This is a genomic window from Vagococcus silagei, from assembly GCF_004795745.1.
Taxonomy (GTDB): Bacteria; Bacillota; Bacilli; order Lactobacillales; family Vagococcaceae; genus Vagococcus; species Vagococcus silagei.
Genome location: NZ_SDGV01000017.1, coordinates 173,014 through 230,684, shown reverse-complemented (window position 1 = coordinate 230,684; position 57,671 = coordinate 173,014). Strand labels below are relative to the sequence as shown.

Genomic DNA, 57,671 nt, shown 5'->3' with positions numbered 1-57,671 from the left:
ATCAATTATCTGTGAACATTCAAATAAAGATGAAGTGTTACGTGAGCTTAAAGCGCAAGGTGGTTACTTCATGACACCTGAAGAAACCGCGAAAGTTTGTGCGTTACTCTTTAAAAATGGACATGCAATGAATGCAAAATTTGTAGGTCGTTCAGCAGAAGTTATTGCTGAAGGTGCTGGAATTTCAGTTCCTCAAGGAACAAAAGTTTTAGTTGGAGCACAAGATGGTGTTGGTGAAGGCTATCCATTATCTTATGAAAAATTAACAGCAGTTTTAGCATTTTATGTTGTGAATGATTGGGAAGAAGCTTGTCATCTAAGTATTGATTTATTACAAAATGGTATTGGTCATACAATGAGTATCCATACTAATGATCACGATATTATATTAAAATTCTCAGCTAAACCAGCATCAAGAATTTTAGTCAATACTGGTGGTAGTCAAGGTGGTACAGGTATTAGTACTGGTTTACCAATTTCATTTACATTAGGTTGTGGTACTTTTGGTGGTAGTTCAGTTTCTGATAACGTGAGTCCAAAACATTTATTAAATATTAAAAAAGTAGCATATGGTTTAAAAGATGTGACAACATTAGCAGAAAAAGATGCCTCTTTCCAAGCGTTAATTAAAGAAAAAGGTTGCCCAGCAAATACAACTTGTGATGCTGTAACATCAGCGACAAAAAATAGTAGTGCTGATGAATCAAGTGAATTATCAGCATTAGTAAGAGCAATGTTAAAGAGTTTAAATGCATAATTTGAAGGAGTTTTAATATGGAAGATTATGAAGCAATACTTGACCGTGTGTTAGGTATTTTAACGACAGGGCAAGATCCAACGAAGAATCCAACATCTGAGATTAAACCGACAGTTCGTCCGGTTACCTCAAGTAGTGCGATCCCAGTTGGTTTATCAAACCGTCATGTACACTTGTCTGATCAAGCTGTCGCAAAACTATTCGGTACAGGACATCGTTTAACACCGATGAAAGATTTATCACAACCTGGCCAATATGCTTGTCAAGAATGTGTAACATTATGTGGTCCAAAAGGGGTCATTGAGAAAGTTCGTGTCCTTGGACCAACGCGTTCTGAAACACAAGTTGAAATCTTACAAGGTGATACATTTAAACTTGGTGTTAAAGGTACAATCCGTTTATCAGGAGATTTAACAGATACAGCGGGTATTACATTAGTCGGACCAAAAGGCTCATTGGAACTTGAAAAAGGTGTGATTGTGGCACAACGACATATTCATATGTTGCCACAAGATGCTGAACGATTTAATGTGAGAAATGGTGAAATCGTCTCAATTAAAATTTCAGGTATTCGCGGTGGCACATTAGATAATGTGGCAATTCGTGTGGATGAAAAAGCTGGTCTAGAGTGTCATATCGATACGGAAGAGGGCAATGCCTTTGGTTTAACGCCTAAATCAACCGTAGAGATTATTAAATAGTGTGTTAAAAAATTTATATATAAATTAATTTTAGGAGGAACAAACAATGAAATCTGATGCATTAGGAATGGTAGAAACAAGAGGCTTAATCGGTTCAATCGAAGCAGCTGACGCAATGGTGAAAGCAGCAAATGTTACTTTAGTAGGAAAAGAAAAAGTAGGCGGCGGAATCGTAACAGTTATGGTTCGCGGTGATGTTGGTGCTGTTAAAGCAGCAACTGATGCTGGAGCTGCAGCGGCAGAACGTGTTGGTGAATTATTATCTGTTCACGTTATTCCACGTCCACACTCAGAAGTTGAAACTATTTTACCAGAATCTAAATAGGAAATACCAAAAAATCCTGACGAAGCGTGTACAACTTCGTCAGGATTTTTTATATGCTTTTATAGTGATGTGGTGTGTTACTGATTTTATTTTTTTCATTTGCTTGGAGTGCATTGTATGTTTCAAGTGATTTAGGATTTAATTCTTTAGATCCTTCGATAAAGTGAATACTTTCGGTTCCGGCTTCACATGCCGTTTCATAATACCACTTTTTCCATTTTAAAAAGGCTAACATTGCTTCAAGTGACGCGATTTTTTCTTCTAAAACTTGTTCTTTTTCAGTGAAAAATTCTTTTCTTTCAACCAAGGTATTGTCCCCAGCCATTGTCCATTCAACAAATTGACCAATTTCTTTAATAGGGACATCAGACAGTTTTAAACATTGAATGACTTCAAGATATTTTAAGTCAGTATCGCTGAATACCCTATATCCTGAATCGTTACGTTTTACAAATGGCAGTAAGCCACTTTTATCATAAAAACGTAAGGTGTCAGTTGAAATACTTGTGATTTTAGCAACTTCTTTAATCGTGTACAATTTTTTCACTCTTTTCGCTTGCCTTAGAGTGAACTCCAAGGTTTATGATTTGTTTAGCTTTTAATAAATATAAGGATGTGTAAGAAAAATGTCAACTAAACCATTAATCGTAATCACTGGAGCAAGTTCAGGATTTGGAGCAAAAACAGCACAGTTATTCAATCAAGCAAGTTATCCATTGTTGCTATTGGCGCGTCGTACTGAAAAAATTCAAGCTTTACCTTTAAATTTTGAGGATGTTTTAATCGAACAAGTCGATGTCTCAGATAAAAAGGAGTTTGAAAATGCCGTACGTAAGGCTGAAAAAATCTATGGCCCGACTGATCTACTCGTAAATAATGCGGGTGTCATGTTATTAGGAAATGTCTTGGTTCAAGCTGAATCAGAATGGCAAACAATGTTTGATACAAATGTATTGGGCGTTTTGAATGGCACCAAAATCGTTTTAGATGCGATGATTAAAAATAATCAAGGTACAATAATTAATGTGTCATCCATTGCTGGTTTCAAAGCTTTTCCTGATCATGCAGCATATGCAGCGAGTAAATTTGGTGTTCATGGGTTAACTGAAACAATTCGCCAAGAAGTTGCTGAATCAAATGTCCGTTTGTCGCTTATTTCACCTGGTGCGGCTGAAACTGAGCTTTTAACTCATGTGACAAATGAACAATCATTGAGCGACTATTTAGCTTGGAAAGAACTAATGGGTGGTTTAACGCTAGACCCGCAAAAAGTTGCTGAAAGTATTTTCTTTATTTATCAAATGCCACAAGAAGTAACGATTCGTGAAATTGTCATCGCAGCTACAAAACAACAAGCATAAAAAAACTAGAGGCTGGTCTTTTGATCAGTCTCTAGTTTTTTAAATCATCTTTTTGTGTATAATATAATTACTAGAGATGCAAAGGAGTGCAATTTTATGGAGTGGCTAACGCAAGTTGATGCTGAGATACTAAGATTTATTCAAACGCATTTTCACAATCAAACATTGACGATGGTGATGACGACAGTTTCGCTTTTTTCTGCCAGTATTTGGTTTTGTTTGGGTGTTATTGGCTTGTTTTTCAAAAAGACAAGAGAAAGTGCTTTATATTCACTTGTCGGTTTAGCTTTGAGCTTTATTATTGTCCATCTCATCTTAAAACCTTGGATTGCACGACCAAGACCATTTGTTACTTTTTCTGATTTAGAACCTTTAATTACTAAACCGAAAAGTTTTTCATTTCCTTCAGGTCATAGTGCCAGTGCTTTTGCCGCAATTGGTGGCTATTGTTCAAAAAGAAAGCCATTAAGAATTTTTTTGCTCATTCTTTTTGCATCCTCAATTGCTTTTTCACGTCTGTATTTAGAAGTACATTATCCCAGCGATGTACTTGTAGGTATTTTAATTGGAATTATCTGTAGTTTTTTTGCTAATTTGATGCGTAAAAAAGCAACAACTTCAATAGAAAACATGTTGTAAGGTAGGGGATATTAATGAGGAAAATAGCAATTATTTATAATCCTGTTTCAGGACAAGGGAAGAACAAAGAAATCGCTTTGAACGTTGAGTCAGAATTGATGCGTTTAAGTCCAGAAATTTTAGATGTTCAAATGCACGAAATTTCAGGAAGTCAGGATGCTTACATTTTTGCAAGAAAATGTACTGAAGATTTATATGATACGATTGCTGTTATGGGTGGCGATGGCACTTTAAATCAAGTCGCTGCAGGAATAACAGACGGTGGGAATCAAACTAAAATGGGGATTATTCCAGTTGGAACGGTTAACAATTTAGCACGAGCCTTAAAGTTACCTTTAACAGCGTTAGAGGCGGCTCAGGTATTAATTAATGGTGAGATTAGGGCAATAGATTTAGGTAAAGTAAATGATCAATATATGATTAGTAGTATGACAATTGGTTTACTGGCAGATGCTGCGACAAATGTGACAAATGAAAAAAAGAGAGAATTAGGTTCTTTTGCCTATGTGTATGATTTTTTTAAAGTACTGAAAAATTATAAGAGCTATCCGTTGGAATTAAATTTTGATGGCGGTCGGATAGTCTCTAGAATGTCTATTTTATTAATTACGATGACGAATTCGGTAGGTGGTTTTCAATCATTTACGCCAAATGCGAGAGTTGACGATGGATTAATGCATGTTCACGTATTAAATCAACTGTCATTACCTAAACTAGCTAATTATTTACCTCAATTAACAGATGGTAATTTTTCTGATATTCCAATGTTGCAGTATTTCAATACATCAGCTTTAGAAATTAACAGTATTGGAAATCGTAAGAAGAATATACAAGCACGCATTGATGGTGATCCGGGCAGCTGCGTACCACTTAAATTATCAGTGTTACCGAAATCCCTTGCTGTTTGGGTGCCCAAAGAAAACTAAAAAAAGCTTTCTAGTTGTTAGGTAAATAAGGTACAATAAAGGGTGTAATAGTAATATTGAGGAGGAACCGATGAGAAAAATATTGAGAGCGTTATTACTCGTAGTCCTAGTCATTTTAATTGCAGTCGTTGGATTTATTGGTTATTTAACGTTGACGGAATATCAACCGCAACCTGTTGAGGCATTAAAAATACCAACTGGGAAACGGGAAATAAATAAAAAGCAAGACCTTTCAGTGTTAACTTTTAACATTGGTTATGCAGGTTTAGGAAAAACAGAAGATTTTTTCATGGATGGTGGGAAAACTGTTGAACCTGAGAGTCAAAAAATGATTAAAGATAATTTACTTGGTATTGAACAAGCGATTAGTGAGGCGGAGGCAGATATTAATCTCATCCAAGAAGTTGATCGTGATTCAAAGAGGTCTTATCATATTAACCAAGAAAAATATTTAACGGAAAGATTAGGCATGAATGGTGTCTTTGCTTCCAATTTTAATGTGAACTATGTTCCTTTTCCAATACCACCAATCGGTAAGGTTGATAGTGGTTTAATGACAATGACGAACTTAAATATGTCAGAGGCACAGCGTATTTCTTTACCAAATCCGTTTAAGTGGCCTGTTCGAACAAGTAATTTAAAGCGTGCATTGTTGGAAACACGTTTTCCAATTAAAGATAGTGAACAAGAGCTAGTTGTTTTTAATTTACACTTGGAAGCATATGACAGTGGCGAAGGTAAGGTTGCACAAAGTAAAAAATTAGCAGCAGTTCTGTATAATGAATATGCTAAGGGCAATTATGTGATTGCTGGCGGAGACTTTAATCAAGTTTTTGAAGGTAGTAAACAATTTCCAGAGGTGAAAAAAGAAGGATGGCAACCTGGTAATATCCAAAATAAAGATTTACCTGACCATTTTTCATTTTCATTTGATGATAAGTATCCCACAGTACGGGTGTTAAATAGCCCCTATACAGGATCTTATGATACGTCAAAAGTGCATGTGATTGACGGTTTTATTGTATCGGATAATTTAAAAGTTGAAAAAACTAAAGTCCTTAATAAAGACTTTGAACATTCCGATCACCATCCCGTTCAATTAACTGTAAAATTTAAATAAAAAAGAAGAGAGGTAACCTCTACAAACCATTTATTTGGCTTGTGAAGGTTACCTTTCTTTTAGTATTGACGAACCTCAGGAGGTGTATGTTTTGCTAATTGACTGGATAAAGAGTCAATTGAATCTAAGAAGATAATCTTTTCGAAATCTTCCGCAGTTAAAAAACCATTTGTCATCATATCATGATATTGTTGTTTTATAGGCTCATAATAGCCATCAATATTTACAAAACAGCAAGGATATGGATTTTTACCAATACGCGACCAAGAGATGAGGTCAGTGATTTCTTCTAATGTACCTGGGCCACCTGGGAGAGCGATAAAAAGTTGTCCCATATCTGCCATTAACTGTTTTCTTTCTGCCATAGATTCAACGATTTTTAACTCAGTTAGGTTAGCATGAGATAATTCTCTTTTTTGAAGAAAGTCAGGCATAATCCCAATGGCATTGCCACCTTGTTCAAGGACTGTATCCGCTAAAATACCCATTAAGCCAATGATTCCGCCACCATAAACAAGTGTATGGTTATGTTTGGCAATCCAACTTCCAAGTTGGATTGTTGCTTGTGTGAAGTTTTTATTAGTGCCAATATTTGCACCGCAGTAAACTGTAACATTCATATTTTTACCCCCTAATCTTGCTAGAAATAGTATAGCATAGTACATATTTTTTTATTAGATTTATGATTAACTTTGATTTTTATAATCAACGGAATGGAGATTAAAATGAAAAAACATACAACTATGGAAATTATTGCGATTCTTTCTTTATCTTTACTTTTAACAGCAACACTTTCAATTTCAGGTATTATTCCATCATTAATCAAGGAGTTCCCTGATTACTCACGATCGTCGATTGAATTGTTAGTTTCAGTATCCTCAATTGCAACAACTATTATGGTGGGATTAAACCCATTTATTTCACGTTTTTTATCGGAACAAGTTTCCGTGACTGTAGGTTTGTTGATGGTAGGTCTTGCCGGTGTTGCTCCCCTTGGATTGTCCACTTATGAAGAAATTCTAATTGCAAGAATATTAGTCGGCATTGGTATCGGCTTGTTAAATACAAGGGCTGTTAGTTTAATTGGTGAGAGGTTTACCGGTGCACAGCGGTCAAAATTACTTGGTTTCAGGGGTTCAGCGGAGACACTAGGTCAAACGGTCTTAACTATTATTTCAGGTCAATTACTATTGATTTCTTGGAATAGTTCTTTTCTAATTTACAGTGTTGCTTTCCTAGTTCTATTTTTATATTGGGGCTTTGTTCCGAAAGATGAGAAACTCACACTTGAAAAGGATTTAACAGCAGCATCTAAGTCTAATCATCATTTGAATAAGGAGCAGGCTAAAATTATTGCGTTGCATGCTTTATTGGCAAATATATTAATTACGGTAACTGTTTCGACTATTATTCGCGTACCTAGTATGATTACCGAATTAAATATTGGCACAATGCTGCAAGCAAATCGAATGATTAGTATCTTTATGTTTGCTGGTTTTTTATCAGGCATTGTTTTTGGACAAGTGATGACTTATTTTAAGAAAAATGTGATTCCACTTTTCTTATTCTTAAGTGCGGTTGGGCTCCTAATGATTGGGTTATTTTCTCAAATCTTCTTGATTTCAATCGGAGCATTTATTGTTGGGTTTGCATTGTCAATCTGTGTGGCATGGGTTTTCAATAGTTTGTCGAATGTACTACCTAAGGAAGTATTAAGTACAGGAAATTCAATTGCGCTTTTTGGTTCAAATTTAGGTGCGGCAATCACACCTTTCGTATTAAAGTTAATTGGTTTTATTAATGATGATTTACGATTCTCGTTTATTTTTCAAGCTGTGGTGTTGATTGCTATAGCAGTGTTGATTTTATTTACTATTAGAAAAAAAGAAGATTAGATTTTTAAGACAGACTGCGTGCTGTCTTTTTTATTTCTAGAAAAATTACAGTTTATCCTTACTGCTCAGTTCAAATCGCCATCATCACCACTTTTTTGTAATCCTGGTTCTGAAAGCTGGAGTTCGGCATTAAGCTAATCGTCTGATTCTGGCAAAATCCGCCAGTATCATACGCTTATCTTACTGCTCACTCCAAATCGCTTTCATCACCACTTTTTGTAATCCTGGTTCTGAAAGCTGGAGTTCGGCATTAAGCTAATCGTCTAATTCTGGCAAAGACCGCCAGTATCATACGCTTATCTTACTGCTCACTCCAAATCGCTTTCATCACCACTTTTTTGTAAGATGTTTTAGTTGCTTTTTTTTATTAATAGGGTATTATGTAATTATAAATCGGTTTACAAACGTAAACCGTATTAAGAGGAGGAGCTATTATGTCTAATCACGAAGAGCATCACCATCATCAACATGAGGGTCATAATTATGAAGATATGGCGCACAATCAAATGGATGATCAAAGTCATGAAGCACATGATCATGGGAGCATGGATCATTCTGGTCATATGGGAAATTTAAAAGTTAAGTTTTTTGTTTCGTTAATTTTATCAATTCCGATTATTATGTTTTCAACAATGATGGGTACGCAGTTACCGTTTCAAGTATCATTTCCAGGTTCAGACTGGATTGTTTTGATACTATCTTCAATATTGTTCTTTTATGGTGGCTTACCTTTTTTAAAAGGTGCGAAAATGGAGTTAGAAATGAAGAATCCGGCAATGATGACCTTAATTTCTTTGGGAATTTCAGTAGCTTACGTCTATAGTGTCTATGCTTTTATTGCCAATGAACTATTAAAAAGCGAGACTCATGTCATGGATTTCTTTTGGGAACTTGCAACTTTAATTTTAATTATGTTATTGGGTCACTGGATTGAAGGTAATGCGATTAGTAATGCTGGCAATGCCTTACAAAAGATGGCCGAGTTACTGCCTAGTCAAGCGATTGTTGTTGATGAAAAAACTGGTGAAACAAAAGCGATGAATCTAAAAGAAGTGCAGATAGGTGCGCATGTTTTAGTAAAAGCTGGTGAAAAAATTCCAACTGATGGGATGATTGTTTCTGGAAAAACAACGGTTAATGAATCAATGGTAACTGGTGAAGCGAAGGATGTTGAAAAAGGTCAACATGATCAAGTTATTGGCGGCTCGGTCAATGGATCAGGAACAATAACGGTTGAAGTAACTGGTACTGGAGAATCAGGTTACTTGTCACAAGTCATGGAAATGGTGAGCAACGCTCAAAAAGAAAAATCACGTGTTGAGTCGCTATCTGATAAAGTGGCAAAACTACTTTTTTATGTCGCACTTGTTGTAGGAATCGGTGCATTTGTCATTTGGTATCTGTTAACGAAAGATATCAATATTGCTTTAGAACGTATGGTGACAGTCTTAATTATTGCATGTCCACATGCCCTAGGTCTGGCAATTCCATTGGTAACGGCACGTTCAACTTCATTAGGTGCAAAAAATGGTTTATTGATTAAAGACCGTAAAGCATTAGAGGTCGCTAAAAAAGTTGATGTGATTATGATGGATAAAACGGGAACATTAACGGAAGGAAATTTTGCAGTCAATGACTATCGCTCATTCCATGATGAATATACAAATGATGATATTCTAAGTTTAATGGCGTCTCTCGAAGAAAACTCAAGTCATCCTTTATCAGTGGGTGTCTTGAAGAAAACTGCTGAGTTAAATTTATCAATCCCTAAAGCAGTTGACGTAATAAATATTCCTGGAATCGGCATCGAAGGTTATATTGATCAGAAAGATATTAAAATTGTTAGTGTTTCTTATTTGAAAAAGCAACAGTTAGCTTATGATGAAAAATTATTCCGTGATTTATCTAATCAGGGTAATTCGATTAGTTTCTTAATTGTTGATGGCGTCAATGTTGGTTTAGTGGCACAGGGCGACCAGATTAAGCCTGAAGCCAAAACAATGGTAGCTTCAATGATTGCGCAAGGAATTAAGCCGGTGATGTTAACAGGGGACAATCTTCAAGTAGCACAAGTTGTTGCCAAGCAGCTTGGAATTGAAGATGTTTATGCAGAATTGATGCCAGAAGATAAAGAAAAACTTGTGAGTGAGTATAAAAATAAAGGTATGGTTGTAATGATGGTTGGCGATGGCGTCAATGATGCACCAAGTTTAGTTCGAGCAAATATTGGTGTTGCAATTGGAGCTGGAACTGATGTTGCAATCGATTCAGCAGATGTTATTCTTGTTAAAAGTAACCCTTCAGATATCTTACACTTTTTAGCGTTAGCGAAAAATACGCAACGTAAAATGGTTCAAAATTTATGGTGGGGCGCAGGTTACAATATCATTGCGATTCCTTTAGCAGCAGGTGTTTTAGCAAGTGTTGGTATCATTTTAAGTCCGGCAATTGGTGCGATTTTTATGTCTCTTAGTACCGTGATTGTTGCGATTAATGCGATGACTTTGAAAATTGATTAGTATAGCTTTATTGGAAGTTGGTCATTATAACAAGAAAAAGACAGCGTAAGCTGTCTTTTTTAGTCATCAAAGTCGACAAAGTAATAACGATCGTCTTTATATTTTTCCAAAGCCTTTTCCCAAACAGCTGTTGCATTCATCACACAACAATCGCCGTTTAAGACTTTTCCACATTTATATTCATCAGTATCGAGAATATTTAAAATACGATCATATCGTTGCGTCACGCCACGAAATTTATGCCTGAGGACATTCATTTTGATGTGCTCTTTGTTCGCCAGTGTTATATCATAGGCGTAGTTATTTTCAAATAGGTAGTCAGGGAGAATCATTTCTTCAACGCCATGTAAACTAGTATTACGTGCAAGAGGTGCACCAAGCATGATTATTTTTCCACCGCGACGATAAACTTCTCTAAAAGGAGAATTCACACCAACAGGCGTAAAATCTTTTTCGTGGCCAGTAGTCATTGCAACAGCATCTTTGCCCCATGCAGTAACACTGTGTGTAGGATGAGCACTTCTAACAACATCTTCAGACAGGCGCATGAATTCAGGTAAGACACCAATACAAGATTCTGTTTCTAATACATCAAAATAAGGATGATTGATGTTTACATTTAAATAACTTAAGGTTGGTAATAATAATGTACCGTTTTTAACAGTATCTTTTAATGCTTGAATGACCGCTGCTGGTCCGCCTTCAATTTCGTCTGGTCCTTTTAGAGCGTTGTATGAAGAGTGAACGACAATAATATCATCTTCTTGAACACCAAGTTTTCTTAAATCGGTGATAAGTTGTGTAGCTTTCATTATTAGGGAACTCCTTTGTAAGAATCACATTTTAATATAAATTCCATTGTATATTGTTTTGATTTAAGAAGCAAAGGATGTCTTGTTTTGTTAGGTTGACAAGGTTACTTTTTTCACTGAAAATAGAATAAAAAGTAAAGTAGGTTAATTTAATGGTGACACTTAAAAATTTTAGAACAAAGAAAACATATATTGTCGCGATGTTTTTACTTATTGTCCTGTCAATCATTGTAAGTGTCAGTGACAAAGTGAGTAGTAATTTAAATTATATTATCTTGATTTTATTCGCTTGTGATACATTACAAGATTTATGGCAGAGTAAAAATAAAAAGCAATATATGCGTGAACATGTATTAGATTTTGTAGCCTTAATTCCTTTTTATCATGGCTTTCGCGTTATTAAATTTATTCCTTTAACCTTTCAATTAATTCGAATTACTTCTGTGGGACAGCGTTATTTTCTTCCTGTGATTAATAAGTTAAGAGAAACAGGAACGGGACGATTATTTAATGTGTTTTTATTAATCTTTATTTTCTTACCTTTGCCATTAATTTGGCTTGAACCAAATCTTCATTCGTATAGTGATTTACTTTGGTGGGAGATGCAAACGGTGACGACAGTTGGATATGGAGATATTGCGATTGAAACATCTGTTGGACGCGCGATAGGTATGGTTTTAATGATTTTAGGTGTTGGAATTATTACGACTTTTACAAGTAGTATCACGCGGGCTTTAAGCAAACCAACTTCAACAGAGGAAGAAAAGAAATCAGAAAAACTAGCCAAATTAGTTGCGACTAAAAATTTTTCGAATGAAGAATTAGATTTAATTGAGGCATGGGTAAAGCTTGAAAAACAAAGAAGATCAAAAAACAACGATTCTAAATAAGAGAATCGTTGTTTTTATTTATTTATTGTAGGTTACCATTAACGGTTAAGCCTTGTGTAAAAATATTGGCAGCATAGAATGCTGTGCCATTGGCTGTAAAACCAATGCCAAATTGTTCGAAATCAGGACTGAGTAGATTTTCATTATGCTTAGGACTCTTACGCCATTCGTTGAACAGATATTCACCAGTAGCTTTACCTGTCTTGTCACCATTAATAATGGCATTGTTTTCACCTGCAACAGTGTGGCGGGTCCATTTTCCTTGATTTGCTTCACGAATAGCTGTATCGAAAGCTAAGCCGTTTGGTCGAGTATGACTAAAGACGGTCGCAATTTCAGTTGCACGCAATTCAGCAGCATTTTCAAGTTCTTGGTTCCAAACTAAAGCACTTAATCCATTGTCATGACGATATTGATTAAGTAACTTAAGCATCGTTTTACCAGCAATACTTTGTTGTTCAGGGCTAGTATAAACAAGTGGAGTTGAATCTTCAACGTTAAGTCGAATGACTTTATTTTCTCCTGGGTTTATTGTGCCCGTAATTACGTCTCCAGTAGGTAAACTATAGTAGTGATTTAAGCCTAATTGTTTAAAGTTGATGCGATATTGACGATTTGTCACATAAAGTCGCAATGTAATGTCAGTCACATGTTGATATTCTTGATCTTTATCCATGTGAATATTTTTTGAATACACTTGGAAAGTAATCGTAGCTTGTGACTTATGGGCATCTAGCTCATCATTGTCTTGGGCGACTTGGTTCGCACTGTTCATTACAGATTGTACTTGATTGAGAGATGTTGATTTTGTGACGCGCGTAATGAAATTTTGTTTTTCTAATTTTAAGTTTAGCTCTTCGAGTTCTTTGAGTGCTTTGTTTTTAGAATCCTCAAGTTTTTGTTTTTCTTCAGCTAAGGCATCGTCTTTGTCATTCTTAGAACTTTCAGATTCTGCATCTTTGAGAATATTTTCTATCTCTGCTTCGTCTTTTGCACGATTTATTTTTTCATTATATACTAACTGATCTTTTAAGTTGAATGCTTTTAATTGACTTAGAGCGTCTTTTTTAGCATTACTTAGTTTAGTAATATCAGCATTTTCTGATCTTTGAGCGTCGTGTTTGTTTTTATCACTTTCAATTTGAGCTTGCGCTAAAATATTTAAAATATCTGTCGTTGAGCGTGCACCCTTGATCTGTTCTTCAAATTTCTTAAATTTATTTTTTAGATTAAATGTCGTTAAAGTGGCCAGTGCTTGCGAACGATTTTTCTCAAGATTTGTTAAGGTGATATCTTGTTGATCATTTTTCGCACTTTCAACAATAGCAGCATTTAAATAATATTGAATATCATCAATTGTTTGTGCTTGTCTAATTTGTTCATAAAAACCTAAGTTACCATTTAAATTAAGGTTCATTAAGTAAGCAAAAGCTTCTTGGCGCGCGTCTTCAATGTAAGTGACGTTGAGATTATCCCACTCAGTGTTATTCGCACTAACTGTTTTAGCAGCTGCAAGAACTTCTTGAACACGTTCAACTTTATCAGCTTCATGAATCATGACTTCAAAAGAGCTGTCTCCTTTTAAGTTCAGTTGACCTAGTTGAGCTCGTGCATCTCGCTTAGCAGCATCAAGTTTTTGTTGATATTGGATGGCTACATTGTTAGCTTTAGCTGTTGCAAGAATAATTTCAATTTGTTCAAGTGTGGCAGCATTCATGATGTCGCTTGTAAATGATTTTTGATCGATATATGAATATTGTTTAATCTCAACAAGGGCTTCCTTTTTCGCATTGGCAACCTTAATTTCATTAACCGTTTGATCATCATCGAAATCGTTTTGTTTACTTTCAATCGCTGATTTTTCGACGATTTCATCAACCTCATTTATTGCTTGAGCAAAATTAAGTTGTTGTAAGTAAAGTTGTTTTGATTGCGGTAAATTGAGGTTATTGATTAACAAGATGGCTTTTTGAATCGCTTGATTTAGTTCAGGAGCTTCTTCAGCAACATCTGTTGGTAATGGTAATCGATTGTTATCTGCTTGTTTAATTGCAAAGTCTAATAGAGTTTGTACATCGTGTTTTGTTTGTGAGTGTTCAATTTTGGTATGAATTTGTTTCTTTAAATCCGGTTTTAAATTCAGGCCATTAATTTGTTTTTGAGCATTTTTTTTCGTCATCGCTAAAAGCTCATCATCAATTTTTTGATTTGATTGGTGTAATGTTTCTGCTTCAGCAATTAAGACTTGAATAGCATCTACAGTTGATGCAGCATTAATTTTGCCAATCAAAATATCTTTTTGATCACGAATGTTTAATGTCACTAAATGTGTGATGGCTTGTTTACGAGCTGCTAAAAGTTCACTTTCAGCAGCTGTTGCTTCCTGTTTCTCTTCATTTTTTGCTTCCAGTAAGATATTTTGGACTTGTGCTAAAGAATTTGCTTCAGAAAGCTTAATTGTATAATTTGTCACTTGTTCATCAGATAGTTTTGCTTGTTCAAGCGTCGCTAAGGCTTTGATTTTTTCATCATGTAAATACTGGCGTTCTAATTCAAAGTCAGTATTTTTTTTATTTGCAACTTTGGCTTGATTTAAGTATGCATCTAATTCAGTTGTTGAAGTCGCATTAAAAACAGCGTGATTAAAACTGTTGACTTCTTCGTCTAATAAGTTTAAGTCAGCAAGTGCTGTTAAAGCATCTTTACGTTTGTTTTCTAAATTTTCTAAGGAATTCACCTGTTTTTCAAGTGTACTTATTTTATTTTTGATGATACTAACTTTAGAATCCAAGGTGCTTTTTTTCTCTTTTAATGACGAGATATCTTGCATCATAGGCTTAATATCTTGTTTCTTGATATTTTGTACGTCAGTGAGTTGTTTTTTAGCTTGTTCAAGTACTGCGTTTGATTTTTCTGACTGAGTTGTAATGTCGGTTAGATTTTTTTCAGCTTCTTCTAAATTATCCGTCATTTCTGTTGGAACATCTGGTTCGTCACTTGACGGATGCCAAAGTTTTATTGCTTGATTCACATGATCATGGTTTTCACTGATCACTTTATGTAAGGCATTTGTTTCATTCACTAATTTGGTTGCAGTTGTAACGTCTTCTTGGGCCGAAGAAATTTTTGTATCAATATCTTTATTTTCTTTATTTGCATCTTCTAAACGCGTTTTCGCATTTGTTAACTCTTTAGCTGTATTTTTTTGTTCAGCTTCTAAAGTAGCTAATTCTGATTTCAGTTGTGTCATCTCAGTCGAATGATCAATCGGGTCTGGTGTGATGACTGGTTTGATAGGATGAATCGGTTGTGGTGTATCTTGGCCAACGGAAGATTCAATCGAACTAACTGCTTTGCTTTTTTGTGACTTTTTATCTGTCGTTGACGGAGTGGTTGTTGTAGTTGTTGTAGTACCTTTTTCTTTTGATTCAACTTCAGTTGTGTCACTCGTCGTGGAAGTCGTTGCGGTTGTTTCGGTTTCACTTGCTGACTTAGTCGTCGTTGTGGTCGTTTCACTGCTTGACTCTTTTGTTTTAGTTTCGGAAGATGTATTTTCTGTTTCTTTTTCTTGTTGAGTTGAACTTGTTGTTTGTGTTGTATCTTTTGTTTCTGTCGAAGTTGTTGGAGCAGAGGAGTGCTGCGTCGAAGTGTTCTTTTGATTTGTCGACGTGGTTGAACTGCTCGTTTCTTCAGTGGAACTATTTTCAGTGACTGTTGTGTCGTTTTGATTGTCAGCTTGATTGATAAAAGTTTTATTTGGATCTACTTTTGCACGGTCTGAAAGGACACTTTGATTAGTTTGATTGCCATCTTTATCAGTGACAGTTACACGATTACCTTCAAATTTAATTGTTGTACCAACGGGAACGCTATATTGTGAACCGGGTTCAAATCCATTCAGTTTCATTAAAACATCAAAACGAATGTTCAGTGCATTTGCAATTTCGTAGAAAGTATCACCTTCTACAAATGTGTAAGAGGCATCATCATCTTTTATCCTTGCTCGAATAGTCTCCGCAGAATTTGCAGTCCAATCGTCCGCATAGGCGGTTAGACTTGTTGTGACAAACGTGCTCGTACCCAAAATTGAGGTGAAGATTAATCCTTTAATAATCCAGCCAGTTCGTCCCTTTACTAATCGAGGCTTGTAATCGGTTTGTTTTTGTAAATCTCGTAAACAATCCCTATTTCGTCTTTCCATACTGATTACCTACCCTTTCGATATTTACTCTCCATTGCTAATGATTATATCAAAAAAACGTATAAAATTCTCATAAATCGAACATTTGTAAGGTAAAAGTTACTTTACTTGATGTTTTTGATAAAAAACACTAAAAAAGACCTCTTTTGAGAATTTAATTTCTCTAAAAAAGGTCTTCATTTAACGTTTTTCCAGACTAACAATTATTTGACAGAATAACGAACTTGTTTAAAAAGAGTCATGTCTCCATCTTCGTGATTATTTTCAAATTGGATGAGCTGTACTTTAGGTTTGTAATCAGTACGGTGCGCCTCCTTGATATTTGTGATATCAAGTGTGTAGTCTGTTCCATTTTTGAGTTTTTCCTGCAGTACTTTTTTATTGGCAACATAGATAAAAGACATTTTACTTTCATCGATATCATCTACCGAGATAACTAACTCGTTATCCGTTTTTTTTATTTTTTTTGTTTTAAGATTTAAAGCACCTTTTCCTGTGTCCCCTTTTGTTGCAACTTCAATGTCCGCCATGTCGGATGAATCAGTGACTTCCTCAACAATTTGGGAACAGCCTGAAACAAAAAATAGAGCTAAGATTGTCCCTCCAACTAACATCAACTTTTTCATATGAATAACCTCCTTAAAGTTTTTGATTAAAATATTCTGTTTCAAGGATAGCATAGTAGTATTCGTCCCACCATCCGTCTTTGGTCGGAATACAGGCTTTGAAAAATCCTTCTTTACGCATGCCAGCTTTTTCCATGACACGATATGATGGAATGTTTTCAGGTTGACAAGTTGCGACAATGCGATGGAGTCCCAAATCCTCGAAACCATATTGAATGATGGCTTTGGCAGCCTCTGTTGCATATCCTTGAGAATGAAACTTAGGATTTAAAACCCAGCCAATTTCATAAGTATGGTCACCAAAGTATTTTTCGAAAATGAAGTGACCAATAAGTTGTTGTGTGTCTTTTGAGACGAGGGCAAAAGCTTCAGCTTGGGTGCCTTGGTGTTTGCTAATAAAATCGAATGCTTGAGTTTTATTAAAGGGTTCTTCTGGGAGATAATGCATTGTTTTTTCATCAGAAACATAAGCTAAAAAGGCTTCTAAATCACCCGATTCTAATGGTCTAATGATTAAGCGCGGTGTTTCTAAAATCATAATAGTCACTGACTCCTTTTAATTATTTAACAACTGTATATTCATCAATGGTTTTACCATCTTTGTCTTTTAATACAAGCCAACTATTTGTACCTGCAAAGTATAAGAAATTACCAACTTCATTTACACTTTTCAAAATAATATCTTCTGTCGTCATGCCATTCTTTATTTTGGCTTGATTTAATTCGCGAATTGAAAGTGTGAATTTGGCAGCAAAACCTAAACTGCCATCTTTATTTAATGGTGGATCAACGACGATTTGTGCTCCTTTTTTAATCAACATTTCTTGGCGTTTTTGCCAGCGACAAACAGCTTTTGCCCCTTTATAATCAACATAAAAATCAATATTAGCAATATCTTTGGACCAACGATGAACTGCTTTAGCGGGTTTTTTCTTAATTTTAATTAGAGAATAGCCGAATGTATTCAAAATTTTTGTAATATTTTCTGTAAGTGTTTCGGTTTGCGGGTAATGATTTTTAGCTATTGCTTCTAACTTTGGTTGCTCTTTCAGTTTTACACCAGAATCAAGCGCAATTTCTGCTAAGGTAGTCATGAGATGACTTTGCTCAATTTCCCAAGGAATCGCAAGCGAAATATATGTATCATATGCTTCTTTGAGGTTAGTTCCAATCCCAACAATTTCTGTTCCACTGATACCTAAGTTTATTTGTTCAAGATGTGGTTTTGGAGTGATTGTTAAAGTCAAATCTTCATTATCGTGTTGAATGATGGTTTCGTTTTCTAGAATAGTAACTGATAGTTGCATGCCAGCGCCTCCTCTTGTTTTTTTCATTATAGTGAATTGAAGAAATGAATGCAATTCACATCACTTTTAGGCATCAGGAATTTGTTTTGTTATTTGGTTTTGAATAGTTATGCGGATTTTTAGTAGATAATGAAAAAACTTTCACAGTTAATGAACTTTAGTTACGTTTATGTGTTAAAATATAGTATAAACAACTTTTATAAAACTCCGAACAGGCGTTTGTATAGTTGTTTGTAATAAGTGGGAAAGGGTGATGTTTAATCTATGAAAATTCAAGATTCGCATGTACCAAGTGAATTCTCTTCTTCAGACAAAGAGTTAATCTTGACAGGTGAAAATTTTAAGAGTCAAGAAATTCTAGGTGTTCATCAGCTCATGGTTGATAAAGTTGTTTATTATACATTTAGAGTTTGGGCACCAAATGCGCTCGAAGTTTTTCTCGTTGGAGATTTTAATGAGTGGGAAGATTCACTACCGATGTCTAAAGACGAACAAACTGGAATTTGGGAGATCACCACAAATCTGCCAAAAGAAATGGATTTATACAAATATCATGTAACCCAAAGCACGGGTCGCAAGATTATGAAAATTGATCCTTATGCCAAAGTGTTTGAAAAAAGACCAGGAAATGCTGCAAGAGTTTATATCGAGAAAGAAAAGAAATGGAAAGATGGTCTATGGCGTGGCCGTCGCAAACGTAGCAATCACTACAAACGACCATTAAACATTTATGAAGTTCATGCAAGTTCATTTAAACATTCTGAGAGTGGTAAACCGTATGGCTTTAAGGAACTAACTGAAACACTCATTCCGTATCTTGAAAAAATGAATTACACGCATGTTGAATTTATGCCTTTGATGGAACACCCGTTAGATCAATCCTGGGGTTACCAATTAATTGGCTATTTTGCGTTATGTTCAGAGTATGGAACACCAGAAGAGTTTAAAGCATTTGTCGAGGCGTGTCATGTGAAAAATATTGGCGTCATCGTAGATTGGGTACCAGGTCATTTCTGTGTGAATGACGATGCACTTGCTTATTATGATGGCACTGCTCAATTTGAGTATTTCGATGAAAATAGAGCACAAAACAGGCGTTGGGGATCCATCAATTTTGATTTAGGAAAACCTGAAGTTCAAAGTTTTTTAATTTCTAGTATTTTATATTGGATTCAGGAATATCATATCGATGGTGTTCGTGTTGATGCAGTATCAAGTATGATTTATCGTAATTATGATGATGGACCATTCATGTTGAATCATGAAGGTGGCTTAACTAATTTAGAAGGCTATTATTTTTTAAAACGCTTGAATGCTGTTATCAAAAGTGAAGCACCAGATGTATTAATGATTGCTGAAGAAAGTTCTTCAGAAACGCGAATCACTAGTAAACACGAAGATTCATTAGGTTTTGACTACAAGTGGAACATGGGCTGGATGAATGATGTCTTACGCTTTTACGAAATGGATCCATTGTTTAGACGTGATAATTTTAATTTAGTAACTTTTTCATTTATGTATATGATGGAGGAACGTTTTATCCTACCACTTTCACATGATGAAGTGGTACATGGTAAGAAAAGTTTGATGCATAAAATGTGGGGTGATCGTTATAAACAATTTGCGCAACTCCGCAACCTGTATACCTTTATGATGACCCATCCCGGCAAGAAATTGCTCTTTATGGGAAGTGAATGGGGACAATTTTTGGAATGGAAGTATGATGAAGAACTGGAATGGGTTGATTTGGAAGACGATATGAACGCTAAAATGCAAACGTTTACATCTTGTCTCAATGAATTCTATAAACAGTCTGCGCCATTATGGGAAGAGGAAGAAAACTGTCAAACGATCGAATTTATTGATGCTGATAATCGGGATGATAGTGTCCTTTCATTTATTAGGCATGGTAAACGAACCAAAGACTTTTTAATCGTTATTTTAAATATGACACCAGTCGAACGTGTTGATTTTCAAATTGGAGTGCCGTACAAAGGAACGTATGAAGAAGTGCTTAATACAGAGATGAAAGAATTTGGTGGCACATGGGAGTATCATAACCCAGATTGTGAAACGAAGAACAATGTATTTAAACATTTTGAACAGTCAATTAATACGACTGTGCCAGCCTTGGGCGCGATTATATTAAAACCAGTAGATATTCAAGTGAACCGAAAAAAATAAGGATTATTTGAGAGGAGGATGATGAAGGTCTACTTCATCAAGTCAATATGAAAACAGAAATTTTAGCAATGATTTTAGCAGGTGGTAAAGGATCTCGTTTAGGAAAGTTAACCCAAAACATTGCCAAACCTGCAGTACCATTTGGTGGTCGTTATCGTATTATTGATTTTACCTTAAGTAACTGTGTCAATTCCAATATCTACAACGTGGGGGTTATTACGCAATACGAACCACTTGTTTTAAATTCTCATTTAAGTAATGGAGATAGCTGGGGATTAGATGGCTTAAATGCTGGTTTAACAGTGTTACAACCATTCTCTGCCAATGATGGTAGTAAATGGTTTGAAGGAACGGCCCATGCTATTTTCCAAAATATGGATTTTATTGATCGCGTAAGTCCTGAGTATGTTTTAGTTTTATCCGGCGACCATATTTATACAATGGATTATGAAAAAATGTTAGAAGCACACAAAGAAAATAATGCCTCACTAACAGTTTCAGTAATTGAAGTGCCAATGGAAGAGGCTTCTCGCTTCGGTATTATGAATACTGATGAACATAATCGAGTAATTGAATTTGAAGAAAAACCTGAAGAACCAAAAAATAACTTAGCTTCAATGGGAATTTATATTTTCAATTGGGCTTATCTACGTGAAGTTTTACTGACAAGTCATCAAAAAGATGGTGAAATGTTAGATTTTGGTAAACATGTGATTCCTTCATACATCAACAGTGGCGAACGTGTCTATGCTTATAATTTTGAAGGTTATTGGAAAGACGTTGGTACAGTGGAATCATTGTGGCAAGCCAATATGGAATTTATTTTACCTGACAATGAGTTAAATATGCGTGACCCTAATTGGAAAATTAGCACACGTCACCGTGTATCCCCACCACAATATTTAAGTTCAAGTGCCTTTGTTTCTGAATCATTAATTTCAAACGGCTGCTATATTGCAGGTGAGGTTAATCACAGTATCATTTCAACGGACGCCCAAGTTCGTGATGATGCAAAAGTTGTCGATAGTATCATCATGCCAGGTGCTCGAATTGGTAAAGGCGCTTCAATTTACCGTGCAATCGTGGGTGAAAATGCAGTTGTCGGTGATCTTGCAGTGATTGAAGGCGATGAAGAAATTGCTGTCGTTGGAAATGGAGAAGTTATAGGAGTGTGTAGCAATGAAGACTAATAAAATGTGTGCAATTATTGGAGATATTACAGAGTATGATTCATTATTACCTTTAACAAATAAACGTCCCGTCTCTTTATTACCATATGATGGCATGTACCGTATGGTTGACTTTACGTTATCAAATGTTGTGGATGCTGGCATTAATTCAATTTATATGATTTTCAAACAAGGCATGACACAATCGGTGTTTGACCATATTCGTGGTGGGAAAGAATGGAACTTGAACAGTTTACCAAACCGTTTCTTTGTTCACTTTTTCCAAGAATCAGAGTATGACAAAGATGGTGAAGAACACTATTATGATGCCATCATCGAATATTTGGAGAAATCAAATTCTGAGTTTACGGTTTTTATTGGTAATAAAATGTTATACAACATTGATTTAACCGAAGTTCGTGATATTCATAAACAAAATCCTGATGGTGTTACCGTTGTTTATAAAAAAATGCCAAAAGAAGCTATTATTGCCGAAGATTTAGTTTTAGATATTTCTGAAAATGGCGAAGTAACATCAACGAAAGAATATCAAGAAACAGCTCAAGATCAAGAAATCAAAAATCTATTTATGAATATTTTTATTGTGAAAACAGATTGGCTGATTAATGAGTTGAAACAAGGACGTTCAGAAAAAGTGGCAGTTTCGCTGCAAGAATGTCTATCTAAAATGATTGAGACTGAACCAACGTGGACTTATGAATACACAGGTTTCTTAAGCAATATTGTCGATATTAAATCTTATTATGATGCTAATATGGCGATGCTTGAATCGAAACAATTTATGTCATTACTTCATTCAAGTAAACGGATTTACATGAAAAATATCAATGCGGTACCAACGTATTACTCAAAAAATTGTGATGTTAAAAACAGCCAAGTTTCGCCAGGAGGCTTAATTTACGGAAAAGTCGAACACTCAATTTTAGCGGCCAAAACAGTGATTGAAGAAGGCGCTGAAATGAAAGATTCAATCGGCATGGCTAATGTTGTGATTAAGAAAAATGCAGTTGTGAATTATGCAATTCTTGATAAAAACGTGGTGATTGAAGAAGGTGTCAAAGTAATTGGGACAGAAGCAAACCCAGTTGTGGTTAAGAAAAATGCGCACATTTCAGAAGATATTATTCAAGTGGAGGCTTAATTAATGAAAATATTATTTTGTACGTCAGAATGTAGTCCTTTTTTTAAAACCGGTGGCTTAGGCGATGTTGCAGGGTCACTACCCAAAGCTTTGAAAAAAGAAGGCGTGGATGTCAGAGTAATCTTACCGTTTTCTTCTAAAATTTCAGATGAATTTAAATACCAAGCCGAAGATGTTTGTAGTTTTACAGTCGGTGTTGGTTGGCGCACACAGTATTGTGGAATTAAACATCTATATCATGATTCAATTGATTACTATTTTGTGGACAATCAATATTATTTTGATCGACCTAATATTTATGGCGATTATGATGATGGCGAAAAATTTGCTTTTTTCCAACTGGCGATTATTGCCGCTATGGAAAAAATTGATTTTATTCCAGATGTTCTACATCTCAATGACCATCATACTGCGATGATTCCGTACTTATTAAAAGAAAAATTCGGTTGGATTGAAGCTTATCAAAATATTAAATCAATTCTAACAATTCATAATTTAGAGTTTCAAGGTCAATATGGTCGTGACATCTTACCAGAAGTTTTTGGCATGGGAACAGAACGTTTCGATGATGGAACGATTCGCTTCAATGATGCTGTTAACTTTATGAAAGCGGGAATTCTATATGCTGATAAGGTAACAACAGTCAGTCCAAGTTATGCTGGAGAAATTCAAACGCCTGAATTTGGTTTTGGTTTAGATCCAATTCTGCGAATGGTTTCTTATAAATTATCAGGTATTTTAAATGGGATTGATTATGATAATTTTAATCCTGAAACTGATCCACGTTTGGTTCAAAATTATGGCTTAGATTCTCTTGAGTTAAAGAAGAAAAACAAAGCTGAATTACAACAACGATTAGGTTTGCCGGTCCGAGATGATGTGCCGTTAATCGGCATTGTTAGTCGCTTGACTTATCAAAAAGGCTTCCATATTTTACTGGAAGAAATGTCTAATCTGTTGCAGTTTGATGTTCAAATTGCCTTACTGGGAACAGGTGACCCAATGTTTGAAGACCAGTTTAGGGAGTTTGGGTATTGGTATCCTGAGAAAACAAGTATGAATATTTCATTTGATGAAGGATTGGCACAACAAATATATGCAGGCGCTGATCTATTCTTAATGCCATCTGCAACTGAGCCATGTGGTTTATCTCAAATGATCTCAATGCGTTATGGGACCTTACCAATTGTTCATGAAATTGGTGGTTTGCGAGATAGCGTGGAACCATTTAATCCATTTACTGGTGAAGGAACTGGTTTTGGTTTTGGTAACTTCCAATCTTACTTCTTGATGGAAGTTTTAAAACGGGCAATCTTCCTATATATCGATGAAAAAGAAGTTTTTCATCAATTGATGGTTCAAGCAATGACTAGAGATTTTAGTTGGGGTAATTCCAGCAACCAATATATCGCACTATACAATGATGTCATATACTAAATAAAGTTATAGCTGCACTGAAAGGGAAAAATAGAAATTATGAAAGTTACAAAAAAAGAGTTTAAAGAAAAATTTGAAAAAAGATTGCAAGACCGTTTTGCAATCTCAATTGAGGACGCATCAAGCACTGAATTATATGAAACGTTAGGTAAAGTTATCAAATCTTACTATAGTTCAGATTGGAAACATACACGTCAAGATTATTTAAATCACGAACAAAAACAAGTGTATTACTTTTCAATTGAATTTTTACCAGGCCGTATGTTAAAGAGTAATCTTTTGAATTTAGGTATGCTAGAAATGGTTCAAGAAGCACTAGTTGAATGGAATATTGATCTAGAAGACTTAGTTCAAGAAGAACCAGATATGGCTCTTGGAAATGGTGGGTTAGGTCGTTTGGCTTCTTGTTTCATGGATTCACTAGCTTCAATTGGCATGCCAGGTAATGGGAATGGTATTCGCTATGAATACGGATTATTTAAACAAAAGTTTGTTGATGGCTACCAAGTTGAGTTACCTGATGAATGGTTAAATCAACGTAATATTTGGGAAGTTCGTCGTGAAAGCAAGGCTGTCGATGTTCATTTTGGTGGCAATGTTTATTTAAAAGAATCCCCAACTGGTCAATTGAAACCTGTTTATGAAGGTGGTTATTCTATTAAGGCAATCCCTTACGATACAGGCATGACAGGTTATGAAAATGACACAGTGAACACAATGAGACTTTGGAGTGCGGAAGTGACGGAAGAAGACAAAATCAATTTCCAAAACTTCGAAGACCGTAAAGAATTAGAAAACTTAACGTCAGTTTTATATCCAGATGACTCTAATGAGGCTGGTTTACGCTTTAGATTATCACAAGAGTATTTCTTTGTGTCAGCAGGTATGCAAAGTATTCTGCACTATTATAAATCTTTAGGTTTACCAATGACTGAGATGAATAAATTTATTGCGATTCATATTAACGATACTCATCCAGCAATGTGTGTGCCTGAATTAATGCGTTTACTAGTTGATGAAGAAGGCATGGCTTGGGAAAAAGCATGGGATGTCACAACAAAAGTGATGAGTTATACCAACCATACTATCATGTCTGAAGCCTTAGAAAAATGGAAAATTTCATTGATGAAAGAAGTTTGTCCTCGTATTTATCAAATTATTAAAGAAATTGACCGCCGTTTTGTTGAAGAATGGTCACATGTTTTTGATCCAGAATTAATTGAAAGAACACGAATTATTCGCAATAAACAAGTTCATATGGCCCATTTGGCGATTATTGGTACGCATTCAATTAACGGTGTGGCAAAACTACATTCGGACTTGCTGAAATCAGTCGTTTTAAAAGATTTTTACACAATTTACCCAGATCGTTTTAATAATAAAACCAATGGGATTGCGCAAAGACGTTGGTCTCAAATTAGTAACCCACTATTATCAAGTACGTTAGATAAATATATTGGTAAATCATGGCGTAAAAATGCTGATGATTTAAAATTATTATTGAATCATGCTGATGATAAAAAAGTTTATGCTGATTTGGCGAAAGTTAAAAAAGAAAACAAAAAACGTTTAGCACAATATATCAAAGAAACAAAAGGAATCGAAGTGTCACCTGATGCTATTTTTGATGTGCAAGTCAAACGTCTACATGCTTATAAACGTCAATTGATGAACTTAATGCATATCATTAAACTTTATCTTGATATAAAAGAAAATCCGGATTTAGATATAACACCAAGAGTTTTCATTTTTGGAGCTAAAGCAGCGCCAAGTTATCATTTTGCAAAATCAGTTATTAAATTAATCAATGAAACAGCTAATTTAATTAATAACGATGCCTCAATTAATGGCAAACTGAAAGTTGTCTTTTTAGAAAACTACAATGTGAGTTTAGCGGAATTGATTATTCCAGCAGCTGATGTCAGTGAACAAATCTCACTTGCATCTAAAGAAGCCTCAGGTACATCTAATATGAAATTTATGTTAAATGGTGCTGTGACAATGGCGACACTTGATGGTGCGAATATTGAAATTAGAGATGTTGTTGGGGACGATAATATTAAAATCTTTGGGTTAACTGAAGCAGAAGTTTATCGTTACTACAATGAACAAAATTACAATTCTGCTGATATTTATAACAATAATCCAGTGATTCATCGTGTTGTAAATGCCTTTATTGATGGCACAATACCAAATAGTCGTATGGAAGGCCAAGAAATCTATGATTCATTGATTAAATATAATGATGAATTCTTTATCTTAAGAGATTTCATGTCTTATTGCGAAGCACAAGAGTCACTAGATGCTGATTATAAAGACAAAGCACGTTGGGGCAAGATGAGCTTGACTAATATTGCGCATGCAGGACATTTTTCTGCTGATAATACAGTGCGAAAATATGCTGAAGATATTTGGCAAATCGAACCCGTTCGTAAAGGCTAAGAAGGGAAAGAAAATTTTTGGATATTCAATATAATTCATGGTTACCAAAATTTAAAAACCCTTTTGGTGCTGTAACAGAAAATTCTTCAGTTGAATTTAATATCAAAATAGATTCTAAGGAATATATTAAATCTGTCGCGCTAGTTGTAAGAAAAGAAACCCATCGGATTGAAACTAGCGAGTACATGATGGAGCATTCAGACGTCAATCAATACAAATACCACTACCAAACAGATAAAGGTAGTGGTTTGTATTGGTATTACTTTAAAATTACAGCCTATAACGAATATGGCCAAGAATTTTGTTTGTATTATGGTAATAGTAAGAATGGTGGCGAAGGCTACCAATATACAAACGAAGGCGCAATTATCTGGTATCAATTGACTTGTTTTGAAACAGAAGATTGGGCTCCGGAGTGGTATCGTGATGCCATTTTTTATCAAATTTTTCCAGACCGTTTTTATAATGGAAATGCACAAAAGGTAATTAATTCACCAAAGAAAAATACGTTTATCTACGGTACCGAAGAAGACTTGCCTCGTTATGTGAAAGATGAGAATGGAGATATCGACCGTTGGGATTTTTACGGTGGTAATTTAAAAGGAATTAAAGCAAAAATTCCCTACTTGAAAGAACTAGGTGTGACAGCACTTTATTTAAATCCTATTTTTGAAGCCAATAGTAATCATCGTTATGATACAAATAATTTTTTTAAGATTGATCCTGTTTTAGGGACAAACGAAGAATTTAAGGACCTGGTCGCAACACTTCATGATGAAGGGATGCATCTGATCTTGGACGGTGTATTTTCACATGTTGGTCGTAATAGTCAGTATTTCAACTATTCTGGCGTTCATGACGAGTTGGGTGCCTACCAAAGTCCGCATTCTAAATATTACAACTGGTTTACCTTTTTAAATTATCCTGATGAATATGAAGCATGGTGGGGTATTATGGACCTCCCACAAATAAATAAACATGATCCATCCTATCAAACGTTTATTTATGGTCCAACAAACAGTGTGCTTTCTTATTGGGAAGATTACAAAATTGATGGTTGGCGTTTAGATGTTGTGGACGAGTTACCAAATGATTTCATTAAAGGCATTCGTGAGCGTATGAATGATATGTCAGATCAAGTTTTGATAGGTGAGGTTTGGGAAGATGCTTCAAATAAAGTAGCATACGGTGAGCGTAAAGAATATACCTCATATTCTGATTTACATGGTGTGATGAACTATCCTTTACGTGATCAAATATTAGATTTAGTGAATGAGCGAAAACCTATTGATGAAATTACATTAGCGATGATGCAGTTAAAAGAAAATTATCCAACTCACTTTTATCAAAGTCTGCTGAATAATATTGGAACGCATGATACTAAACGAATTTTAACTGAATGTGAGGGTTCATTTAAAAAAGTTGCACTGGCAATTGCATTGCTATTTATGATGCCTGGTGTACCGTGTCTTTATTATGGAGACGAAGTAGGTTTAGCAGGACAAGCTGATCCAGATAATCGCCGCTTTTTCCCATGGTTAAATCAAAACAAAGTGTTAACACAAGTGTGTCAAAATTGGATTGTGACTCGTAAAAGTCATGATTCTCTTTCAAAAGGAGATTGTCAGTTTATGTTTAACTCAGATCGCTCACTTTTTGCGATTTATCGAGCAGTCTATCATGAGGAAAGTCTTTGTATTTTTAATTTCACTGACTTTGAACAAGAATATATCCTTGAAAATTGGCAAAGTTATGGATTAAATGGTGTTGAAGTAATCGAAAAAATGCGACGCTTCGATATCCCAAGACGCTGGATATCATCCCACGATTCACTATTCCTAGTCAAACAACGCGTCCGAAATTAAGGTGGTGGAGTGAGCGCTTTGGGGTGAGCAGTAAGGCGAGCCTGATAATCTGACGGTTTTTGTCAGAATATCAGGATTGACTTATTGCCGAGTCCCAGCTCACGGAACCCCGTCTACCCGTCCAAATTAAATAGCTAACCCAGCTACAATCTTGTTTTGAGATTGTACTGGGTTAGCTTCTTTATTTATTGATACAAGTCAAAAGTTAACGCTTTTAGCTCATCTTCATTAACAATTTTTATCCCTTGAGGGGTACGTTCGATAATCATTTTTTTACATAAACTATCAATGGAGCGGTGCAGGTGTCGATAGCTTGTTCCTAGCAATTCAGCTAGTGCCGTTAAGTTCTCTTGGAAAATCGGTGTGTCCTCTTGCTTCGTTACATCGTGGCTAATCGTGGTATAAAGGTAGCTAGCTAAACGATTCTCTAACGGGTATAGTAAATTAATTGAGCTGTTTTTAGAAGAACGCTCCAATTCATGACTTAAAGACTCACACATGAATCTCAAAAAGATAACATCACGTAATAAGTATTGTGACACAATCTCTCTTTTAATCCCCAAACAATAACATTCTTCGATAGCTTGAACATTTGCCGTGGAATTTTTTCCATTGATAATTTCAATATCGCCAATTAATTTAAATTCCTCATAAAAACATAGGAGTAATGATTTTCCGTTTTGAAGGGTAATATAAACTTTTGCTTTGCCTTCGACAAAGAAAAATAAATATTCAGCATGTTCATCTTCACGACAAATATGCTCATTCTTTTTCCAAAAAAAGAGCTCAATATAAGGTGTCATATCTTGGGAAAAATGTTGATTCATTTGATATTTTGTCATGTAGTGTTGAATCAGTTTGGGATTATGTTTTTTCTGCATCTAAATAATTCCTTTAAAGTGTGACATATGTCCTAATCATTGCAAAAATAACCATGCTATAGTGAAGACAGCAAGAAAAATAGAAAGTGAGATGATTGAGATGATGCAACTTATTTCCATACTAATCGGTGCTTTAATTACTTTGATGATAACATTAAATGGTAGTTTATCAAATAGTGTCGGTAACTATACTGCGAGTGTCTTAATTCATGTGATTGGCTTAGCTGCAATCATTGTAATCATGATTGTCACGAAAACGAAAATGAAATTTAGAAACCATTTGCCGTGGTACCTTTACACAGCTGGTGCAATCGGTATATTTACTGTTATTTTTAATAATTTAAATTTTGTCACATTGGGTGTTTCATTAACGGTAGCACTGGGCTTATTGGGGCAATCAATCGCCTCAGTCCTAATTGACCATTATGGTTGGTTAGGCATGAAAAAAATAAAGTTTAATCAAAAGAAAATTGTAGGACTTGTTTTAATAATTGCAGGAATTGTTGTGATGGCGTTCTACTAAAAGGAGGAATTTATATGATATTATTTTACTTTACATTAGCATTTGCGGCAGGTGTAACAACAGTCGTTGCAAGAATTGTCAATTCTCATTTGGCAGGGAAAATAGGCCTCTTACAAGGCACTTTTTACAATTACGTCATGGGTATTTTAAGTGCTAGCATAATTCTTCTTTTCAGTAACGAAGTGAATCAATTGTCATCACTCGATTTCAGTTCGATTCCAGTCAAAGCCTATTTTGGTGGAATTGTCGGGATAGCTGTTGTGGTTTTATCTAGTTATGCTACACCGAGAATATCAGTCTTTTATCAAACGTTGTTTGTCTTCATTGGTCAAATTTTTGTCGGAATCATAGTCGATTATTTTGTGCTCAACCAGCTATCAGTTGGTAAAATTATTGGTGGCATTTTAGTACTTTTCGGCCTGTTGTATAATTTGATGATTGATAAAAAAAATGCTGAAATCCAATTTATCGAAAAATAATTGACACTTTTACTTATTATGGTGTTTTAAACGGTACTTTATAGTAAAATATATGGTAGGAAGTTCGTTAAAAAAGGAGGATTTCTCTTATGCCGGTTATTTTACAAATAAAAATTATCGTGTTGCTTATTTTATTCATCAATTTTATTTATCGTATGATTCAATTTTCACTAAAAACAACCAAAAAGGCTTTTAGTGCCGATGAAAAATATCAGTTTTATTGTACAAGTTGTAAGAAAAAATATGAATTAAATGGGATTGAAGCGAAGGAAAAAGTGAAATATGCACCAACAGTTCGAGTGAATCGCGATGTAAAGTATAAATTTACTTGTCCTCAATGTGGTCAAAAAGCATTTCAAGTAAAGATTTATGATTTTGATCATGTGAAAGCACAAGGTTTGGTAAATGTTCAAGCTGATCGCGGGACGATTAACGGGGCGTTGGAAAATCTACCAGAGTTACTTTTAAAAGGTATTTTACCAATAATGGTAGGTATGATTTTATTTAATATCCTTAAAAAAATAATAGCAGTCATGCTTGTCAATTAAGTGTCATTGGCAAGCATGGCTGTTAATTTTAGGTTAAATCTATTTCTGTTTTAAAGGGATTATAACTCAGTTTAAGTGTCTCTAAACACTGTATCGGATAGTCTTTATCTTGATAGGAGAAAGTCAATGTTGTTCCTTTTTCAAAGACGGATGTTTGATTAAGTAATTGTGTTTTAAATGCATCTTCAAGATGTTGAATATCAAAGTTTTGTGTTTTGTCATAAGTATCTAAAGCTACATGAGCAATGAAAAAATCGGCTTCATATTCAGTATGAAAATATGCTTGGATCACGTCTGATGTGGGAATCACACTTTCAAAAAAGAGTTCATTTTTTTCGTATTTGCCAATCGCAGCGATATAGCTACGTTCTTCTTCATCCATTGCTATTTTAAATAACTCACCAAAGATACTGGGCTTTTTATCGGTTCCCATATCAATATCTAACGTTGTTTCAATTAAGGTGTTTACCAAAAAGTTAAGGCCTTCATCCGCTGCGTCGCGGGCAATTTTTGCCATGACTTCTTTGGCAGTTCTCTTGGTTAGCGGAAAACTAGTTGAAATGGAAGTCATGTCTTCGAGTTCTTTGACTTCTTTAGAAGTAATTGTGTCACGAATAATTTCCATTATATTATGTTTATACAAATTCTTTTCTTTGAATCCAGAAGGCAGTTGAATAAAATAGTCACCTGTCCATTCTAAAAAGTTAAGTTCACCCATATATTCCATTCTTTATACCTCCTGGTTGATAAAATAGCGTCCAACAATTTTGATACGTTAATTATAAACTATTTTCATAAGCGATTTGTATTTTTTTCATGCCTAAATTAATTTGTTGTGGTGTTAAATTAAAGAATTCTAGTCCGTAAAGTGTTTGTTCATGATTGTTTGTCTCGACAAAGTGTCGTGATATATCATCCAATCTAACCTGTTGTTTCTTTAAATTGGTCTCAAAACGTGTTTTTGAAATTGACTTTGGTAACGTTAAAAATGATTTGCATGAATTAAATTTATCGAATTGAAAAAGTGTCGGTGCATATTTTTGGCTAATTGTAGCCATAAAGGCTTGATTACGCTTATGTTGTTGTTGCTTTGTTTGCTTGATTTGATGGTCAAACATGCCATTTTTAATATAGAGAGCTAATGCGGTTTGCGAAAATAACGAGCTATCAATATCGATAAGCGAACGGTACGCTTTGAAATCTTGGATAAAAGGTTTTGGTAAGATACAGGCGCCAATTCGTAATCCCGGAAACATAATTTTTGAAAAACTTTTAAGGTAAAATACGTGATCACTGGTGTCGTAATAATGCAGAGGTAAATTATTTGGTTGTGTGATATAGTCCGCTAAATAATCATCTTCAACAAGATAGACATCGTATTTTTGTGCGAGATAGACCAGTTTTTGTTTTTCTTTTTCAGAATAGGACAATCCAAGTGGACTTGAGAGACGTGGTGTGGTGTAAAAAAATTTAATATCGTTGTCACGAAAATAAACCTCAAGTAAATCAAAATCAATGCCATTTTGATCGCGTGAGATGGTTAAGAATGGTAGGTGTTCTAATTTTAATAGGTCGAGAAGTAAATGATAGCTGGGCATCTCAACAAGAATCGTCTTTTTATTATTTGGAAATGATAAGTGACTTAAAATAAATAAGGCTTGTTGGACTCCTGTTGTGATAAAAAGGTTATCATGAGTACAATAGAGCTGTTGCGTTTCGAACCATTTTTGTAAGACATGAATCAGTTCTGCAGACCCCTGAGACTCACCATACTCAAACAGTTCATTTTTAAAAGTTTCCGTTGCCCTTTTTAAGCAGAGTTGAAAGTCATGAAAAGGGAAAGTAATTAAATTAGCTTGTTTAGAGCGAAAGTCAATCCAATCTGAATCTGTTCCATTTGTTTTAAGTGGTCCTTTTTGTAAAACAAAATATCCGCTACGATCTTTAACGTAAATATAATGATTTTCGACTAAAAGAGCCAAAGCCCGTTTAATTGTATCAATGCTACATTGGTAAAATGAAGCCAATTCACGGATTGATGGCAGACGCTCCCCATCAACATACGTTTTGTCTTCAATTTGTGTCTTGATTTCCTCGTAAACGATAATATATTTCATAGTAATCTCCAATCTGTACCGGTACAGTTTGATTTTAAGATAATTGTAACTGGAGTTAAATAAAAATACAATATTCTTATTGAAGGGGGCTTAATTATTATGAAACAAACAATTAAAGCACACGTTGCGATTGTGACACAGATTGCAATTGTGGGCTTATCATATTTATTTGTCAAAGAAGGGTTAACTTATGCAGATCCATTTACGCAACTGTCACATCGCTTTATTGTTGCGACACTCGGTATATGGATTGTTCGTTATTTTGTACCACATCAATCGATTTTTACACGACAAGCTTTTAAAGAATTATTACCATTAGGTTTATTTTATCCAGTACTATTTTTTTCGTTGCAAACATTGGCATTAACAATGATTACGACCTTGGAAGCAGGGATTATTAGTGCGACAATCCCAATCTTAATTTTAGTTTTAGCAATGGTCATCTTAAAAGAAAAACCAAGTCGCTTGCAAAAAATTGTGATGGTTATTGCATTCTTAGGCGTTCTTTATTTAAATTTAAACGGTCAGTCACAGCAAAGTGAGTTTAGTTTTTTAGGGACAACATTAATGTTTTTATCAGCATTATCATCTGCACTATATACAATAACTGCTAAAAAAGTTGCCTTGAACTACGAGACAATTGATATGACCACTTTTATGTTAACGTTTGGTATGAGTATTTTTACAGTCATTGCAATCTGTCAACGCGTGATAGGCTGGCAAACAGTATCGTATTTTGAGCCATTGTTCCATACACAGTATTGGATTGCCATTTTGTATTTAGGGCTATTATCATCATTAGGTAGTGCCTTTTTATCAAATTATGCCATTCATCATGTACCAGCCTCAACGATGGGTTTGTTTTCAAATTTATCACCAATTATCACGGTTTTTGCAGGTGTTTTTATTGTAGGTGAAGCGATTAAGTTATATCAAATAATTGGAATTGCGATTATCTTGATCCCAATTATTGGTATGAATCTTATACAATTGAAGTTAAGTAAAAAATAATATGAGGCATCATCAACGAAAATGTATCATTAAGACTTCGTTGATGGTGTCTTATTTTTACTTTCTTTTGTTAATAAAAGCACAAATTTTACTTGTAGAAACGAATGAATGAGCATACAATAAATGTAGTTAGGTTTGCCTAAAAATATTTTTTGATTATATATAAAATATTTTGTGATTGGAGTGATAGGATATGAATCTTTCAGAATTGAAAATTGGTGAAAAAGCCAAAATTAAAACTTTAGATCTAGACTCAGACATGACAAGACGTTTGTGGGATCTAGGCTTTACTAAAGGAACCGAAATCGAAGCTATTCAAGCAAGTCCTAGTGGTGATCCCGTGGCCTATCGTGTCCGTGGTACAATCTTTGCGGTTCGAAAAAAGGATGCGATGCAAGTGGAATTATGGGAGGTTGAGAGTCATGAGTAGCGTTGGACAAACAGATCAATCAATTGAAGAATTTAAAGTAATACGTAAAAATCCAGATGATAAAGTGATTGCTTTTGCTGGAAATCCTAATGTAGGTAAAAGTACTTTGTTTAATGCCTTAACAGGTTTGAGACAACATACAGGTAATTGGCCTGGAAAAACGGTGGGATTAGCACAAGGTTATCATGAACATGACAAACAAAACTTTGTCTTAGTCGACTTACCCGGAACATATTCACTAATGGCGCACTCGCAAGAAGAAGAAATTGCACGTGATTTTATTGTGTCTGATGATGCAGAAGGTGTGGTCGTTGTTTGTGATGCAACTGCCTTAGAACGTAATTTAAATTTAGTCCTACAAATTATGTTACTAACTGATAAAGTCGTGGTTTGCGTCAATCTTTTAGATGAAGCCAAAAGAAAACACATTTCGATTCATTTAGAAAAACTAGCTGTGTTACTGGGTGTACCCGTGGTGGGCACGTCAGCGACTTATGAAGAAGGTTTGGATGAATTAATGGCTAAAGTCAAAGGCATCACAGATGGTATGATTCAAACAAACGCAACGATGTTTATGCAGTTAAGTGAAATGATTCACGATAATGAAGAACAACAAGTTGAGGCCTTAATAGACCGTGCGGCTGTCATTGCTGGTGAAGTGACGCATTATGAAAATAGCGAATATGACAAAATGGACCGAAAACTAGATAAGCTGTTTACGAGTAAATTAACAGGGATTCCAATTATGATCCTTCTCTTACTAGTTGTATTTTGGATTACGATTGAAGGAGCTAACGTACCTTCGGATATGATCGCCAAGGTTCTCTTTTCATTCCAAGAGACGTTAACGTCTTGGACAACGGCTATGCATTGGCCAACATGGCTTCAGGGAATGCTGATTGATGGCGTGTATAAAGTTGTCGCTTGGGTTATTTCAGTGATGTTACCACCAATGGCAATCTTCTTTCCATTATTTACATTATTAGAAGATTTTGGTTATCTACCTCGTGTTGCCTTTAACCTAGATAATGCCTTTCAAAAGGCTGGAGCTTGTGGCAAGCAAGCTTTGAGTATGTGTATGGGCTTTGGTTGTAACGCGGCGGGTGTAACAGGTGCTCGAATTATTGACTCACCAAGAGAACGATTAATTGCTATTATTACCAATAACTTTGTACCTTGTAATGGACGATTTCCAATATTAATTACAGTAATTACACTTTTTTTTGTTGGCAGTTCGCATAGTTTCTTAAATTCAGTGACATCAGCGATCTTCCTAACAGCAGCTATTCTTTTAGGTGTCTTTATGACGATGATTATCTCTAGAGTGCTTTCTAAAACAGTCTTATCAGGCATGCCATCGTCATTTACACTCGAGTTACCACCTTACCGCAAACCACGAATTGGTCAAGTTTTAGTACGTTCTGTGTTGGATCGGACGCTGTTTGTATTAGGTCGTGCGATTAAAATTTCAGCACCAGTAGGTTTATTAATTTGGATTCTAGCTAATATTCATGTAGGGGACGCGTCGTTGTTGCATCAAATCACAGTCTTTTTAGATCCATTTGCAAAACTCATGGGGTTAGATGGTGTGATTTTGATGGCGTTTATTTTAGGCCTACCAGCAAATGAAATTGTGATTCCTTGTATGTTGATGGGATACTTGGCAACGAGTACGATTGTCGATTATGATTCATTGGCACAACTCAAGACTTTACTTTTAGATAATGGTTGGACATGGTTAACAGCGTTAAATGTGATGCTCTTTACCCTATTCCATTGGCCATGCGGTACGACACTTGCGACAATTCGTAAAGAAACAGGGAGTGCAAAATGGACCTTTGCTTCATTTATTATTCCAACTTTAATTGGTGTTGCAATGACTATGACCACAACATTGATTGCTTACTTGTTACATTTAATTTAAAAAAGTTTATGAGATTTGCTAAAACTTTCCGTTATGAAGATTGTTTCTTGATTTTCATAACAGAAAGTTTTTTATTTTATCTTAAAATTTGCGAGTTATTATTGGCTTTGTTACTTTTGCTTACGTTATAATAAAAGGAGAATACTAATTTGTGGTAGACGTGAAAAAAATGTGTCAAAGTAGAGGAGACTATTGGCACAATAATACCAGAAGTCTTACATATTTTATATGGGCATTCTTTTGTGAGAGCAAAAAATTAATAAAAAAAGAAAGAAAGAGGCTAAGACATGACACTTAAAGCAATAATTTTCGATATGGATGGCGTTATTGTGGATACTGAATTTTGTGATTTCCAGATTGTAAAAGATTTTATTCACACTGAAAATCCAAAATTAGATCTGGAAAAAACTGATTTTACTGAATTAATTGGTCGTTCATACGATAATTTATATCGCTCTTTGAAACACTTCACTGCATCTGAAGAAAGTTTTCAAGAGGTTGGAAAAAAATTTCATGCCTATAGCGATCATAAATACGATACTTTAGATTATCTGTCTTTGATGCGTCAAGATATTGTTCATGTTTTGAAGTATGCTAAAGAACATCAGATAAAGCTAGCGGTTGCTTCTTCATCGAGATATGATCACATTGTTGAAGTCCTCACAGCGTGTGGAATTAAAGACTATTTTGATTTCATTTTTAGTGGTGAAGTATTAGCGGAAAGTAAACCTAATCCAGAAATTTATGTTAAAACATTAGCAAAATTAAATGTTTTACCACATGAAGCTGTGGCAATTGAAGACTCGTTTTATGGGATTACAGCTGCAAAGGCTGCTGGAATTCCTGTTGTCGCTTACGAAGAAACGCGTGTGCCGATTGATCAAAGCCATGCGGATTTTCTAGTACAAGATATGCAAGTTTTTTTCGAAGTTGTGAAAGAACTGCATCAGGCGAATCGTTAAATATACTAGTTATGAATAGTCGAAGGTCTGATTACATTGTAGAATTGAACGGTTTGACAATGTAATCAGACTAGTCTATATTTTACATAGACAATTATCTATGTTAGGGAGATGACGATGAATTATGAAGAATTATCAGTCATGTTAAAAGCAATGGCTGATCCCAACCGTATGAAAATCGTTCACTTGCTTTCAAACGGAACCTTGTGTGCCTGTGAAGTTTTAGAGCACTTTGAATTTACGCAACCGACTCTTTCGCATCACATGAAAGTTTTGGAAAAGGCCAATATCGTTTCTGTTGATAAGAGAGGGCAGTGGCATCATTATACACTGAGAGCAGAATTTGTTACGCAATTTTTAGTATCAATGGAACAGCTATTAGGTCAAAAAAAGGACGATGGAGGATTATTAAACAAATGACATATGCGTTAGAAATAAAGCAATTAAAGAAAAAATATGCAACAGGAGTGGAAGCACTCCGAGGCATTGATTTAAAGGTTGAAGAGGGTGATTTCTATGCCTTATTAGGACCAAACGGTGCTGGTAAATCTACAACAATTGGTATTATCACCTCACTTGTAAATAAAACATCAGGCCAAGTCAAAGTTTTTGGTTACGATTTAGATAAAGATTTAGTTCGTGCAAAACAACAAATTGGTTTAGTCCCACAAGAATTTAATTTCAATCCATTTGAAACAGTTCAACAAATAGTTGTTAATCAAGCGGGTTATTATGGTGTGCCACGTCCAGAGGCAATCAAACGAAGTGAAAAGTATTTGAAGCAATCTAACTTATGGGAGAAGCGTAATGAGCGTGCGCGGATGCTTTCTGGAGGAATGAAACGTCGTTTGATGATTGCTCGAGCGTTGATGCATGAACCAAAATTGCTTATTTTAGATGAACCTACAGCGGGTGTTGATATTGAGTTGCGTCGTGATATGTGGCAATTTTTAAGAGAGTTGAATGAAGCAGGCACAACCATTATCTTAACAACGCATTATCTTGAAGAAGCAGAGATGCTGTGTCGTAATATTGGTATTATTCAAACAGGTGACTTGATTGAAGACACAAGCATGAAGGCGTTATTGTCTAAGTTACAAACAGAGACTTTTATTTTCGATTTAGCGCAGACAGAAATACAACCAACTATTGAGGGATATCCAATTGAATTTACAGATGATGTCACACTGGAAGTACAAGTTGAGAGAAATCAAGGTATCAATGGCGTTTTTGAGCAATTGAGTGCTCAAAATTGTCAAGTTTTGTCGATGCGTAATAAATCAAATCGCCTAGAAGAACTCTTTTTAAAAATTACTGAAGAAAATCACCATGTGGAGGAGAAAAATGTATAGTCTTTATTTTACGGCATTGAAAAGTTTAGCTGTTAAAGAAACAAATCGTTACTTAAGAATTTGGGTTCAAACACTAGTTCCACCAGTTATTACGACCTCACTTTATTTCATTATTTTTGGGAAAATGATTGGTGGTCGGATTGGTGAGATGGGTGGATTCTCATATATGGAATTTATCGTTCCTGGTTTAATTATGATGTCTGCTATTACAAGTTCATATGCGAATGTGTCTTCATCATTCTTTTCGCAGAAATTTCAAAAAAATATTGAGGAATTACTGGTAGCACCTGTACCAACTCATGTTATTATTTGGGGCTTTGTTTTAGGTGGAATGGGGCGTAGTCTTTTAGTGGGAACACTTGTAACACTGGTATCCTTGTTCTTTGTGCCATTAAATGTCTATTCTTGGTCAATTGTAATTGTGACACTTTTAATGACAGCCATTCTGTTTTCATTAGCAGGTTTAATTAATGGTATTTTTGCTCAATCATATGATGATGTGTCGATAGTACCAACTTTTGTGTTACAACCACTGACTTATTTAGGTGGTGTGTTCTATTCAATTTCAATGTTGCCACCTGTTTGGCAAGCAGTTTCTAAAGTGAATCCGATTGTGTATATGATTTCCGGTTTCCGTTACGGATTTCTCGGAATACAGGATGTGCCAATTATGATATCAATGACGATTATTATTGGTTTTATTATCGTATTATATTGCGTTTGCTGGTATTTAATCAGTAAAGGTCGCGGGTTAAGAAGTTAAAAAAATGCCACTCACACTTTGTCTAACTGGTGTGGGTGGCAATTTTTTTATTGGAAAAATTTAGAGTCACGTACGATAATTTCAGTAGGGGTTAGTGTTGCTTGTTCAATTGTTTGACCAGTATTTTTCAAATACGCTTTCACAAGATGATATCCAATGGTATAGCCAGCATTACGGGAAAGCCCAACTGGATTATATCCTTGTGCAGTGGCAACCTCATCTCCATACATATACGCAGCAACTTCTTCAAAACCCTTCACGTTGCGACCGTCTTTCATCACCTCAATTGTATAGGACATTTCTTCTTCATCGTAATCTTGTACCCAAGGGCCACGAAATTCTTGACCGTATAAACTTTCAGCAAAGACTTCAGCTAAGCCTTCAATCACAAGATAATCTTCAACAGAAATATTTCCGCGATTAAATGGTTCGTAAGTAAAGCGAATATTATGATTTAACTCGTGTGCCAGAGCAGATTTTAGTCTAATACGATTGAAATCATTTGGAACAACAATTAAAAGAATAAAGCCTGGAATGCCACCAAACCCGCTGTATCCTTCACTTGCCATTAATAATTTATTCTCTGGATCACCTAAAAGAATATTGAGATGAATGATGTCTAAGGGAATTTGATAGTTAATTTTTGTAAAGCGAGCAAGTGCTGTCTCAATAACATCCGAGTATTCCTTAAAAATATTAGTTTGTTCTAAAGGATCGATTTGATTCTCAATTAAGTTAAAGCTTTTACGAGGAGTCCAAATACCTAGCATTTCTGACGCCATCAGAACATCATAACCACCAAGAGACTTTGGTGTCATTGGAGCATTGAGATAGTCCCACATTTTTTTGAACGGTGCCATTATCTCATAGCGAAAAGTATCTTCATTGCTTTGTTTATCTTGAAAGTTTTTGTAAAACGAAAGTGAGTCAACACATTCTAGATTAATAGTATTCATATTTATTACCTCCTTGAAGATCACTATAAACGTTGACGTGGCGTTAAAGTCAAGTTAAGAATTTAAGTTAATTTATTTAATTAACTTAGAGGCAGTGAGTTTTTTGCTAAAGAAAGGAAAAGTGAAGAAAAAGAAAAGAGGTGAGCTGGGCTTCGGCACTAAGTCAATCATGATATTTTGACAAAGAGCGTCAAATTATCATGTTCGCCTTACTGCTCAGCCCAAAGCGCTCACCACCACCTTTGATAGACGGGGTTCTGTAGGCTGAGATTCAGCAATAAGCTAATCGCTCGAATCTGACAAACAACGTCAGTTTCGCCCGCGTATCTTATTGTTCATCTCAAACCGCCTACTGCACCACCTTTGATAGCGCGACGAGTTTGTTCATTGTGTTTCCGTTTCGGATTGTGACGTGTTTTCCGATGGGGAGGCTATTAATTTTTGATAGTTTTGAGCGGGAATAGTTTTTTAATGGTGCGGACCAATAAATTACGTCTGTATGAACAAAGTATTGATCATAAGCGAGAGTGACTTCGCCAATTTCGGCGATGACGTCTGAAACGGTTATTGGAGGTATGACAAAGATAACATTATGAACAATAGATTCTTTATCTTGGTTCCACCATTCTGGTGCATGCGTTAGAGTCGTAATCAAATTTTCTGTAGGTTGAACAAATACAGGTATTTCTAGATTAAAAGATTCCTGAATCAGATTTTGACAAATTGTTTTGAGTGTTCGTGAGTCCTCTTCATTAGATGTAAAAAAGATATTGCCACTGTTGATATAGGTTGAAACATCAGTAAAACCATATGTTTCGAATGTTTTTCGTAAGTCAGCCATGGGGACCTTGTTTTTTCCGCCAACATTAACACCCCGTAATAGTGCAATGTATTTAGTCAAAGTCATCACTCCTTTTTAGATGCTTTAAGTATAATGCAAATAAATCAATAAATAAAACATGAACTTAAGACACTTTCGTTCTTTTAGATAGATTTTATTTAGGAATAAAGCTTGATAATATCGTGTTCAATTACGTATTAATTATACAACATTGCGAATAACGCTAGATATTTAATGAGAAATATCGTGAAATCGTGTACAATGGGTCTACTAACAAAGTTAAGGTGATAAAAGTAATGGCAAAAAAAGTAACTATTAAAGACGTTGCAAAAGCTTCTGGTGTATCCATTGCAACAGTCTCTCAAATTTTAAACGGTAATACAAAAAATTTCAGCCCGAAAACGGTTGAAAAAGTTAAAGCAATTAAAGAAAAAATGAATTATGAAGCAGATTATTTTGCGCGAAGAATGATTATGAAGGAAAGTAAAACAATCGGTGTCATGGTTCCGGATATTACTAATCCATTTTTCTCGACATTGGTTCGAGGGATTGAAGATGTTTTATATCAGGATAATTTCATTCCAATGCTCTGTAATATTGACAAGGATTATATGAAAGAAAACAATGCTCTTGAAGAATTAAGTCGTCGTGGTGTAGATGGTTTCATTATCGCAACTTCTGCAATTAGTAATGAAGACATCGATTTGTTTTTAAGAAAAAATGATCATCCGTTTATTATTCTAGATCAAAAAAGTTTTGAAGAAGAAAGTGATACTATTGGGACTGATGATTTTACAGGTGGTGAATTAGCTGCTAACCATCTTAAAGAACTTGGGCATAAAAAGGTTGTCGTTATTGTGCCACACAAAATGACAACAAATATCAATCGTAGGTTCGAAGGTTTTATGTCAATCTATGGTGATGATGCGACGGTGATTTCGACAGCATTGTCAAAACAAGGTGGAAAAGACTCAGTTTCAGAAATTGTTAAGACACCCGCAACTGCCGTTTTTGCAATTAATGATGAATTAGCTTTTGGTTTATATTTAGGTTTTCGTGAAATTGGTAAACGTGTGCCAGAAGATTATAGTGTCATCGGCTATGATAATATCGAGATGAGTGAATATGTCACGCCCGCATTGACAACAGTTGCCCAACCGATTGTAGAACTTGGTCAAACAGCTGCTGAAATGTTACTAACTAGAATCAAAGATCCTAAATTGGCATGGCAGCATACCAAACTACCAGTAAAACTAATAAAAAGATTTTCGACAACACATGCTTGAAATTGCTTTCAACATGTGTTATATTCTTGTCAAGTTATTAAAACGTTTTATTAAAACGTTTTAAAGTAGTGGTATTTAACTTCAAAAAAATATAAAGAAATGCTGGAGGGAATAAAATGAATACGATTACTGTTATTGGAAGTATCAACTTAGACACAACACTTAGAGTGAACCAAATGCCAAAACCTGGTGAAACATTGCATGCGAAAGAACATTTTACTGCTGGTGGCGGTAAAGGTGCAAATCAAGCTGTGGCAGCGAAACGCTCAGGAGCAAATACGTATTTTATTGGTGCTGTTGGAAATGATGGTGCAGGTGTGATGATGAAAGATTTATTGTCGCAGGAAGAAATTGATTTGTCAGGTGTGGTTACTTTAGATAATCAATCAACAGGCCAAGCATTTATTACCGTTGACGACGCCGGCGAAAATAGCATTATGATTTTTTCAGGTGCAAACAATAGTTTTACCCCAGAACAAGTGAAACAATCAACTGACGTGATTAAACAAAGTGATTTTATTATTTCTCAATTTGAAAGTGCTATCAATAGTACAGTGGAAGCTTTCAATATTGCTAAAGCAAACAATGTTAAAACTGTATTAAATCCAGCACCAGCATTAAGTGATATGCCGCGAGATTTATTAGCTGTGACTGATATTATTATTCCAAATGAGACAGAAACAGAAATCTTAACAGGCATTGCTGTAAACGATGAAAAAAGCTTAAAAGAAGCCGCAGATGCTTTACATGATTTAGGTATTGAAGCAGTCATTATTACAATTGGTAGTAAAGGCGCATTCTATGACGTGAACGGTCAATCTGGAATTGTTCCTGCTTTTAAAGTGAAAGCAGTTGATACAACAGCAGCCGGAGATACATTTATCGGTGCCTTAAGTACGATCTTAAAATCAGATTTCAGTAATATCGAAGAAGCAATACTTTATGGAAATAAAGCCTCTTCTTTAACTGTACAGCGTTTTGGTGCACAACCATCTATTCCGTACAAAAATGAATTAGCTTAAGTTAAATAGAAAAAGAGGAAAAGGAAGCGAATAATCATGAAAAAATCAAAAGTAATTAATTCAGATATTTCACGTGTCATCTCTCAAATGGGCCACTTTGATACTTTAAGCATTGGAGATGCAGGTATGCCAGTTCCAATGACAACTGAAAAAATTGATTTAGCAGTTGATAATGGTATTCCAAGTTTTATGGAAGTCTTAAACAATGTACTTGAAGAATTAGAAGTTCAAAAAGTTTATTTAGCAGAAGAAATCAAGGAAATGAATCCTAAAGTTTTAAAAGAGATTCAAGATCGTTTACCAGAAACAGAAATTGCTTTTATTCCACATGCTGAAATGAAGCAAGACCTTAATAATTGTCATGCATTTATTAGAACAGGTGAAATGTCACCGTATGCAAATATTATTTTAGAGAGTGGCGTTGTCTTTTAGACAATCTTAGGAGGATAAAAAAATGAATACAACAGCATTATTAATCGGCTTAGGACCATTACTTGGTTGGGGGTTATATCCAACTGTTGCGTCAAAAATTGGTGGCAAACCAGTTAATCAAATTTTAGGTTCAACTTTGGGAACTTTAATTTTTGCGATTGTTTTTTCAATGATACAAGGAATTAGCTTAGCATCAGGAAAAGATTTATTCTTAGGTATTTTGTCAGGAATCGGCTGGGCATCAGCTCAAATTATTACTTTCTATTGTTTTGGTTTGATTGGATCATCTAAAGCAATGCCAGTAACAACAGCATTTCAACTTTTAGGTGCTTCTCTATGGGGCGTAATTGCATTAGGAAACTGGCCAAGTATTTCAGCTAAAATTTTTGGTGGTTTGGCGTTAATTTTAATTATTGTGGGTGCAAGTTTAACTGTTTGGTCAGAAGAAAAATCTGCCGAAAATTCAAGTGTATTGAAAAAAGCAGTGCTTATGTTAGCGGTTGGTGAGATTGGTTACTGGGGATACTCAGCAGCACCGCAAGCTTCAAATCTTTCAGGCCAAGAAGCATTCTTGCCACAAGCAATTGGGATGGTTTTAGTTGCGGTTGTTTACAGTTTAGTTTTAACAGTGAAATCAAAAGAAACATCAGCATTTGTAGAAGTTGTCTCATATAAACACATCTTCTCAGGTTTCTTCTTTGCTTTCGCAGCGTTAACTTACTTAATTTCAGCGCAACCAGATATGAATGGTTTAGCAACAGGTTTTATTCTTTCTCAAACTTCAGTTATTTTAGCTACCTTAACTGGTATCTGGTTCTTAGGACAAAAAAGAACGAAAAAAGAAATGGGTATGACTATTTTAGGTTTAGTACTCATTCTTGTGGCAGCGACAGTAACTGTCATGTTATAGAATATAAAAAGGCATTCCGTGAGGAGTGCCTTTTTTGTATGGAGTGAAAGCTGATTTTGAATAAAAATGGCTTAATTATTTTGATTACTGCTTAGTTTAAAACGCTTAGTGTAGCACTTTGATAGTCGGGGTGCTGTGAGCTGGAGTTCGGCACTAAGCTAATCATCCGAATCTGGTAAGAACCACCAGTTTCGTATGCTTATCTTACTGCTCAGTCCAAAGCGCTCACAGAACTACCTTGTGATAGACGGGGTTCCGTAGGCTGAGATTCGGCAATAAGCTAATCCTGATATTTAGGCAAAATGCGCCTAATTATCAGGATTGTCTTATCGCTCATCTCAAAGCGCCTACTGCACCACCTTGTGTATAAATACCATTTTTTTGGGGGTGGAGTGTTCTTCTGAGTAGTTGTAGTCTGGGTGGTCGAAGTTTTTGATGTCTTCGAGTGTTTTGATTTGGTTTTCTGCCAGGTAGCGGACCATTTCGCCACGAGCGATTTTGGCTGGTGTGGCTTTTACTTTTAGTTTATCGTGAATCATTTGAGCAAAAGAAATTTCAATAAATTGGTCATCTTTTTTCAAGAATGGTTGAATGGCCTTGGAATACTCTTTTGAAGCTAAATTAATGACAGGTCCATCGTCAAAATTTAATTCGTTATAGATTTTATCGGCCCAAAATTCGTAGAGATGTTGCGCCTTATCAACTTCTAATAGTGCTTGCATTTCAAGACGATAAGGCACAATGCCGTCAAATGGTTTTAAGACGCCGTAGAGACCGGATAGAATCCGAACATGGTCTTGAAGATAGTCCAATGCCGGTTCTGTTAAAATATCGGGTGCCATATATTGATATTGTAATCCTTTGTAGCTCATGATTGCTGGTGCTGTGTTTTCGCTTAAATTTGCCTCTTTGATGCGTTGGTGATTTTCTTGCGCTAGTTTATCACTGCATTTCCAAAGGGCTTTAGCTTCATCATATGACAGTGTTTTTAGTTTTTTCAGAATCATTTGTGCTTGCTCAATAAAAATGGGTTCAGTTTTGGGTAGGAATGCTTCGTTTTCATTCACCATTTGTTTTGTCGGTGAAATAATAATTTTCATAATGTACCACCTTACTAGTTGTTTCTATCAGTGTAACTAACCTAAATCATAAAAGGAAGAGCTTCATGATGGCTTAAATAAACCCGTTCCCAATATAAATAGGATAAATCGTTTGAACCTTTTTCGAAATTTTGATAAAAATAGCCGTATTTTCTACAATATTAAAAGTTTTCAGACATACTCCAAGTTCTTCATCAGTTGTTTAATATCCTCAATAAATATTAACTTTTCTTTACTTCGTTTCATAATATTATCACCTATCCTTTTATGAAGTATCAGATAATCCTATTTTAGACTCATCTTTATTTTAAAACAAATATACGGATTAACGTGAGTTCTTTTTTTGTAAATGGTATACTTAATATACAAGGAGTGACGAAAATGACAAATGAAAAAAGTGTTCAAATAGAGAAGTTATCTGTTGCAATAAATAAGCATAAAATTATTAATGAACTCGATTTAGATTTGCAACCTCAAACAATCACTTGCATTTTAGCTCCAAACGGTATGGGAAAGACCACCTTATTTCGCGCAATTTCAAATACAATACCAATCCAATCAGGTAAGATTAAGGTCAATTCGTTTGACAGTAAAGAACGTCAAAATTTCAACAAGAATATCTTTTTTATTGAGAAACACGAACAATTATTTCAAAATTTTACTGCGACAGAAAATATGAAAATGATCACTAAACTATGGGGAAAGGACTGCCAAATTAGTCAAATTTCGGAGCGCGTTGGTATCAGTGATTATCAGAATAAAAAGATTAACAAAATGTCTTTAGGTATGAAACAAAAAGTATTGCTGGCCACTTCAATTGCGAGCGGTGCTGATGTTTTGATATACGACGAAATATTAAATGGCTTGGATATTCAAAATGTCGCGCATGTGTCACAGGTATTAATTGAAATGAAACAACAGGGGAAAACAATTCTATTATCGTCACACAATATATTTGAAATTAGAAAAATTTGTGACACTATCTATTTTCTAATCAATGGAAAATTAATGAAAGCGCCATTGGATTATGAAGAATTGATTTATGCTTATCAGCAATGCTATTATAAGGGAGCTGATCTAAATGCTTAAATTTGAATTATTAAAAATCTATCGCGATAAAACGATACTTAATTCTATGATATTGTTAGGAATTCTCATGTTGCTTCCTATGTTTTTTAATTCGGGAAACACAGATTATGTAGATACAATGATATATGAATCAAATTTACAAATGATTCAAAAAAATATGACTGCCTTAAAGAATGATGCAAGTTTAGAAGAGCCTCAAAAAAGTGAATTGATTCGAGATAGTGAAAAAAATGCTGAACTTATTGAAGCAATCTTAGCGAAAAGATATGAAAAAAATGAAAAAGAAGCGTTGAAGGCTGAACTAGAGTATAAAAAAAAGCAGTTGAAAGAAGAAGAAGGTGGTAGTGCAATAGGTTTTGATATTGTTCATTCTGAAGCGAGTGTGTTGTTACTCGATGATTTAATAAAAAAAGACCTTAAGCGTTTGCCGGATGATAATAAAAAATTAGGGAGTTTAAATTATCTGCAGCAATTGTTTGGAAATACTCAGTTTATTCTAGTATTTTTCATCTTGGGGAGTATTCAAGTAGCGTATTTTATAACTCTTGATTATCGACGTGATAATTTTATTATACTCGCTAATTCACCAAAAAATTTTTTCAAAATTTTTGCGACAAAATATTTTATTAATGTTGCCGCTTTCTGTCTCAATACTATTTTACTCTTGTGTATTATTTTAGGTGGTATGGCAATAAAAAACGGCGTAGGAATCGGTAACTATCCGGTTCTTACTTTTAACGAATTAAAAGAAATCGATATTATTTCAACCAACCAGTTTTTAATTCAAGCATTCATTATTGTGTTGGGAGTGTTTTTATGTTTTGGTCTGTTAAGTTTATTGTTGTCGTATTTTTCTAATAGTTATGTTTTTATTTTGTCAATTGTGATGTTGTTAACTTTAGCTGGTAAGTTCAGTGTGAAGTACGTTGAAAAATATCCAAGATTAATTCCAAATCTGTTTTTTAGCTATGTTGATATAGGAAATATTATAACAGGTGGTGGTACAACTGGATACCTAAAAGGCGCGTTGAATTATCATGATGGATTAGTTGTGGTAGGTATAACATTCTTAATATTATTGCTTTTGAATTATGTAATTGTTAAATTATTATTTAAGAATAAATTAGTTTATCAAAAATTGAATAGCAAATAAAAAATCAGCTTGAACATCGTAGGCATTATGGATGTTCAAGCTGATTTTTTTATATGAATGTCTTTAATGCAATTGCTGCCATGTATAAACTAAGCACAATTAAAAAAATGGCAAATGACTGTTTCAATTTTCGCTCTGAGAGTTTACTCATAATGTTAACCCCTACTTTTGACATGGGAATTGAAAAGAGTGATAGGATGCTGACTGTTGGTAAGTGAATGTAACCTAATGAGTAGGATGGAAGATTGGGTTGCGATAAGCCACTTACAATAAAACCAACTGTTGCAAAGAGTGTGAGAAAAACACCACAAAATGAAGCTGTCCCAATTGCTTTTTTCATTGGTAAACCAATTTTGTTAAGAAAAGGAACAATCATGCCAGCTCCAGATACCCCACCTAATGTTGCAATAAGTCCAATACCAACAGCTACGAGTGCATTTTTTCCAGTCGTCGATTGCGTTAACTGATCATTTTCCGAATGAGGTTGTTTACTTTTACGTAACATGCTGATGCCAAAGTAAACTAAAAATAAAGAGAAGAACAGTTTAAGAAAATTTTGATTAATTGCTGTGACAACTCGACTTGTTAGTAAAACAGTTATCAACATTATAGGTAAGAAGTATTTGATTGCTATAAAATTAATATTTTGTTTCAGATAATGATTGTAGGCTGTAACAGATGTACTAACAATCATGGTCGCAAACGACGTCCCCATCGCCATGAACATTAATTCCGTTTTAGGTACGCTAATCAGTGGTAAAAGTGGCAGTAAAGCAGGGATAATAATACCACCACCACCAATCCCAAACATGCCGGATACGAGTCCCACGCAAAGTCCTAGGATAATAATTCCTAATAAGTAAGTTAACATTTTTTATGTCTCCATTATATGATTCTATTTTTTTGTGTTAAGCGTGATTATCAATTAATCCAGTTGCGTGTTTTAGAAAACCATCAACAACAACTAAATCATCTGTTGATAAGGTATCTAAATAGTCAAAAAGTTGCTGGTCATGTTTTTGGTGATAATCTTCATGATACTGATAAGCCTTTTGACCTAGTGATGTTAGATAAAGTTTCATTTTCTTATGATCCTTCGCATCACTTTTTTTTACAATCATCTTTCTATTTTCAAGCTTAGTAACCGTGCGATGAACAACAGCACGCGTGATACCTAGTTGACGTGCCAACTCAGAAGAATAAATCCCTGGATAGTCACCAATGATTTTTATCATATGAATTTCGCCACGATAAAAAGTCATCTCAGGACTACCAAAATCAAGGGTATTCATTTTGCTGTTGGCAATTTTTTCTGTTAATGAAATAAAAGAAAGAACAACATCGTTTTTTGAAATATGCATATAGTCACAACCTAACTTTATATTTTTGTAAGCGTAGCATACAAGTGAGTTAGCGTCAATAAAATTCGAACTTTAGTAGTTAGACTATTTTTGGATTAATGTCCATGTTTTATTCTCTGAAAGCCGTTAACCTTGTGATTCTAACTAAATATAGATAGCATAATTTGTATCATTTAGATCAAATTAAGCATAATTTGAATTCGTGAGTACAATTATTGCGAATACGCTTTCAATTTTTTGGATTCTATTTGAATTGAATGGAAAAGCGCTTACTTGTATTCTGAATATAGGAGGTATGAATAGTGTTGGATAAAGAGATAATTCGCTTATTTACAGAAAAAACAGTTACTCATCTTTTAACAGCAGAAGAATTAACACTTTTAACAGGTTTAGGCAAAAAAAGACTCACTCAAAATATTGATAAAATAAATGCTGAATTTTTACTTTCGTCTCAAGAAACAGTTGGTTTGGATAATTTTGATTTGAATAAAATTGATATTGAGAATTTATTGTTAGATTTTAGTAGTAGTTATGTTTTACTTGATGATTATCGTAAAATGTTACTCTACTTAATTGTTTATATTCAAAAAGAATCATATTCAATTTTAGAATTACAAGATGCATTAGATGTTAGTCGAAATACTGTTATTGCAGATATAAAAAAGTTAAACAATGATCTAGAATCAGTAAAAGTTGAATATTATCGAAAAGATGGTTATGTCTTAGTCGGAGATGAATTATCAATTAGAAAGTATGCGCTTCATTATATTTTTGTTCTATATAAGGAATTAGATTTAAAAAAGATACTGTTAGATAAAATTGGTATTACGCAGGAAGAGTTCCAGTATTGGCTCGTTGAAACACATAGTGTGTTAAAAGAAAAAAAAGTAAATGTGATGACCGGACAAATTTCTGAAATCATTATTTTTATTTTAGCCACACATTTACGCGTTAAAACACTAAAAAATGATGAATTAATAGCGATACACACGCACTACATGCCAAATAAAAAATATCTTGAGTTTAGCAAAATGTATGCACCATTATTTGAGAACAATCAAGAACTTAATTATGTATCGTTATTGTTTGCATCAATTTCCCAAGAACAAATGGTCGAAAATAAGAATAACTTTGACGTTGTTTTTAACGAATTCATAAAAATGTTTAATATTATTTCAGGTATTGATTTATTCAAAAACAAAATGATTATGACTCGCTTAAAGAACCATTCGATTTCGATGCTTTATCGTGAAAAATATTTTTATTTTTTAGAAAATGAATTAATTAAAAAGATTGCTGAAGAAAATGAATCTTTAAATAATGTGATTAAAGAAGCACTATTACCAGTTGAAATGGAATTGGGTAAAGAGATTAGTCAAACTGAAATTGGCTATTTAGTAGCTATTATCGAATCTTATTTACAAAAGCAAAAAGAACCCTATCGGATTTTAAAAGCTATCATTTTATGTCCTAATGGAACAACTTCCTCGGTCTTGCTAAAGAATGAATTAGAAGAGATGTTTCCTTCTATACAGTTCTCAAAAGCTAGTTCATTGAGTAATTTTAAAGATATTAATCCAAATGACTATGACATCATTTTTTCAACTATTCCAGTTCATACACAAAAAACTGTTTATATTATCTCGAATTTTTTATCAAATTTTGAAAAACAAAAATTAAAAAAAGAAATAATTGGTCGCTATAATTTACCAACTCTAAAAATACCTTCTTATAAAGAAGTGGAAGCAATTATTGATGAATATTTAGAAGCTAGCGATTCAATCGAACAAGTGTATCTTGAATTGGTTCGTATTATTACAAGAGATACAAAAGATCAAGAGGAGTGGAGTCCAGTGTTAAAAGAGTTATTGACTGAAGAAACAATCAAAATAAATGTTGAGGCCTCAGATTGGGAGGATGCAGTTAGAAAAAGTGGTGAAATTTTAGTTGATACAGGTTCTATTGAAGAAAGCTATGTTGAAGCGATGGTAAATTCTGTAAAAAAATACGGTTCGTATATTGTGATTACGCCACATATCGCGTTAGCTCATGCAAGTTCAACTGATGGTGTGAATAAAGTAGGCTTTAGTTTAATTACATTAAAAAATGAAATTAAATTTAATCATGAAGCTAATGATCCAGTCAAAGTTGTGATTACATTAGCTGCAACTGATCAATCGACACATTTAAAAGCGCTTTCTGAATTAATGGAATTGCTTGGAAATGAAGACTTTTTAAAGGTTGCGTACGATGAGGGAATTACCAAAAAAGATATGCTTCATTTAATTACTAAATTATAGGAGGATGATTATGTTATCAGGAATCAAAAAACGTATCGAATTATTAGAGAGTGTCGATGAGAATACGTTATATAAGATGCAAGAAATTGCAGACGTTATTGTAAATTCAATTAAAAATGGTGGCAAAGTACTTTCAGCAGGTAATGGTGGAAGTGCTGCAAATGCGCAACACATTACGGGTGATATTGTCGGTCGATATAAAATTGAACGTGGTGCTTATGCAGCCATTACATTAACAGTAGATCCATCAGTGATGACGGCCACAGGCAATGATTATGGTTATGAGGAAGTTTTTGCTCGTCAAGTTGAGGGATTAGGCAATGAAGGTGACATTCTAATTGTACTAAGTTCAAGTGCTCATTCACCAAATTTAGTTCAGGCAGCAAAGAAAGCACAAGAAAATAAAATGACAATCATTGGTTTTTTAGGCAATGAGGGTGGCAGCTTAAAACAGTATTGTGACTACAGTATTTGTATTACACCAAAGGATTCTGATTTATCCGAAGAATATGCCATGACGATGAATCACTCAATTTTACAAGAAGTTGAAAAACAATTAGTGGCAGCTAAATTCAAATAGGAAAGAGGAAAGAAAATGAAAATATTAACGGTGTGTGGAATGGGTTCAGGTTCAAGTTTAATTTTAAAAATGAATGTGGATAGTCTTTTGAGTAGTATGGGTGTTGACGCAGATGTAGAAGTTTGTGATCTTGGTTCAGCAAAAGGAACCGATGCTGATTTAATCATCTCAACAACTGGCTTGCAAAGCCAACTGGAAGATGTAAACGTAGATAAAATTTTTATTACGAATGTTATCAATAAAGAAGAATTGTCAACAGAATTAACAAAATACTTAAATAAATAAAAAGTGAGGGTGTTTAATAATGAACTTTATTTATAGTTTTTTTAACCAACCAGCTATTATTATTGGTTTAATAGCATTAATCGGATTAGTTGCTTTAAAAAAACCATTTTCAAAAGTATTAACGGGTACTTTAAAAACGGTTATTGGTTTCTTAATTCTATCTGAAGGTGGCGGTATTATTGCAGCGGCACTAGATACATTAGGGCCAGCTTTTGAAAGTGCTTTCCATATTCAAGGCGTTATTCCAGCAAACGAGGCCGTAATTGGTGTTGCAGAGAATATGTTGGGTCGTGAAATGGCTTTAATTATGGCTTTTGGTTTTGTTTTTAACATTATCATTGCACGTTTTACAAAATTAAAATATATATTCTTATCAGGTCACCACGTGTTGTTTATGTCAGCGTTATTAGCAGCTGTTTTGGGAACAATTGGTTTTAAAGGTGCTGAATTAGTCGTTGTAGGATCAATTTTTTTAGGTGCGGTGATGGCTATCTCACCAGCAATTGTGCAACCGTTTTATCGAAAAGTTACTGGAAATGACGATATTGCGATGGGACACTTTAATGCCATCACATATAGTTTATCAGCTTTAATCAGTGGCGTTACTGGAGATAAGAGTAAATCGACAGAAGATATCAAAGTACCAGAACAGTTAAGCTTTTTCCGTGATAATACAATTTCAACTGCAATTGTAATGATTGTTATTTATGTTATAACATTTTTATTCGCTGATGCGAGTGTCATTTTAAAACTATCTGGTGGCGACAATATCGTGATGTTTGCTTTAATGCAAGCTCTTAAATTTACAGCTGGATTTGTTATTGTATTACAAGGTGTACGTATGATGTTAGCTGAAATAGTACCTGCATTTAAAGGTATTTCAGATAAATTAGTACCTAATGCAACACCAGCGTTAGACGTACCTGTTATTTTCCCGTTTGCACCAAACGCAGTCTTGATTGGTTTTCTTTCATCAGTAGTTGGAGGTGTGATTGCTTTCTTAATCTTAGCAATGACCGACTTACCAATGATTATCCCTGGTTTGATTCCACTCTTTTTCGTAGGTGCAGGTGCCGGTGTTCTTTCAAATGCGACAGGTGGACTAAGAGGAACAATTATTGGTTGTATCTTTAATGGTGCTGCTTTAATATTCTTGCCAGCATTCTTGCTTCCATTGATGGGAGAATTAGGCTTTGCTAACTCTACATTTGGTGATGCTGACTTCGCAGGTGTTGGAATTATTATCGGTTATTTAGGTAAGTTCTTTGATAAAGCTGGTATTTACGGCTTGTTAGGTGTCTTAGTTGTTTATCTTGTATTTTCTGCTATTAGATCTGGATCGAAAAAAGAAAAAGTAGAAGCATAAAAACCGAATAAGAAGATCTTGAAAGGAGTATTGCATGTTAAAAGAGTTCGTCTCGCTTTATCAGAATGAATTTCAAGAAACATTAGCAAATATTGACGTAGAAAAATTAGAACAACTGTGTAGATTATTAGAAGAAACTTTTGCAAAAGAGCGTAATATTTTTATTATTGGAAATGGCGGTAGCGCAGCCTCTGCTTCACATTGGGTTTGTGATTTTAATAAAGGGGTCAGCTTTCAACGTCCGAAAGTAAAATCAAGATTTTATTCTTTAGCAGACAATATTCCAACCATAACAGCTTATGGAAATGATACGCAATACGACGATATTTTTATGGAACAGTTGAAAGTGTTAAGTAATCCAGGAGATCTTCTGATTTCTTTATCAGTCTCGGGAAACTCAAAAAATTTACTTAAAGCTCAAGCTTTTGGGGAAAGCCAAAAAATGATAACAGTCTCAATCACAAACAGCCAAGCGAATGAATTAAAGTCAGGTTCTGATTTAGCTATTTCAATTCCATCGGAAAATTATGGAATTGTCGAAGATTGTCATATGTACATTTGTCACGTTATTTCCCAATTTATCGCAAAAAAATAAGATGAGGTGTTATATTTGGATTTACAAAAATTTGCAGATCAAATTAGACTTTATACAATGAAAGAATTAAATAATATGGGATTTGGCCATTATGGTGGCAGTCTCTCAATTGTTGAAACATTAGCCGTACTTTATGGAAATGAAATGAATATTGACGTAGATAATCCACAAAAAGAAGACCGTGACTACTTTGTTTTATCTAAAGGTCATGCTGGACCTGGATTATATGCATCGCTCTTTTTAAAAGGATATATTTCAGAAGAAACGTTAATGTCATTAAACAATAACGGTACAACACTACCGTCTCATCCGGATAAAAATTTAACGAATGGTGTAGATATGACAACGGGTTCATTAGCACAAGGATTATCTGCAGCAACTGGTATTGCATACGGTAATAAGCTAAAAGGTTTAGAGAACTATACTTATTGTATTGTTGGCGATGGTGAATTGAATGAAGGGCAATGTTGGGAAGCCATTCAATTTGCAAATCATCGAAAATTATCAAACTTAATCATTTTTGTTGATGATAATAAAAAGCAATTAGATGGTTTTACTGAAGATATCAATAAATCAATGGACTTTGTTAAAAAAATGCAGGCCTTTGGACTTGAATCATTCCGAGTGAATGGTCATGATGTTTATGAAATTGAGTCAGCTATTAAAAAAGCAAAATTAAACAATGAAAGTGCCACAGTGATTGTTTTAGATACTGTTAAAGGTTATGGCATCGATGCTGTCGCAAATGCTGCAAGTAATCACCACTTACGTCCAAGTGCAGAAATGATGACTCAGTTAGAAGAAGCTGTCGCATCATTAGAAGTAAAATTAAAAGGGTAGGGGGCAATTTAATGACTGAATTACGTCAAGTCTATGCAGATACAGTAAGAGAGTTAGCTGAAAAAGATGAACGTGTGGTTGTGTTAGAAGCTGATTTATCTAGTTCAATGTCAACAGCTAATTTGAAAGAGGTGCTTCAAGAGCGTTATCTTAACATTGGCATCATGGAGGCGCAAGAAGTAGGAGCAGCGGCGGGGTTATCCGTTACGGGACATATTCCTTTTGTACATACGTTTGTTCCTTTTGTGACACGTCGTTGTTTTGATCAAGTTTTTGTTTCATTAGCTTATGCTCAAAATCATGCGATTTTAGTGGGATCAGATGTTGGTGTTACAGCGGAGATGAATGGTGGTACGCATATGTCTTTTGAAGACTTAGCTTTAATGCGTGTTATTCCAAATATTACAATTTATGAAGTATCAGAGCCGGATCAATTTAGAAAAATATTACATCATTGTTATGAAAATAAAGGACTTTATTATATTCGAACAATGAGAAAAGCAGCACCAAAACTAACTGAAAAGCCAAGTGATTTAAATTTGGGTTATCGTGAGTTAGCATCTGGAAATCAGGCAACGATTATCAGTTCAGGATTCTTATTACCGGAGTGTATGGATGCAGCAGCAACACTTGAAAAAGAAGGTATGGATGTCAGTGTTATTGAGTTGTTTAATATCAAACCAATTAATACTGAGATGGTAATTGAAGCAGCTAAAAAAGGCCCAATTGTGACCGTTGATAATCACAGTATCATTGGTGGTATTGGCTCAGCAGTATCTGAAGTTTTAGTTGAAGAATATCCACAAAGATTAAAACGGTTAGGTGTTAAAGAAAAATTTGGCCAAGTGGGTAAAGCAGACTATCTAAAAGAACAATATGGTATGACAGCGAAAGATATTGTTAGCGCAGTTAAAAATATTTGTAACTAGGCTAGTGAGATACGCCTAGTTATTAATAGTTTCAACTTCAAATAATTTAAGAAGTTGAAACTATTTTTTCACAAAAAATAAAGGATTAAATTAATTTAAAGCGATTTCACTTGTGCTTTATTCGAATATTGCTTATACTCTGTGTATCGAGCTCTTGGCTTTAATTGTTTTGAAGTTAAGAATTAATAAAATTGAATAGTTTTGTATTGCGGGGGGACACTTCGGTGTTGAGAAGGTAAAACCTGACCCTTAGAACCTGTTGGTTGATACCATCGTAGGGAAGCATGTCACGTTTTTTGAGCTGTAAAAGACATTTTCTCTTGGGGAGAAAATGTTTTTTTTTATGCGCTGAGCTAATAACTTAGACCGGCTCACATTTTGAACAATTTAGGAGGAAGAAAAAATGGAATCAAGTATTGCAATTCAAGTATTACCAAAAGTAGATGGAGAATCAGAAGTGATTCGTGTAGTTGACGAAGTTATCGCTTATATTAAAAGCACAGGATTAAGTTATCAAGTAGGTGCTTTCGAAACAACAATTGAAGGTGAATATGATGTACTAATGGACATCGTTAAAGAATGTCAAAAAATTGCGATTAGAGCAGGAGCTGAATCAGTATCGGCATATGTCAAAATTGCTTACAAGCCTGAGGGAGATGTTTTAAGCATTGAGCAAAAAACAAAAAAACATCAGCAATAGTATTCAACCAGTATTAACGGTTTTAGGATTACTCGCTATATGGCAACTTGCCAGTTCACTAGCGTTAGTTCCAGAATTTATGCTTCCTTCCCCAATTCAAGTTATTCAAGCGTTTATCTCTGATTTTAATTTATTAATGTTTCACTCGAAAATTACATTATTTGAAGCTTTATTAGGACTACTGAGTGGTGTCAGTTTAGGTGTCTTAACGGCCATCGTGATGGACCGTTTTACCAAAGTTAAGAAAAGTATTTATCCACTTTTGATATTAACGCAAACTGTGCCAACGGTAGCGATTGCGCCATTACTCACGATTTGGTTTGGCTATGGCATCTTACCTAAAGTGGTCCTGATTACAATTACAATATTTTTCCCAGTTTCAGTGGGAATGTTAAATGGCTTTATGTCAATTGATCCTGATGAAATTAACCTTTTGCGATCAATGGGAGCAAGTCACAAGCAGATTTTTTGGCATATCAAACTACCCGCAAGTTTAGGCAATTTTTTTGCATCACTTAGGATAGCCGTCACTTATGCGGTAGTGGGTGCCGTTATTTCAGAATGGTTAGGTGGATTTGAAGGGTTAGGCGTCTATATG

General features: G+C 34.7%; 56 protein-coding genes and 1 riboswitch (2 of these 57 only partly in view). Of the genes, 41 read left to right on the top strand and 15 right to left on the bottom strand.

Going from position 1 to position 57,671, the window contains the following annotated elements:
- The 3 genes in view from ESZ54_RS08415 to ESZ54_RS08405 are tightly spaced (at most 46 nt apart) and all read left to right on the top strand, a layout consistent with a single transcriptional unit that may run on beyond the window.
- A protein-coding gene (locus tag ESZ54_RS08415; RefSeq protein ID WP_136137223.1) for an acetaldehyde dehydrogenase (acetylating) crosses the window boundary here: on the top strand, window positions 1–757 show its final stretch. Its footprint begins 764 nt before the window's first position; the window shows 757 of its 1,521 coding nt (coding positions 765–1,521); its start codon lies beyond the left edge, outside the window; it ends in the stop codon at window positions 755–757.
- Between the two features lie 17 nt (window positions 758–774).
- Entirely contained in the window at window positions 775–1,458 is a 684-nt protein-coding gene (locus ESZ54_RS08410) for a phosphate propanoyltransferase (RefSeq protein ID WP_136137222.1), read from the top strand.
- Window positions 1,459–1,504: 46 nt separating this feature from the next.
- On the top strand, window positions 1,505–1,783 hold the full coding sequence (locus ESZ54_RS08405) for a BMC domain-containing protein (protein ID WP_136137221.1): 279 nt from the start codon (window positions 1,505–1,507) through the stop codon (window positions 1,781–1,783).
- A gap of 49 nt (window positions 1,784–1,832) precedes the next feature.
- Here the strand turns inward: ESZ54_RS08405 and ESZ54_RS08400 are convergent, their stop codons facing one another.
- Window positions 1,833–2,321, bottom strand: coding sequence for a MerR family transcriptional regulator (locus tag ESZ54_RS08400; protein ID WP_420824361.1), 489 nt, complete (start codon window positions 2,319–2,321; stop codon window positions 1,833–1,835).
- Between the two features lie 88 nt (window positions 2,322–2,409).
- On the opposite strand from ESZ54_RS08400, the gene ESZ54_RS08395 reads away from it, so the two are divergent.
- The 4 genes from ESZ54_RS08395 to ESZ54_RS08380 all read left to right on the top strand — a co-directional run bounded on the left by ESZ54_RS08395 (window position 2,410) and on the right by ESZ54_RS08380 (window position 5,829).
- Window positions 2,410–3,144: an SDR family oxidoreductase gene (locus ESZ54_RS08395; protein WP_136137219.1), complete on the top strand. Its 735-nt coding sequence runs from the start codon at window positions 2,410–2,412 to the stop codon at window positions 3,142–3,144.
- Window positions 3,145–3,240: 96 nt separating this feature from the next.
- Entirely contained in the window at window positions 3,241–3,783 is a 543-nt protein-coding gene (locus tag ESZ54_RS08390; RefSeq protein ID WP_136137218.1) for a phosphatase PAP2 family protein, read from the top strand.
- Between the two features lie 14 nt (window positions 3,784–3,797).
- A complete protein-coding gene (locus tag ESZ54_RS08385; RefSeq protein WP_136137217.1) occupies window positions 3,798–4,709 on the top strand; it encodes a diacylglycerol/lipid kinase family protein in 912 nt (303 codons plus the stop codon).
- A gap of 70 nt (window positions 4,710–4,779) precedes the next feature.
- Window positions 4,780–5,829, top strand: coding sequence for an endonuclease/exonuclease/phosphatase family protein (locus ESZ54_RS08380; protein WP_136137216.1), 1,050 nt, complete (start codon window positions 4,780–4,782; stop codon window positions 5,827–5,829).
- A gap of 59 nt (window positions 5,830–5,888) precedes the next feature.
- Here the strand turns inward: ESZ54_RS08380 and ESZ54_RS08375 are convergent, their stop codons facing one another.
- Entirely contained in the window at window positions 5,889–6,449 is a 561-nt protein-coding gene (locus ESZ54_RS08375; RefSeq protein ID WP_136137215.1) for an LOG family protein, read from the bottom strand.
- Window positions 6,450–6,554: 105 nt separating this feature from the next.
- On the opposite strand from ESZ54_RS08375, the gene ESZ54_RS08370 reads away from it, so the two are divergent.
- Together ESZ54_RS08370 and ESZ54_RS08365 are read left to right on the top strand one after the other, a co-directional pair.
- Window positions 6,555–7,724, top strand: coding sequence for an MFS transporter (locus ESZ54_RS08370; protein WP_162615137.1), 1,170 nt, complete (start codon window positions 6,555–6,557; stop codon window positions 7,722–7,724).
- A 434-nt stretch (window positions 7,725–8,158) separates the two neighbouring features.
- Window positions 8,159–10,243, top strand: coding sequence for a heavy metal translocating P-type ATPase (locus tag ESZ54_RS08365; RefSeq protein ID WP_136137213.1), 2,085 nt, complete (start codon window positions 8,159–8,161; stop codon window positions 10,241–10,243).
- 59 nt (window positions 10,244–10,302) lie between these two features.
- Here the strand turns inward: ESZ54_RS08365 and ESZ54_RS08360 are convergent, their stop codons facing one another.
- Window positions 10,303–11,055, bottom strand: coding sequence for an AAC(3) family N-acetyltransferase (locus ESZ54_RS08360; protein ID WP_136137212.1), 753 nt, complete (start codon window positions 11,053–11,055; stop codon window positions 10,303–10,305).
- Window positions 11,056–11,207: 152 nt separating this feature from the next.
- Here ESZ54_RS08360 and ESZ54_RS08355 point away from each other — a divergent pair, with 152 nt between their 5' ends.
- Window positions 11,208–11,945: a potassium channel family protein gene (locus ESZ54_RS08355; RefSeq protein ID WP_136137211.1), complete on the top strand. Its 738-nt coding sequence runs from the start codon at window positions 11,208–11,210 to the stop codon at window positions 11,943–11,945.
- A gap of 22 nt (window positions 11,946–11,967) precedes the next feature.
- Here the strand turns inward: ESZ54_RS08355 and ESZ54_RS08350 are convergent, their stop codons facing one another.
- The 4 genes from ESZ54_RS08350 to ESZ54_RS08335 form a co-directional block, all read right to left on the bottom strand.
- The gene (locus ESZ54_RS08350) at window positions 11,968–16,146 is read right to left on the bottom strand and encodes a CAP domain-containing protein (protein WP_136137210.1); all 4,179 of its coding nucleotides are present in this window, start codon (window positions 16,144–16,146) and stop codon (window positions 11,968–11,970) included.
- 203 nt (window positions 16,147–16,349) lie between these two features.
- Window positions 16,350–16,772 (bottom strand): hypothetical protein, encoded by a 423-nt coding sequence (locus ESZ54_RS08345; RefSeq protein WP_136137209.1) that lies wholly within the window; start codon window positions 16,770–16,772, stop codon window positions 16,350–16,352.
- A gap of 13 nt (window positions 16,773–16,785) precedes the next feature.
- The gene (locus ESZ54_RS08340; protein WP_136137208.1) at window positions 16,786–17,310 is read right to left on the bottom strand and encodes a GNAT family N-acetyltransferase; all 525 of its coding nucleotides are present in this window, start codon (window positions 17,308–17,310) and stop codon (window positions 16,786–16,788) included.
- A 22-nt stretch (window positions 17,311–17,332) separates the two neighbouring features.
- Window positions 17,333–18,106 (bottom strand): hypothetical protein, encoded by a 774-nt coding sequence (locus tag ESZ54_RS08335; protein WP_136137207.1) that lies wholly within the window; start codon window positions 18,104–18,106, stop codon window positions 17,333–17,335.
- Between the two features lie 237 nt (window positions 18,107–18,343).
- Between ESZ54_RS08335 and glgB the strand changes: the two genes are divergently transcribed.
- The 6 genes from glgB to ESZ54_RS08305 are packed head-to-tail and all read left to right on the top strand — an operon-like array spanning window position 18,344 to window position 28,338.
- Complete coding sequence (gene glgB / locus ESZ54_RS08330; RefSeq protein WP_136137206.1) at window positions 18,344–20,263, top strand: 1,4-alpha-glucan branching protein GlgB; 1,920 nt, start codon at window positions 18,344–18,346, stop codon at window positions 20,261–20,263.
- Between the two features lie 47 nt (window positions 20,264–20,310).
- Entirely contained in the window at window positions 20,311–21,453 is a 1,143-nt protein-coding gene (locus ESZ54_RS08325) for a glucose-1-phosphate adenylyltransferase (RefSeq protein ID WP_136137205.1), read from the top strand.
- Window positions 21,443–22,594 (top strand): glucose-1-phosphate adenylyltransferase subunit GlgD, encoded by a 1,152-nt coding sequence (gene glgD, locus ESZ54_RS08320; protein ID WP_136137204.1) that lies wholly within the window; start codon window positions 21,443–21,445, stop codon window positions 22,592–22,594. Before ESZ54_RS08325 ends, glgD begins: the two co-directional genes overlap by 11 nt.
- A gap of 3 nt (window positions 22,595–22,597) precedes the next feature.
- On the top strand, window positions 22,598–24,031 hold the full coding sequence (gene glgA / locus ESZ54_RS08315; protein WP_136137203.1) for a glycogen synthase GlgA: 1,434 nt from the start codon (window positions 22,598–22,600) through the stop codon (window positions 24,029–24,031).
- A gap of 39 nt (window positions 24,032–24,070) precedes the next feature.
- On the top strand, window positions 24,071–26,473 hold the full coding sequence (locus tag ESZ54_RS08310) for a glycogen/starch/alpha-glucan phosphorylase (protein ID WP_136137202.1): 2,403 nt from the start codon (window positions 24,071–24,073) through the stop codon (window positions 26,471–26,473).
- A gap of 17 nt (window positions 26,474–26,490) precedes the next feature.
- Entirely contained in the window at window positions 26,491–28,338 is a 1,848-nt protein-coding gene (locus ESZ54_RS08305) for a glycoside hydrolase family 13 protein (RefSeq protein WP_136137201.1), read from the top strand.
- Between the two features lie 185 nt (window positions 28,339–28,523).
- On the opposite strand, the gene ESZ54_RS08300 is transcribed toward ESZ54_RS08305, so the two are convergent.
- Window positions 28,524–29,219 (bottom strand): cyclic nucleotide-binding domain-containing protein, encoded by a 696-nt coding sequence (locus ESZ54_RS08300; RefSeq protein ID WP_136137200.1) that lies wholly within the window; start codon window positions 29,217–29,219, stop codon window positions 28,524–28,526.
- Window positions 29,220–29,280: 61 nt separating this feature from the next.
- Here ESZ54_RS08300 and ESZ54_RS08295 point away from each other — a divergent pair, with 61 nt between their 5' ends.
- From ESZ54_RS08295 to ESZ54_RS08285, 3 genes are all read left to right on the top strand, one after another.
- Window positions 29,281–29,742 carry a DMT family transporter gene (locus ESZ54_RS08295; RefSeq protein ID WP_204249525.1) on the top strand — a complete coding sequence of 154 codons (462 nt, stop codon included), beginning with the start codon at window positions 29,281–29,283 and terminating at the stop codon, window positions 29,740–29,742.
- A gap of 14 nt (window positions 29,743–29,756) precedes the next feature.
- A complete protein-coding gene (locus ESZ54_RS08290) occupies window positions 29,757–30,221 on the top strand; it encodes a DMT family transporter (protein WP_136137199.1) in 465 nt (154 codons plus the stop codon).
- Between the two features lie 89 nt (window positions 30,222–30,310).
- Window positions 30,311–30,769 (top strand): hypothetical protein, encoded by a 459-nt coding sequence (locus ESZ54_RS08285; protein ID WP_136137198.1) that lies wholly within the window; start codon window positions 30,311–30,313, stop codon window positions 30,767–30,769.
- A gap of 28 nt (window positions 30,770–30,797) precedes the next feature.
- On the opposite strand, the gene ESZ54_RS08280 is transcribed toward ESZ54_RS08285, so the two are convergent.
- Together ESZ54_RS08280 and ESZ54_RS08275 are read right to left on the bottom strand one after the other, a co-directional pair.
- Window positions 30,798–31,496, bottom strand: a complete 699-nt coding sequence (locus tag ESZ54_RS08280) for a hypothetical protein (protein ID WP_136137197.1) — start codon at window positions 31,494–31,496, stop codon at window positions 30,798–30,800.
- Window positions 31,497–31,548: 52 nt separating this feature from the next.
- Window positions 31,549–32,886 (bottom strand): aminotransferase-like domain-containing protein, encoded by a 1,338-nt coding sequence (locus ESZ54_RS08275; protein WP_136137196.1) that lies wholly within the window; start codon window positions 32,884–32,886, stop codon window positions 31,549–31,551.
- A 99-nt stretch (window positions 32,887–32,985) separates the two neighbouring features.
- On the opposite strand from ESZ54_RS08275, the gene ESZ54_RS08270 reads away from it, so the two are divergent.
- The 7 genes from ESZ54_RS08270 to ESZ54_RS08240 all read left to right on the top strand — a co-directional run bounded on the left by ESZ54_RS08270 (window position 32,986) and on the right by ESZ54_RS08240 (window position 39,328).
- Window positions 32,986–33,897 carry a DMT family transporter gene (locus ESZ54_RS08270; protein WP_136137195.1) on the top strand — a complete coding sequence of 304 codons (912 nt, stop codon included), beginning with the start codon at window positions 32,986–32,988 and terminating at the stop codon, window positions 33,895–33,897.
- 193 nt (window positions 33,898–34,090) lie between these two features.
- Window positions 34,091–34,327 (top strand): FeoA family protein, encoded by a 237-nt coding sequence (locus ESZ54_RS08265; protein ID WP_136137194.1) that lies wholly within the window; start codon window positions 34,091–34,093, stop codon window positions 34,325–34,327.
- Window positions 34,320–36,251 (top strand): ferrous iron transport protein B, encoded by a 1,932-nt coding sequence (feoB, locus tag ESZ54_RS08260; protein WP_136137193.1) that lies wholly within the window; start codon window positions 34,320–34,322, stop codon window positions 36,249–36,251. The genes ESZ54_RS08265 and feoB overlap by 8 nt, the downstream gene beginning before the upstream one ends.
- A gap of 287 nt (window positions 36,252–36,538) precedes the next feature.
- Window positions 36,539–37,213, top strand: a complete 675-nt coding sequence (locus ESZ54_RS08255) for an HAD family hydrolase (RefSeq protein WP_136137192.1) — start codon at window positions 36,539–36,541, stop codon at window positions 37,211–37,213.
- Window positions 37,214–37,330: 117 nt separating this feature from the next.
- Window positions 37,331–37,633, top strand: a complete 303-nt coding sequence (locus ESZ54_RS08250; RefSeq protein ID WP_136137191.1) for an ArsR/SmtB family transcription factor — start codon at window positions 37,331–37,333, stop codon at window positions 37,631–37,633.
- Window positions 37,630–38,565 (top strand): ABC transporter ATP-binding protein, encoded by a 936-nt coding sequence (locus tag ESZ54_RS08245; RefSeq protein ID WP_136137190.1) that lies wholly within the window; start codon window positions 37,630–37,632, stop codon window positions 38,563–38,565. Before ESZ54_RS08250 ends, ESZ54_RS08245 begins: the two co-directional genes overlap by 4 nt.
- Window positions 38,558–39,328 carry an ABC transporter permease gene (locus ESZ54_RS08240; RefSeq protein WP_136137189.1) on the top strand — a complete coding sequence of 257 codons (771 nt, stop codon included), beginning with the start codon at window positions 38,558–38,560 and terminating at the stop codon, window positions 39,326–39,328. The genes ESZ54_RS08245 and ESZ54_RS08240 overlap by 8 nt, the downstream gene beginning before the upstream one ends.
- A gap of 47 nt (window positions 39,329–39,375) precedes the next feature.
- On the opposite strand, the gene ESZ54_RS08235 is transcribed toward ESZ54_RS08240, so the two are convergent.
- Entirely contained in the window at window positions 39,376–40,284 is a 909-nt protein-coding gene (locus ESZ54_RS08235; protein WP_136137188.1) for a DUF2268 domain-containing putative Zn-dependent protease, read from the bottom strand.
- A gap of 349 nt (window positions 40,285–40,633) precedes the next feature.
- On the bottom strand, window positions 40,634–41,191 hold the full coding sequence (locus ESZ54_RS08230; protein ID WP_338065527.1) for a DUF1697 domain-containing protein: 558 nt from the start codon (window positions 41,189–41,191) through the stop codon (window positions 40,634–40,636).
- A gap of 230 nt (window positions 41,192–41,421) precedes the next feature.
- On the opposite strand from ESZ54_RS08230, the gene rbsR reads away from it, so the two are divergent.
- The 4 genes from rbsR (at window position 41,422) to rbsU (ending at window position 44,775) form a co-directional block, all read left to right on the top strand.
- A complete protein-coding gene (rbsR, locus tag ESZ54_RS08225) occupies window positions 41,422–42,411 on the top strand; it encodes a ribose utilization transcriptional repressor RbsR (RefSeq protein WP_136137186.1) in 990 nt (329 codons plus the stop codon).
- 116 nt (window positions 42,412–42,527) lie between these two features.
- On the top strand, window positions 42,528–43,433 hold the full coding sequence (gene rbsK, locus ESZ54_RS08220; protein ID WP_136137185.1) for a ribokinase: 906 nt from the start codon (window positions 42,528–42,530) through the stop codon (window positions 43,431–43,433).
- 36 nt (window positions 43,434–43,469) lie between these two features.
- Window positions 43,470–43,865, top strand: coding sequence for a D-ribose pyranase (rbsD, locus tag ESZ54_RS08215; protein WP_136137184.1), 396 nt, complete (start codon window positions 43,470–43,472; stop codon window positions 43,863–43,865).
- A 22-nt stretch (window positions 43,866–43,887) separates the two neighbouring features.
- Window positions 43,888–44,775: a ribose/proton symporter RbsU gene (rbsU, locus tag ESZ54_RS08210; protein ID WP_136137183.1), complete on the top strand. Its 888-nt coding sequence runs from the start codon at window positions 43,888–43,890 to the stop codon at window positions 44,773–44,775.
- 347 nt (window positions 44,776–45,122) lie between these two features.
- Here rbsU and yaaA read toward each other — a convergent pair whose 3' ends face one another.
- The gene (gene yaaA / locus ESZ54_RS08205) at window positions 45,123–45,875 is read right to left on the bottom strand and encodes a peroxide stress protein YaaA (RefSeq protein ID WP_136137182.1); all 753 of its coding nucleotides are present in this window, start codon (window positions 45,873–45,875) and stop codon (window positions 45,123–45,125) included.
- A 381-nt stretch (window positions 45,876–46,256) separates the two neighbouring features.
- Between yaaA and ESZ54_RS08200 the strand changes: the two genes are divergently transcribed.
- Both ESZ54_RS08200 and ESZ54_RS08195 read left to right on the top strand, forming a co-directional pair.
- Window positions 46,257–46,964 carry an ATP-binding cassette domain-containing protein gene (locus ESZ54_RS08200; protein ID WP_136137181.1) on the top strand — a complete coding sequence of 236 codons (708 nt, stop codon included), beginning with the start codon at window positions 46,257–46,259 and terminating at the stop codon, window positions 46,962–46,964.
- Window positions 46,957–48,117 (top strand): hypothetical protein, encoded by a 1,161-nt coding sequence (locus ESZ54_RS08195; RefSeq protein WP_136137180.1) that lies wholly within the window; start codon window positions 46,957–46,959, stop codon window positions 48,115–48,117. Before ESZ54_RS08200 ends, ESZ54_RS08195 begins: the two co-directional genes overlap by 8 nt.
- Window positions 48,118–48,166: 49 nt before the next feature.
- On the opposite strand, the gene ESZ54_RS08190 is transcribed toward ESZ54_RS08195, so the two are convergent.
- A complete protein-coding gene (locus ESZ54_RS08190) occupies window positions 48,167–48,988 on the bottom strand; it encodes a sulfite exporter TauE/SafE family protein (RefSeq protein ID WP_136137179.1) in 822 nt (273 codons plus the stop codon).
- A gap of 37 nt (window positions 48,989–49,025) precedes the next feature.
- Window positions 49,026–49,478, bottom strand: coding sequence for a MarR family winged helix-turn-helix transcriptional regulator (locus ESZ54_RS08185; protein WP_136137178.1), 453 nt, complete (start codon window positions 49,476–49,478; stop codon window positions 49,026–49,028).
- 305 nt (window positions 49,479–49,783) lie between these two features.
- On the opposite strand from ESZ54_RS08185, the gene ESZ54_RS08180 reads away from it, so the two are divergent.
- The 9 genes from ESZ54_RS08180 to ESZ54_RS08140 form a co-directional block, all read left to right on the top strand.
- Window positions 49,784–51,778 (top strand): BglG family transcription antiterminator, encoded by a 1,995-nt coding sequence (locus ESZ54_RS08180; RefSeq protein ID WP_162615136.1) that lies wholly within the window; start codon window positions 49,784–49,786, stop codon window positions 51,776–51,778.
- 10 nt (window positions 51,779–51,788) lie between these two features.
- Window positions 51,789–52,358 (top strand): D-sedoheptulose-7-phosphate isomerase, encoded by a 570-nt coding sequence (locus ESZ54_RS08175; RefSeq protein WP_239433778.1) that lies wholly within the window; start codon window positions 51,789–51,791, stop codon window positions 52,356–52,358.
- A gap of 15 nt (window positions 52,359–52,373) precedes the next feature.
- Window positions 52,374–52,643: a PTS sugar transporter subunit IIB gene (locus ESZ54_RS08170; protein ID WP_136137175.1), complete on the top strand. Its 270-nt coding sequence runs from the start codon at window positions 52,374–52,376 to the stop codon at window positions 52,641–52,643.
- A 19-nt stretch (window positions 52,644–52,662) separates the two neighbouring features.
- Window positions 52,663–54,009 (top strand): PTS ascorbate transporter subunit IIC, encoded by a 1,347-nt coding sequence (locus ESZ54_RS08165; protein ID WP_136137174.1) that lies wholly within the window; start codon window positions 52,663–52,665, stop codon window positions 54,007–54,009.
- A gap of 34 nt (window positions 54,010–54,043) precedes the next feature.
- Window positions 54,044–54,604 (top strand): SIS domain-containing protein, encoded by a 561-nt coding sequence (locus ESZ54_RS08160; protein ID WP_136137173.1) that lies wholly within the window; start codon window positions 54,044–54,046, stop codon window positions 54,602–54,604.
- A gap of 57 nt (window positions 54,605–54,661) precedes the next feature.
- Entirely contained in the window at window positions 54,662–55,444 is a 783-nt protein-coding gene (locus tag ESZ54_RS08155; protein ID WP_239433785.1) for a transketolase, read from the top strand.
- An 11-nt stretch (window positions 55,445–55,455) separates the two neighbouring features.
- Window positions 55,456–56,373, top strand: coding sequence for a transketolase family protein (locus ESZ54_RS08150; protein ID WP_136137171.1), 918 nt, complete (start codon window positions 55,456–55,458; stop codon window positions 56,371–56,373).
- A gap of 200 nt (window positions 56,374–56,573) precedes the next feature.
- A riboswitch (TPP riboswitch) is annotated at window positions 56,574–56,672 on the top strand.
- A gap of 104 nt (window positions 56,673–56,776) precedes the next feature.
- Window positions 56,777–57,073: a thiamine-binding protein gene (locus ESZ54_RS08145; protein WP_136137170.1), complete on the top strand. Its 297-nt coding sequence runs from the start codon at window positions 56,777–56,779 to the stop codon at window positions 57,071–57,073.
- On the top strand, window positions 57,042–57,671 hold the 5' portion of the coding sequence (locus tag ESZ54_RS08140) for an ABC transporter permease (RefSeq protein ID WP_136137169.1). The gene runs 141 nt beyond the window's last position; only the first 630 of its 771 coding nucleotides appear in the window; the start codon lies at window positions 57,042–57,044; the stop codon falls past the right edge of the window. Before ESZ54_RS08145 ends, ESZ54_RS08140 begins: the two co-directional genes overlap by 32 nt.

What these genes read in the sequence shown, in the direction of transcription:
- ESZ54_RS08275 (WP_136137196.1), bottom strand. Translation starts at nt 32,886, where the DNA reads ATGAAATATATTATCGTTTACGAGGAAATCAAGACACAAATTGAAGAC.
- yaaA (WP_136137182.1), bottom strand. Translation starts at nt 45,875, where the DNA reads ATGAAAATTATTATTTCACCGACAAAACAAATGGTGAATGAAAACGAA.
- glgD (WP_136137204.1), top strand. Translation starts at nt 21,443, where the DNA reads ATGAAGACTAATAAAATGTGTGCAATTATTGGAGATATTACAGAGTAT.
- ESZ54_RS08185 (WP_136137178.1), bottom strand. Translation starts at nt 49,478, where the DNA reads ATGCATATTTCAAAAAACGATGTTGTTCTTTCTTTTATTTCATTAACA.
- ESZ54_RS08340 (WP_136137208.1), bottom strand. Translation starts at nt 17,310, where the DNA reads ATGATTTTAGAAACACCGCGCTTAATCATTAGACCATTAGAATCGGGT.
- ESZ54_RS08380 (WP_136137216.1), top strand. Translation starts at nt 4,780, where the DNA reads ATGAGAAAAATATTGAGAGCGTTATTACTCGTAGTCCTAGTCATTTTA.
- ESZ54_RS08265 (WP_136137194.1), top strand. Translation starts at nt 34,091, where the DNA reads ATGAATCTTTCAGAATTGAAAATTGGTGAAAAAGCCAAAATTAAAACT.
- ESZ54_RS08350 (WP_136137210.1), bottom strand. Translation starts at nt 16,146, where the DNA reads ATGGAAAGACGAAATAGGGATTGTTTACGAGATTTACAAAAACAAACC.
- ESZ54_RS08235 (WP_136137188.1), bottom strand. Translation starts at nt 40,284, where the DNA reads ATGAATACTATTAATCTAGAATGTGTTGACTCACTTTCGTTTTACAAA.
- ESZ54_RS08240 (WP_136137189.1), top strand. Translation starts at nt 38,558, where the DNA reads ATGTATAGTCTTTATTTTACGGCATTGAAAAGTTTAGCTGTTAAAGAA.
- ESZ54_RS08280 (WP_136137197.1), bottom strand. Translation starts at nt 31,496, where the DNA reads ATGGAATATATGGGTGAACTTAACTTTTTAGAATGGACAGGTGACTAT.
- rbsU (WP_136137183.1), top strand. Translation starts at nt 43,888, where the DNA reads ATGAATACAACAGCATTATTAATCGGCTTAGGACCATTACTTGGTTGG.
- ESZ54_RS08345 (WP_136137209.1), bottom strand. Translation starts at nt 16,772, where the DNA reads ATGAAAAAGTTGATGTTAGTTGGAGGGACAATCTTAGCTCTATTTTTT.
- rbsR (WP_136137186.1), top strand. Translation starts at nt 41,422, where the DNA reads ATGGCAAAAAAAGTAACTATTAAAGACGTTGCAAAAGCTTCTGGTGTA.
- ESZ54_RS08245 (WP_136137190.1), top strand. Translation starts at nt 37,630, where the DNA reads ATGACATATGCGTTAGAAATAAAGCAATTAAAGAAAAAATATGCAACA.
- ESZ54_RS08165 (WP_136137174.1), top strand. Translation starts at nt 52,663, where the DNA reads ATGAACTTTATTTATAGTTTTTTTAACCAACCAGCTATTATTATTGGT.
- rbsD (WP_136137184.1), top strand. Translation starts at nt 43,470, where the DNA reads ATGAAAAAATCAAAAGTAATTAATTCAGATATTTCACGTGTCATCTCT.
- ESZ54_RS08395 (WP_136137219.1), top strand. Translation starts at nt 2,410, where the DNA reads ATGTCAACTAAACCATTAATCGTAATCACTGGAGCAAGTTCAGGATTT.
- ESZ54_RS08390 (WP_136137218.1), top strand. Translation starts at nt 3,241, where the DNA reads ATGGAGTGGCTAACGCAAGTTGATGCTGAGATACTAAGATTTATTCAA.
- ESZ54_RS08310 (WP_136137202.1), top strand. Translation starts at nt 24,071, where the DNA reads ATGAAAGTTACAAAAAAAGAGTTTAAAGAAAAATTTGAAAAAAGATTG.
- ESZ54_RS08250 (WP_136137191.1), top strand. Translation starts at nt 37,331, where the DNA reads ATGAATTATGAAGAATTATCAGTCATGTTAAAAGCAATGGCTGATCCC.
- ESZ54_RS08230 (WP_338065527.1), bottom strand. Translation starts at nt 41,191, where the DNA reads ATGACTTTGACTAAATACATTGCACTATTACGGGGTGTTAATGTTGGC.
- ESZ54_RS08160 (WP_136137173.1), top strand. Translation starts at nt 54,044, where the DNA reads ATGTTAAAAGAGTTCGTCTCGCTTTATCAGAATGAATTTCAAGAAACA.
- ESZ54_RS08355 (WP_136137211.1), top strand. Translation starts at nt 11,208, where the DNA reads ATGGTGACACTTAAAAATTTTAGAACAAAGAAAACATATATTGTCGCG.
- ESZ54_RS08145 (WP_136137170.1), top strand. Translation starts at nt 56,777, where the DNA reads ATGGAATCAAGTATTGCAATTCAAGTATTACCAAAAGTAGATGGAGAA.
- ESZ54_RS08175 (WP_239433778.1), top strand. Translation starts at nt 51,789, where the DNA reads ATGTTATCAGGAATCAAAAAACGTATCGAATTATTAGAGAGTGTCGAT.
- glgA (WP_136137203.1), top strand. Translation starts at nt 22,598, where the DNA reads ATGAAAATATTATTTTGTACGTCAGAATGTAGTCCTTTTTTTAAAACC.
- glgB (WP_136137206.1), top strand. Translation starts at nt 18,344, where the DNA reads ATGAAAATTCAAGATTCGCATGTACCAAGTGAATTCTCTTCTTCAGAC.
- ESZ54_RS08285 (WP_136137198.1), top strand. Translation starts at nt 30,311, where the DNA reads ATGCCGGTTATTTTACAAATAAAAATTATCGTGTTGCTTATTTTATTC.
- ESZ54_RS08290 (WP_136137199.1), top strand. Translation starts at nt 29,757, where the DNA reads ATGATATTATTTTACTTTACATTAGCATTTGCGGCAGGTGTAACAACA.
- ESZ54_RS08190 (WP_136137179.1), bottom strand. Translation starts at nt 48,988, where the DNA reads ATGTTAACTTACTTATTAGGAATTATTATCCTAGGACTTTGCGTGGGA.
- ESZ54_RS08170 (WP_136137175.1), top strand. Translation starts at nt 52,374, where the DNA reads ATGAAAATATTAACGGTGTGTGGAATGGGTTCAGGTTCAAGTTTAATT.
- ESZ54_RS08270 (WP_136137195.1), top strand. Translation starts at nt 32,986, where the DNA reads ATGAAACAAACAATTAAAGCACACGTTGCGATTGTGACACAGATTGCA.
- ESZ54_RS08150 (WP_136137171.1), top strand. Translation starts at nt 55,456, where the DNA reads ATGACTGAATTACGTCAAGTCTATGCAGATACAGTAAGAGAGTTAGCT.
- ESZ54_RS08410 (WP_136137222.1), top strand. Translation starts at nt 775, where the DNA reads ATGGAAGATTATGAAGCAATACTTGACCGTGTGTTAGGTATTTTAACG.
- feoB (WP_136137193.1), top strand. Translation starts at nt 34,320, where the DNA reads ATGAGTAGCGTTGGACAAACAGATCAATCAATTGAAGAATTTAAAGTA.
- ESZ54_RS08370 (WP_162615137.1), top strand. Translation starts at nt 6,555, where the DNA reads ATGAAAAAACATACAACTATGGAAATTATTGCGATTCTTTCTTTATCT.
- ESZ54_RS08405 (WP_136137221.1), top strand. Translation starts at nt 1,505, where the DNA reads ATGAAATCTGATGCATTAGGAATGGTAGAAACAAGAGGCTTAATCGGT.
- ESZ54_RS08375 (WP_136137215.1), bottom strand. Translation starts at nt 6,449, where the DNA reads ATGAATGTTACAGTTTACTGCGGTGCAAATATTGGCACTAATAAAAAC.
- ESZ54_RS08155 (WP_239433785.1), top strand. Translation starts at nt 54,662, where the DNA reads ATGAAAGAATTAAATAATATGGGATTTGGCCATTATGGTGGCAGTCTC.
- ESZ54_RS08325 (WP_136137205.1), top strand. Translation starts at nt 20,311, where the DNA reads ATGAAAACAGAAATTTTAGCAATGATTTTAGCAGGTGGTAAAGGATCT.
- ESZ54_RS08360 (WP_136137212.1), bottom strand. Translation starts at nt 11,055, where the DNA reads ATGAAAGCTACACAACTTATCACCGATTTAAGAAAACTTGGTGTTCAA.
- ESZ54_RS08300 (WP_136137200.1), bottom strand. Translation starts at nt 29,219, where the DNA reads ATGCAGAAAAAACATAATCCCAAACTGATTCAACACTACATGACAAAA.
- ESZ54_RS08385 (WP_136137217.1), top strand. Translation starts at nt 3,798, where the DNA reads ATGAGGAAAATAGCAATTATTTATAATCCTGTTTCAGGACAAGGGAAG.
- ESZ54_RS08195 (WP_136137180.1), top strand. Translation starts at nt 46,957, where the DNA reads ATGCTTAAATTTGAATTATTAAAAATCTATCGCGATAAAACGATACTT.
- rbsK (WP_136137185.1), top strand. Translation starts at nt 42,528, where the DNA reads ATGAATACGATTACTGTTATTGGAAGTATCAACTTAGACACAACACTT.
- ESZ54_RS08335 (WP_136137207.1), bottom strand. Translation starts at nt 18,106, where the DNA reads ATGAAAAAAACAAGAGGAGGCGCTGGCATGCAACTATCAGTTACTATT.
- ESZ54_RS08255 (WP_136137192.1), top strand. Translation starts at nt 36,539, where the DNA reads ATGACACTTAAAGCAATAATTTTCGATATGGATGGCGTTATTGTGGAT.
- ESZ54_RS08200 (WP_136137181.1), top strand. Translation starts at nt 46,257, where the DNA reads ATGACAAATGAAAAAAGTGTTCAAATAGAGAAGTTATCTGTTGCAATA.
- ESZ54_RS08365 (WP_136137213.1), top strand. Translation starts at nt 8,159, where the DNA reads ATGTCTAATCACGAAGAGCATCACCATCATCAACATGAGGGTCATAAT.